The following is a 56,420-nucleotide window of genomic DNA, read 5'->3' on the forward strand; positions in this document are numbered from 1 at the left end:
CTATCGCTTGACGTTCACAAGGCGTGGCCAAATTTTGCTCTTCGGGCACAACTACAAGATTTCGGCACTGATCGTCCCGTGCCGCCCTATGAGCGTACATTGGTGAGTCGAATCTGAACGACTCGTATGGGTCGTCTGCGGTCCTCTGCCTGACGCGCGGTTTTAGAGTCCCGCGTACGGCGGCGTCGGGCAGAGTTGGGCCACAACCCGCCATTCGACATCGCGACCCGAATCGTCGACAATCCGCCAAGGTTGGTTCTCCGGTTCTAGCAGTATTTCTGGATTGATTGCATCTCACTCTATGACTGTGACAGAAGGCGGCATCTGTGCCCGCGCCATCGCTTACTTGAAGCCCGTGGTGCAAGACTCAACACCAGCAATATCGTTATCACGAGAGGACTCGCCGGTTCTCCGTCCCCTCACCGACGACCTGTTGGTTTCGTACGTCGCGGATGCAGCTGATCATTTGGCTTTTGTTCAGCACGGACATCTGCAACAGGAAGGTGTGTCGGTCGACGAGCTTCATTCAATGGCCGTTTCAAACTTGCAGGCTCTTGCGGAAGAAAAGTTGGCTGTTCGCGAGTACGGTTCCATATATGTTGCACTCATGGGAGGCAACTTCGAGGCGAGTCTTCTCGCGCTTGATGCCATGTGGAATCACTGGTACGCCCATCTCGCCCCACAGGGCTTTGTAGCTGTTGCTCCAGCGCGCGACCTCCTTGCATTCTGCGACTCATCTTCCGCACAAGGGCTGGTAGAGCTTCGGCACGTCGTAGAGCGGTCTGGGGATTGCGACCATCGGCTGCGCCCCCACTTGTACCGACGCACAGGCACCGAATGGAAGCAACTGCCGGTCGCGCCGTGATTGGGGCGACGATTCGGACTCTCTGCAAATTTAGGCAACGTGGTCGCCAAGCTCAGCAGGACAGGTTCGCTCGTAACGACGATGCGAATGTCCGCTTTCGCTTTCCGCGACTGTCTCATCAGGGTCGGCTGCGGTCCTCTGCCTGACGCGCGGTTTTAGAGTCCTGCGTACGGCGGCGTCGGGCAGAGTTGGGCCATTTGCAGCCGCTCGCCAGCGCGCCATATTTCTTCGGCTGCCGGAGCAAGAAGGGTTGCTGTCAACAATTAGCTGGTAGCGCGTTCAACTCGAAGCGGAATGGCACACCGCCTCCACACGATTGCCGGCCGGATCGAAGAGAAACGCTGCATAGTAGTCGCTATGGTAGTGCGGCCGAAGGCCCGGTTCACCGTCCGAACGCCCTCCTGCGGCGAGGCCGGTCGCAAAAAATACGTCCACTTCTTCGCGGGACGCCGCCTTAAAGCACCAATGCCGCTTGTTCGGGTCGATGTTGCTTGGGTCCAGATAGACCGCCAAAAAGGTCGATTCCGTATCATCCCGCGTGCAACGCTCTCCGTAACCGAGCGCATTGGGGCGGTCGTAGACCTTCGTTGCTCCCAGCGCCTTCATGATTGAGTCGTAGAACGGACGCGCTGCGTCAAGGTCGGGAACGCCGATCGAAACATGATCGAGAAGCTGCATGAATTTTTGCTCAAGTCAGAATTCGGGCAGCTATCTTACCGCCCGGCAAAGCAATTATCTCGCGCAACTCTGCATGGCCCGAATCGGGGCGTCCGAATTGAGAGCGGATTTGCGCAAGTAGCTCTCTGCGCAAACGTCGGAAGCTGCCCGTCCTGTCGGCATCGTGAACGAATGGCGGTTGACGAGAAGTCTGACCGTCTCTTGTGGGTCCGACAAGAGCCCAACGCAACCCCCAATACACCACCACGAATTCACCCGCTCGATCCACCGCACCCCCTCAATTCTCCGTGTAAACAGACAAAGAAATCAGTACCTTCAACGAAGCGCAGCCGCCACCGCCTCGTCAATCTGCAGCGCGAAGCGCGCGTCGACATCGGGCACGCTGTAGCCAATTGACAGTTCCAGATACGCGTCGCCCAGCACCAGCTGAACGAACGTTGCTGCCCGCAATGCAGCAGTCGGCTCATCAAATCTCTTCCGCAGAATTCTCGCAGCGAACGCACGCACGACCTTTGCACCATTTTCGTAAAACACCTGACCGAGTTCCGGAAGACGCTCGGCCTCAGCGACGATCGCCCGGTAAAGCCGCAGGTAATCCGGCGCAATAAGACTTCGTGCGAGCAGCCATCCCAATTCGTGCAACTCCACTTCAGGCGATCCATCGGACGGCTCGTGCAGAGCGCCCGCAAGAAGTGCGCCGATCTCAGCGCACATCGAGCTCACCAGACCCACGAAGAGTGCCTCCTTCGACTTGAAGTGGCGGTAGACCGTTTGTTTGCCGACGCCAGCGGTCGCCGCGACGTCGTCCATCGTGGCGAGGCCAAAACCCTGGCTTAAAAAAACGGCTTTCGCGCCGTCGAGGATCGCGGACCGCTTGCGGCGTTGCAGCGGGCTCAGTTCAGGGGGAGAGAAAGCGTTCATACGGCATAGATAGCAGATCATCGAACAGTTGACAAGACTGGGCAGTCTCGTTTACCTTTGTCAAAACGAGACCGACAAGTCTCGTTCATCTGATTTATCGATTTCACAGGCGATCATCAAGGAGAGCGCTTTGGAACTGTTCATTACGGGTGGTACGGGCTACATCGGGCAAGCGGTCGCACGCAAGGCATTCAGCCTCGGCCATCAGGTGACCGCGCTGGTGCGCCAGGACAGGTCGTCGGCCGCCGGCGCGCTGGCGCGTCTCGGTGTGAAACTGCATGCGGGCGACCTGCGTGAGCCGCAGTCTTTCGCGGCGGCTGCGGGTGCCGCCGATGGCGTGGTGCACGCCGCGTCGACCAACGATGCTTCCGCCGCTGCTGTTGATGAGGCTGCGGCGGTAGCGATGCTTTCGCATTTGCGTCCGGGCGCGGTATTTGTCTATACGTCGGGCACCTGGGTCTACGGCAATACGGAGGGAGGGCCCGCGACGGAAGCATCGGCGCTGAACCCGACACCGCTCATCGCCTGGCGGCCCGCAGTGGAGCAACAGGTACTGGCGCTGGCAGCGAGCCGTTCGATCGCCGCAGCGATTCTCAGACCGGCGATGGTGCACGGCTACGGCGGCGGCGTCTTCGGCATGCTTGCGGGCATGGCCCGTGAGAGCGGCAGTGTGAGGATCGTTGGCGATGGTCGCAATCACTGGCCCGCCGTTCACGTCGATGATCTCGCCACGGCTTACCTCAGCGCGATCGAGCAGGCGGCAAGCGGGGACGGGCGAGTCGCCGGACAGATCTTCAACGTGGTCACGGAAGATGCCGTTGCTGTTGCCGATATGGGTGAAGCGATCCGGGCGTCGGTCGGCGCCGATCGCGTCGCGCTCTGGCCGCTCGACGAGGCCCGCCAATCGCTTGGACCGTTCGCTGACGCACTGGCGCTCGACCAGACGATCAGCGGCCAGCACGCCCGGCGAGTGCTGACGTGGGAACCCCACGGCCCCGGCCTGATTGCGGACCTCTCTTCACAAGCGCACTTTCAGCAAAGCAACGGAGCATGACGATGGCGTGGAACAGCGTATCTTTCGAATCGATTCTCGCGACGATCGTGGCGGTTCTATTCGCGATTGCCGGGGTGATCAATCTCTCACGACGCGGCGCGGCGAAACGCGACTTCGCACGCTGGGGTTACCCGGAGTGGTTTCAGTTGCTCTGCGGCGCGCTCGAACTGCTGAGTGCGGCACTTCTTCCCTGGCAGCAAACCAGAGTCTTGGGCCTGACGCTGGCGGGAGCGATCATGATCGGCGCGCTCTTCACGTTGCTACGAAACCGGGAGCCGTTCGGGCATCTCGCCCCGGCGCTGGTCTTCTCGGCTCTGATTGTGGCCACCTTGGCGGTTCGTGGATGAGGCTTCCGCGTCACCGCGCGAATGAGCTCGAGACGCTAACATGCCGCGCCGGCAATCCGCGCTGCGGGTATTTGAAATACACACGCGGATTGCGGCATTGGAGCAACATCAGTTGACCACGTGCTTGATAGGTCCGGCTTTTGCAGCGATGGCTGTGCGCTCCATTTTCACGAGCTGTGTGCAGCGGCCCAGATTCGATGGCAATTCCGGCCGCCCCTGACTAGCCGTCCCGCGCTTCTGCTTCTTGAAGCGATGTGTTAGCGGCTCTTCACGGGCAGTTCACACAAGTTTGTTCATCCAGACCGTTAAGGCATGGGCCCGAAGAAAATCGCGCTCAGCTTTTTTCGGCCGATCACCCGCGCAAGTTCAGCAATCACGCAATACATAAAGATCAGCGTTGCGAGGAGTATCTGGACGGCCCAGAAGCGTGGCCAACTGACATCGGCCCAGAGTTGCGCATTGGCCGCGATGAGACCGGGCGCTTCTTTCCAGTAGTCATAGAGCCGCTCAAAGTAATGAACGATGAGCGCGACGGCCGCATACATCAACGTCTTCCAGCCGACGTTCCAGACAAGCGGCTTGTCGGGAAAGCGATTGATGAACGGCAACATGTCCGCGACCAGAACGGATTTACCCAATATCAATGACGCGAGGAGCACCGAAGTCGACGTAGGCAACGAGATGCCCGAGCCTCTGATCATGAGCGCCCTGACAATCGCGACGATGTGAAGGATGATGAAAAAGAAGATCGTCGGCGGAAGCGCTTTCATGAATTCATGCTTGATCTTGCCCGTCAGCGTACCCATGATGCGCTCCTCGCCAGCCGCCCTGACCTACCCGCACGCTCAACACACCTCAGCAATCATCGGTGACGGCCGGCTCCGCAATCGCGAGCATCTGCGTTAGCGACCCGGTCGAACTGGCAGGCGCGTCGATCATGAACAGCGATTCGCGCAATGCCAGCTCAATATCGAAGCGTTGTTCCAGCCACGCTCGCAGGCCGGCCTCGGACATGATGACGATGTTGCTGCGTTTCGCTTCATCGGTGGTCGTCACGTCAGGCATTTCGGGGACAACGTCCGGGTCGAAGCCATTCGTGGTCGCATGAAAGAAACCCCACGTGTCATTTTCAATGAGCAGCACATAGAAGTCCGGGAGCGCCAGAAGCGCGTCTTCACTGTGAGCCGCTTCGATGCGTGCCTGAAGCAGGTTCAACGCTTCGACGGCGGACATGCGCATGCGCGCCGCGGAGAGCGCACCCCCCGTGGCGTCGATCGGCTCGACAATCCCCGCATCAATCGCCTTGCGGGTCGCTACCGCGACGGTCAGCGCAAGAGGATGACCAACGCCGAAATCAATCTTGAAGTTGCAGATCGCGCACATGGTTTCACCTCAAGGCGTGACGATGTTGAACCAGAAATCGAAGTTGTCGAGCCAGGACACGAACTCGCCAAGCTTCTGGCTATTGCCGTCGATTTTGGCGCTGCCCGCCATCACCAGCTTCTGCATGTTGGTTTGTCCCATCATGATGCTGTTGAGGTCCGCGCGCGTCATGGTGACCGTTGCGTCCGCTGATTTCGAGGTTCTGTCTTTTGAATAGTGCAACGCGCTGTTCTCGACGCCCAGCACGCAGTTTTCTTTCGTATCGGTCAGTACGAGATTGAATGACGCCGTCTTCCTGTTCGCTCGCTCACCATTCAGCCGGATACCAAGGTAGTCGAGGAACATGTCGAGCGGCATGGCCTGAATGGTATCCGGGCTCTGTGGCGCGGGCGCCTGTCCCTTCCTGACGCCGTTGCGCAATTCCATGGCTCCCGTCAGATAGAAGTTGCGCCAGGGCGCAGACTCCGACTGGTAGCCAAGCTGTTCATAAGCGTCCGCCAGCAGCTGTTTGGCAGCGGTGTTTTGCGGATCCGCGAACACCACGTGGTTGACGACTTCCGCCACCCATCGGTAGTCACCCTGATTAAACGAATCGTGCGCCCTTCGCAGAACGGCAGCCGCTCCACCCATGTACTCGACGTACCGCTTGCCGCTGTCGGTCGGCTGCAGGCGGTGCAGATTTGCGGGCACGCCGTCAAAGAATCCAAGGCGCAGGTTGTACTGCGCGACGGCGTCGTGATAGACCGTGCCGTAGTAGCTCCGGCAATACCAGTGCTTCGCAAGGCTGTCCGGCAGACGGACTGCCTCGCCAATCTCGAGCGGCGTCTGGCCCCTGTTGGCCATGCGCATGACCTGGTCATGCAGATAGCGATACATGTCGCGTTGCGCACGCAGGAAAGCATTAATCCGGTCGTTGCCCCAGGTAGGCCAATAATGCGAGGCAAAGAGGACCTGCATATCGTCGCCGTGCAGATCGAGCGCAGTTTGCAGGTACTTGGACCAGAGCAGCCCATCACGAACCTTTGCGCCTCGTAACGTGTACAGATTGTGCAGCGTGTGAGTGGCATCTTCCGCCGCGCAGAACGCCTTGAACTTCGGCAGATAAAACATGAACTCTGAAGGCGCCTCCGATTCCGGCGCCATCAGAATCTCGATGTCCACGCCGTCGAGCGTCAGTTTCTGGCCGGTCTTTTCTGCAAACATGGAGGGCACAGCCAGCGTGATAGTACCGACCGATGTTGTCTTTCCCAGACCACCATCGACAATCCCCGTCGGGCTGCGCGGTAGCAGTGAGCCATACATGTAGCTGGCGCGACGCCCCATCGCATTGCCGGCGATGATGTTCTCGCCGACGGCAGCTTCAGTGAAACCAACCGGCGCCACAATCTGCACCTTGCCCGATTTCAGATCGTCGTCACTGACGAGGCCCCGCACACCGCCATAGTGATCGACATGGCTGTGCGTGTAGATGACGTGAGTGATCGGCTTGTCGCCAAGATGCGGAATGACGAGCTGCTTCCACACCGTCGAAGCTACTTCGGTCGTAATGAAAGGATCGACGACGATATAGCCGTGATCTCCCCGAATAATGCTCATCACGGAGAGGTCGTAGCCGCGCACCTGCCAGATGCCGTCGACTACTGTGTAAAGCCCGTGATTCATGTTCAGCTTGGCATTGCGCCAGAGGCTCGGATTGACCGTTGATGGAGCGTTGTTTTCCGGACCTCCGTGTACAAACGCGAACTGCTGAAGGTCCCAAGCCGGGAATTCGCCTTGCCCCTTGATGATGACCGGTTCGGGGAGCGTGGCGATGAGGCCGCGCTTTGCGTCTTCAAAATCCTGGGCGTCGGCGAAAGAAAGAAAATCGGCGTATTGCTTGTTCAATGCAATGGTCGAGGGCGACGCGGGCTTTGAAGCCGGACTGGTTGAGTTTGTCGACCCGGCTTGCGCAAGCGTTTCGCCAACTGCCCCGGAAAATCCGGTTGCTACGCCGACAACCGCCACGTTTTTCAGGAACGCCCTGCGTGCTCCAGGCTTTGCCGCATCATCCGATTGGGACATGCCCACCTCCGGTAATTAGGAAGAGCGGACGCTCAATGGCCCTTGAGAGTGGCCTGCCCGCCCTCTTACTGATCCAGAAAAATCGATGGATTAATTAACTGCCAGCTACGTATTCAGTAATCTGTAGCGTCGTTCGCCTGAAGCAAGCTTTTTGGCCTATGTCCGCGTGAATCGGCAATCAAGGAAGGTTATGCGATTGTCACAGGCCTCCAAGTCGTATTGACCGAATGATCCAATGCCCGTAACTGATAACGTATAAATGACCGGCTAACGATATGGCGTTTAAAATGCGGTTCAAACGTCCGCAGTTTCTAAACATAGGACAATTTTTCGATATGTCTCACATTTTTTGCGTCAACTTGGTTGCGTGGTAATTCGCAATATCGGAAGTTATCTGGAATTGGCGCCCTACGATACGAGGCTACCGGATCAACCGGGTCGCCTTGCGCCTCACCGAACGCCGGGCTCGGAACTTAAGCATGTACGAACAGTTATTCAAACGTGCGCGCCCGGCGCAGCGAGTCTTGCGAGAGCAGCTTGCCGTGCTTCTCAGCGAGACAACCAGGATCGCCTGCGGCGGGGTCATTTCGTTTAATTCTGCGAACCGTTTCCGTGGATGGCGATTGCTATGCAAATCACAAAGCCTGCTCGACACGCGCAATCACATCGACCTGATTCTGACGCGATAGACTTCCGCCTGAAAAACATCTCAGCCAAAACACACGATCCTTCAAGGAGAAGCAGCGGCATGGACCGGACGTCCGCAATGGAAACCTATGTCAGTGTGGTGGAGCCGGGTTCGTTCTCGGCGGCCGCAAAGCGGCTCAAACTCGGGCAACCGGCCGTGTCGAAGTCGATCGCGCAACTCGAAGAGCGACTCGGCGTGCGACTCCTGTTGCGCTCGACACGCGCACTGACGCCCACCGATGCAGGTCGGCGCTTCTACGAGCACGCGCGGCGCGCAATCGAAGAAGCGGATCTTGCAGAACATGTCGCGCGCGACGCGTCGACGGGACTCTCCGGCGTGCTTCGCGTCAGTGCCGCGGTGACCTTCGCGGTCGCCGGCAAGTGCTGTCGGTGTATAGATTAATTGCTTCGACGATCAGGGGCCGCGCAATGCAAGGACTTTAATTAGCATCCCGGAAGCAATTGCAAATCCGCTATGAACCTATCCGACGGCAGCCTTACGAAATCAGATCCAGTAGAATTACTTCCATTGCCTTTGCGCTAACGCCCTCATGTCGCCATAGCCGCGAGTTATCGCGCGCTAGTGACACTCAACTGCGCACTGGACGCAGCCACCCAGCGTTTCCCGTGCCGGGCGGGCGTTGAAGTCGAACGGCCGGCAACCCGACGACGAATCTGCCTAGCGCCGAAAAAATGCGCCCGTTGCGAAGCAAAGTACGCGGCACGTTAAGTGCTCCATTCGTGATCAAGCAGGCGGCGATCGTCTGCGTCTTTATTCCGGTCCAACCAAGGAGGACGAATCATGAATAAGGCAACCAGCACCTTAATCGCGGCCGTCGCCGCACTCGCCCTGTCGGGCGGCGCTTTCGCACAGACGGCCGGAGGCTCCAGCGGCGCAGGTACGTCAGGCAGCACCGCTAGCCCGGCGAACCAGACGAACCAGATGAACGGCGCAGCGGGTGGCTACGGCACGCCAAGCGGCACCAACTCCGCTAGCGGCATGGCCACCCGGCAGGCGCCGAACTCCGGCCTGCCGAGCGGGAACAGCACTTCGACCTCCGGCACCAGCGCTCCGAAGACGAGCAACACACTGGCCACCCCAAGCGTCGTGTCGCCGGCCGCCGGCCAACAGTAGTGGTCATGTCGGTTCGCTTGATAGACTAGCCGTCGGCGACGACTCCACAAAGGACGTCGCCGAATGAGATCCGTAAGCGTCGGTAGCGTTGTTCGAGAGCAATTGTCCGGCGCGTCAATTCAGACACCGTGTCCGCGCTTCCGGAAGACGTCCAAACAGAACTATCGCCGCATGACCCTGTCCAGTTGAAGACTCGCCGCCAACTGGCGAGTCCCCGCGCTTTAACTTCCAATCCGATGAAGCCGAGGGCGCAACCGCCGCAGAGCGCATTTTCACGCGACCGACAATCTGCGCGTGCGATCCGGCCATCGGCATCGCGCTTTTTATCCTGTTGCCGCCAATGCGGCTTATATTGATGTCAGGCGTGTTCCCGCATCAACAGGATTCCGTTTCAGCGCAATGGCCGCACTCGTGCTGGCCATCGTGGCGCAAGATGGTTGGGCGCGGCATGAAATGCGCGGCACGCACGCGCCCTGGTATGATGCCCATCGCACGCCTTTGGTGGAGTCCGGTTCACTGTTGCTCCTCACGCAGCCTGTCCTTTCGTCACGAGAACCATCATGCCCGTCCAACCCGACAAAGTCCCCGCTGCGAGCGCCCCACCGCACAAGGCCCCGCGCAAGGTCATGCCGATCGCCGCGCGCAATCTTCTGATGGTGGCCGTGGGCGTCGTGGTCTTCGCGATCGTGGCGACCGTCGTGCTTTACGGTCCGATTACGTACGGCGACGAGATTCCGAACTTCGGCATCATCCTCATGCTGACCGTGCCGGTGATCGCGGGCGTGGCGTTCCGGGTCGGGCTGGATGCGTGGTTCGACCGGAAGTGAACGACGGCCGCTTCGAGCGCATGCCGTTTGAAAGCTGCCACGTCTAGCGTGTCGAGGCGCCAAGGGGCAGTACCACCCACACCTCCAGCCCGCCACCTTCGCGCGCATGAAACTCCAGACTGCCGCTGTGCAGACGCGCGATTCGCTCGACGATCGCCAGTCCCAGCCCGGTGCCGCCGCTGTGCGTACGCGCATTGCGGCCGCGCTGGAACGGCGCCTTCAGTTGCTCCAACTCCTGCGCTGAAAGACCTTTGCCGCGATCGCCGACTGCAACGTACACCGCCTCGCGCGTGGCCCAGCTTCGCACCGCGAGTCCGCTTCCGCCGTACACGATCGCGTTCTGCATCAGGTTCATGAGCAGCCGCATCATGCTGATCGGGCGGTACGGCACAGCGGGCAATGTCGCAAGGGATAGCTCGAACTGGTGCCCCAGCCCCGCGAAATCCCCCGCCAGCCGTTCGATCAGCGCATTGAGATCGCCGGGCTCCGGCTGCTCGCGCTCGCCGCTGCCCGCGTAATCCATGAACTGCTGCAAGATCGTTTCGATCTGATCCAGATACGATTCAGCGGCGACCACGAAGCCGCTGTCGCTGCCACTGGGCATGGCCATGGCCATCGAGAGACGCAGCTTGGTCAAGGGCGTGCGGATGTCGTGCGAGATGCCCGCGAGCATCAGCGCGCGCGTCGCCTCGGCTTGCTGCAACGCCTGCGTCATCTGATTGAACGCGCCGCTCACCGTGGCAATTTCGGCGGGGCCATCGGTCGGCAATGGCGCGGGCGTTTCACCGGCGCTTACGCGGCGCGCCGCGCGCGTCAACTCCTGGAGCGGCCGGTTGAGGTGGCGCTGGATCAGGTAGCCGGTCAGCGCCGCCAGCGCGCCGAGTCCGAGCGTCAGCACGATGGCGGCGTCGAGTCCGTTGCCCTGCGCGTCTTCGGGAACGGGCAGCGCGATCCAGTACGGCGCTTGTGGTGCATCGGCCGGCGCGTGCATGCGGATCCACAGTCGCTGGCCGCCCAGCGTTTGCCAGCGCGCCGGCATGTCGGCGGGCAGATGCGCGCGCAAGCTCTCGAGAAACACGTTGCGCTGATAGGTGCGGTACGCGCGCATGAGATCCGGCGGCGGCGCGGTGGCGGCTTCGTCCGGTGCCTGGGCGCGCGCGTCGAGGCGCGCGCTCAAGTCTCGACGCGCCGCGGGCGGCGTGGCCGCGAGCAGATTGTCGAGCGTCGTCACATAAGTGGCGAACACGGCCGCCGCACGTTCGACGCGCGGCCGCTGCACATAGTGGATCAACACGCCGAGCGCGCACACCTGGCTCAGCATCACGAGCGCGATCAGCAGCGCGATATTGCGCGCCAGCAGCGTTCTGGGCAGCAAGCTTTGCAGCAGCGAGCGTGTCATGAGTCGACGTCCGCGACCAGCATGTAGCCGACACCCCACACGGTCTTGATGAAGCGCGGCTTGGACGGATCGTCCTCGACGATCTGCCGCAGCCTCAGCACCTGCACGTCGATGCTGCGATCCAGCGCATCGTGCTCGCGGCCCCGCGCGCGCGCCAGCAGATTGTCGCGGCTCACCGGCCGGTTCGGCGACGACGCCAGCGCGACCAGCAGCAGCATCTGCGCGGAGTGAATCTCCAGCAACTCGCCCGCGCGCGACAGCTGCTGCTTGACGATATCGAGCGAGAAGTCGCCGAAGCTCACGCTTTGCGACGTCACGGTGACCTCGCCCGAGGCGATCTTCTGGCGCCGCAGCAGCGCGTTGATACGCGCCACCAGTTCACGCGGCAGGAACGGTTTGGCGAGGTAGTCGTCGGCGCCGGTTTCGAGGCCGACCACCCGGTCGAGCGGATCGCCCTTCGCGGTCAGCATCAGGATCGGCAAGGTCTGCCCCTGCTCGCGCAAACGGGCGCAAATAGCGAGGCCGTCCTCTTCACCGATCATCAGATCGAGCACCAGCAGATCGAAGGGCTCGCGCTCCAGGTAACGGTCGAGGCGCTTGCCGTCTTCGGCGACGCGCACGTCAAAGCCGTGGCCGCGCAGAAAGCGCTGCAGCATGTTGCGCAATTCGACTTCATCGTCGAGCACGATGATTTTGGCGGGGCGATCCATGCGAAGGCTCCTCGATTCAGGCTAGGCGTCGGGCGGCGTTGCTTTCCATGCCGCATGCCGTTCGCTCAAGCGCTGCAACAGCACATAAAACGACGGAATGAACAGCACGGCAATGCAGGTGGAAGCGAGCATCCCCGAAAATACCGCAATCCCGAGCGAGCGGCGCGCGCTCGCACTCGCGCCGGTGGCGATCACGAGCGGCACCACGCCGAGAATAAATGCGAACGAGGTCATCATGATCGGCCGGAACCGCAGGCGCGCGGCTTCTATCGCCGCCTCGGTTATGGCGACGCCCTGGGCGCGCAGATGCCGCGCGAATTCGACGATCAGAATCGCGTTCTTCGCCGACAGCGCGATCAGCAGCACGAGACCGATCTGCGTGTACAGGTTGTTGGCGGCGCCGAGCGCGGCGAGTGTGCCCGCCGTGCCGAGCAGGGCCAGCGGCACCGCCAGAACCACGGCGATGGGCAACAGCCAGCTTTCGTATTGCGCGGCCAGCACGCAGAACACCAGCAGCACACCCACGGCGAACACCCAGTACGCCGAATTGCCGACCAGTTTCTCCTGATACGACATCGCGGTCCATTCATAGCCAATGCCCGCCGGCAGAATACGCGCGGCTTCCTGCTCGAAGGCTTTGATCGCGTCGCCCGTGCTGTAACCCGCCGCCGGATTGCCGTTGATGGCCGCGGCCGGCTCGAGGTTGTACAGCGTCGCCACCGCCGGGCCGACGCTCGTGCGCGCGTCGATGAAGGTGCCGAGTTCGACCATGTGGCCGCTGTTGCTGCGGATCTGCAAGCGGCGAATGTCGTCGGTTTCGCGGCGAAATGCGCCGTCGGCCTGCACGAACACCGGAAACGTATGATTGAAGGTGGTGAACTGGTTCACGTAGCTCGAGCCGACATAGTCCTGCAGCAGATCGAACACATTGCCGACCGGCACTTGCAGCGACTCCGCCTTGGCGCGATCGAGCGTGAGTTCGACGGTCGGCACGGACGCGCGGAACGGGCTGAACACGCGCTGCAATTCAGGCCGTTTCGAGACGCCGGCGATCAACGCGTCGGTCGCGTCCTGCAAGCGCCGATAATTTTGCGAGCCGTCGGTCAGCATGACCTGCATCTGCACGCCCCCGCTGTTGCCGAGGCACTGGATCGGCGGCGGCACGATCACCACGGAGCGGATGTCGGGCAGCTTCGCCAGCTCGCTATTCATGCGCAAATACAGCGAGCGCAGGTCTTCGCCTTTGCCGCGCTTGCTCCAGTCGTCGAGCGTCACGTAGATCAGCGCGGAATTCGGTAGCGAGGCGTTGTTGTCCAGCGGCGAGATGCCGCCAATCGACACCACATGGCTCACGCCCGGAATCGCGCCGATGCGTTTCTCGATCTGCGTGCTCGCCTCGCGCGTGCGTCCGAGCGAAGCGGCGTCGGCGAGTTGCGCGGCGATCAGCACGTAGCCCTGATCTTCGAGCGGAATGAAACTGGTGGGTATGCGCGTCAACAGGAAAGCGGAGCCCGCGCCGAGCACCAGCGCGATCACCAGCGCAAGCCCGCAGCGCGCGACGAACCACGACACGACCCGCACGTAGCCCTTTTCGACACGAGCGTAACCCTTGTCGAACACGCGATACACGATATTCGGTTTGCCGGGCCGCGCATGCCGCAGCCAGCGCACGCTTTGCACCGGTTTGAGCGTCACCGCGTTGATCGCGCTGATCACGGTGGTGGCGACGACCACCAGAGCAAATTGACGGTACATCTGCCCGGTCACGCCGCCCAGAAACGCCGACGGCAAAAACACCGAGACCAGCACCAGCGTGATGCCGATGATCGGCCCAAGCAGTTCATGCATCGCGTCGATGGCGGCCTGCTTCGGCGTCTTGCCCTGTTCGATATGCTGCGTGATGCCTTCGACCACCACGATCGCGTCGTCCACCACGATGCCGATGGCCAGCACTATCGCGAACAGCGTCAGCAGGTTGATCGAGAAGCCGAGCATATAGATTGCACCGAACGTGCCGATAATGGTCACCGGAATCGTCGTGGCCGGCACCAGCATCGCGCGCCAGTTTTGCAAAAACAGCAGGATCACCGCGAGCACCAGCAAGGCCGCCTCGAACAGCGTCTTGTACACGTCGATCACCGATTGCCGCACGAAGGTGGTCGTATCGAACGGCAGCTGATAACTAACGCCTTTCGGCATGTCTTTCGCGAGGCGCGCCATGGTCGCCTTCACGGCATTGCCGACTTCCAGCGCATTCGCTTCGGGTAACTGATAAATAGCGATGCCCGCGGCCGGCTTGCCGTCGAGATTGAAGAACTGTCCGTAACTCGACGAGCCGAGTTCGGTACGCCCCACATCGCGAATCCGCACGAAATGGCCGCCGTTATCCGGATCGGCCTTGACGATGATGTCGTCGAATTCGCGCGGATCGGAGAGCGCACCGTGCATCGTCACCGTGAGCTGGAACGCCTGGCCGCCCGAGTTCGGCTCGGAACCGAGTTGGCCCGCGCTCACTTCCCTGCTCTGGCTCTGGATCGCGTTCATCACATCGGCGGCGGTCAGATTGCGTTCGCTCAGTTTCTTCGGATCGAGCCATACGCGCATGCTGTATTGCCCCGTGCCGAACACGGTCACGTCGCCCACGCCCGGCAAACGCGCGAGCGTGTCGCGCAGATAGATCACCGCGTAGTTGCTCAGAAACAGCGAATCGTATTTCGGATCCGGCGATTGCAGCGTGTAGAGTTGCAGGATCGCGGTCGACCGCTTGCGCACGGTCACGCCCTGCTGCTGCACCGCCTGCGGCAGTTGCGCGGTTGCCGCCGAGACGCGGTTCTGCACCAGCACCTGCGCCTTGTCGACATCCGTACCGACGGCGAAGGTGACGGTGAGCGTATAGGTGCCGTCGTTGGTGCTGGTCGACTGCATGTACAGCGCGTTTTCCACGCCGTTGACCTGAGTTTCGATCGGCAGCGCCACGCGGTCGATCAGCGTCGCGGCACTGGCGCCGGGAAAGCGCGCCACCACTTGCACAGTAGGCGGCGTGATGGGCGGATATTGCGCGATGGGCAGATTGATCAGCGCGACGGCGCCGAGCAGCATCACGATCAGCGCGATCACATTGGCGAAGACCGGCCGCTCGACGAAGAAGCGGATCATGACTGGCCTTGCGTGTCCGCGGCCACCACTTGCACCCTGGTGCCCTGCGCCACCGCCAGCGCGCCGCCCGTCACGACCTGATCGCCGGCGTTCAGTCCCGACGTAATCGCGCGCAGCGGGCCGAACAGTCCGCCCGTCACCACCGCGCGTTTCTCGATCACGCTCGCGCTGTTCACGATCAGCACGAAAGCGCCGGCCTGTTCGCGCAGCACTGCGGTGTCGGGCACCAGCAAGACGTTTTGCGGCGCGCCGGCGGGAATATGCACCTCGACCGACATGCCCGGAATCAGATGCGCGTCTTTGTTCGCGATGTCGGCACGCAGTCTGAGCGTGCCACTATTGGCGTCGACCCGCGTATCGACGAATTCCAACGCGGCATCCTCGCCCTTGCCGGCCGGCGCGCCGAGCACGTTCACCCGCACCGTGCGCGGCGGCTCGGTGAACAGGCCGATGCGGTTCGCGTCGCGTTCGTTCAGCGTGAAGTTCACGTACACCGGCTGGATGCGATCCAGTGTGGCGAGCTTGGTGGAATCGGACGCGCCCACCAGATTGCCGACGTCGAACGACCGCGCGCCGATACGTCCCGCGAACGGCGCGCGAATCTCCGTGTAGCCGAGATTGATGCGCGACATGTCGCGTTTGGCGAGCGCCTGGTCGCGCGTGGTCTGCGCTTTCTGCAACGACGACTCCGAGGTCGCGTTATCGGCAGTGAGCTGCTTCTGGCGGGTCAATTCCTGTTCGGCGTTGACGAGCTCGGCCTGGTCGTAAGTGAGCTGCGCGCGGTACGTGTCCGGCTCGATGCGGAACAGCAACTGCCCTTGCTTGACGTTGGCGCCGTCGGTGAAGCCGATTTCCTTCAGCACGCCCTGCACGCGCGCCACCAGCGTGACCGTGGCCGAAGGCGCGACCGTGCCGCTCAGGTCGATCTGTTCACGCACCTCGCGGGGCTGCGGGCGCATCACGCTCACTTGCGGCACGGGCGCAGTGTGGGCGGCCGGCGCGTTGCCGTCGCGGCAGGCGGCCAGCGCCATGGCGAACACGATGCAGATCCCCACCGCCACCCGTCTGGCTATCAGACCGTTTTCTGCCATTTCGTTATTTCCCATTCCCGGGCTCGCCCCCGCTCGCGCGCGCCAATGCGGAATTCGCGGGCGGGTTCAACAGGCGGCCCCAATCCGTGCGCCGCGCCATCTGCTCGGCAATCTGTTCGCTCACCACCTGCTGCCCTTGCGCCACTTCCCAGCCTCCGCCGAGCGCGCGATACAGCGCCACCGCGGCGATCGCCGCGAGCCCCTGGTTCTGCGCGAGCGAATCGCCGTCACGCAAAGCCGAGCGCGACGCGTCGAGCACCGTGTCGTAAGTAACGGAGCCCGAGCGATACTGCGCGTTGGCCAACCGTAGCGCGCGCTGCGAGGCGTCGGACGCGCGCGCCGACGCGGCCAGCGCGTCGAGCGTGGTGCGCAGTCCGGCAATCGCATCTTCCACTTCTTTCTGTGCCTGCAGCACCGTGTTCTGATAGTCGAGCACGGCCTCCTGAAAGGTCGCGTCCTGAATCCGTACGGCGTTTTTCAATTGACCCCGATCGAAGATCGGCAGCGTGATGCCCGCCGAAAAGAGGCCGATGGTTTTGCCGCCCCACTGGGTGAGTCCAATGCCATGCTGTTCGCCCGACGACAGCCCGAACAGGCCCGTCAACGACAAGGACGGATACAGCTTCGCCTTGGCCGCGCCGATCAGCGCCGATTGCGCCGCCGCGTTGAGCGCGGCCTGGCGCACGTCGGGCCGGCGCCGCAGCAGATCGGCGGGAATGCCGACATCGATCTGCGTGGGCGGCACGGGAATCGCGCTGCTGCCTTTGAGTTGCGCGTCGACGGCGTCGGGCGGATCGGCGAGCAGCACGGCCAGCGTGTCGCGGTCCTGCGCGCGCGCCTTGATGAGCGGCGGAATCTGCGCCTCGGTTTCCGCCACCAGCGTGGCGGCCTGCTCGACATCGAGCTGGCTCGACGCACCATGTTTGTAGCGCGCCTGCGTCAGCGTGAGACTCTGCTGGACCGACTTCAGATTCTGCTGCGCGACGACGATGCGTTGTTCGAGCGCACGCAGATCGATGTAGGCATTGGCGACGTCGCCGAACAGCGACACCAGTGCGTTGTCATACGCGGCTTCCGACACGCGCAGTTGCGCGCGGTCCGATTCGATCTGCCGGCGGTATTTGCCCCAGAAGTCGATCTCCCAGCCGGCATTCACGTGCAAATGCTCGGCCCACAGATGGGCGGGCGGAATCGGGCCGACGCCGCTCGTGTTGATATGTTCGGCACCCACCGACACGCTGCCCGACTGCGGCAGCAGATTCTCCGCACTGGTCGCGAGCTGCGCGCGCGCCTTGAAGATATGCAGGCCGGCCACTTGCAGCGACAGGTTGCGCTCATACGCGCGCTGCTCCAGCGCGGTGAGCACGGGATCATTGAAGGCGGTCCACCAGGCCGCCTGTGCGGCAGGTGTGGCTTTCGCCTCACCGGGCAGACTTTCGAGCCACTGGTTTTCAAGCGTCGCTTGTGGTTGCTTGAAATCCGGGCCGACGCTCACGCAACCGCTCAGCGCCGCGCTGATCGATACGACGATCGACGCGCCGGCGATACGCAGATAGCGGGACGTGGCAGGTTTCATCACACGTTGTTATTGGCTCGGAGGACGGCCGACGGTTCGGCGGGACGGCTCGTGCGCCGGCGGCAGACCGCGCCGCGCCACGGCCCCATGGTCCCGCCAATGCCCGCGGGGCTCAGTGCGCTGCCCCGCGTTCCTGCATGAATGCCTCGATCTGCGGCAGCGTGATGTAGCCCGCCTTCTGCGTATCGATCTCGTCGAAGTGCTTGGCGACCATCGGCATGCCGGCGGCCGCCTGATCTTTGGTGAGCTTGCCATCGTGCGTGGTATTGGCGTTCGCAAAGCGCGATTGCAGCTGCTGCACCATACGCTCCATGCGCTGCGGATTGCCGCCTTGCGGTGCGGCTTGAGCGAACGTGACGGTGGATGCGCAGCACAGCAACACGATAGCGATCAACTTCTTCATGACTGACTCCTTCGATTGAGCCACCGAGCGTCGCCTGCCGTTTGCCGCGATCCGTTTCGATGACAGGCCGAATTCTTGGGGAAGCGCCGTCGCAAGGCAACTTCAGAATCATGTCGATTCATGTCACGGCTTTTAAGGCATCCCCTTGAGCCGCCACGAACGCGGCCACGAACGCCACACCGCAATGCAGCATGCGGTTCCATTACCCGCACCCATGCCGCAGCGCCGCCGTGGCGTGACATGGAATGAAATGAGTTTGCGATGCCGTTTTGACGGCGCTTTGCGTATCTTTCGTCTGCCGGCGCCGTCAGCGCCTCGCCGCAACGGCTGAGTTCTCACGTCCCCCGAATCAGCCGGCCCGCTTCTTCACCTGAAGACGCCTCGCGCTGCTCAACGCATCAGGAGTACCAATTGACTATCCGTCTCGTCTGCGCCTCAACTGTCACCGCCATCGGCCTCGCCTGTTCGTCGACGGCGTTCGCCCGCGTGGTCGTCTATCTGCCCGCCGCCGTGGTCTACGCCCCGCCGCCGCGCCCGGTCTACTACTCCGTGCCGGTCAATCCCGTGTACGTGGTGGCGCCGCCGCCAGTGCCCCTACCCGTGGCGGTTCCGGTCGCGGCCGCCGTGACGGCGCCAAAGCCCATCCCCCTGTACACCACCGTCGTCGTCCCCGCGCCGACCAACTACGCGGTCGTACCCGCCCCCGCGGTGACCTACGCCCAGCCCCTCATGATGATGCCGCGTTAGGCGCGCGTGGCGCGTCATCAGTGAATGTGCCAGTTACAACCCAGGCTGTGGAATCAGCATAGGACATGCTGCCGCCAGCAATGCCTGGTGGATTCCCGTTGTCCTGGGCGCCATCCGGCGGCGTGATGCGAGCGCGAATCCGTGCTGCAAAACTCTGAATGCGCCCTTGGAATAAAGCGGTGCAATTGGCGGTTATAGAGGAAGGCCGAACGCAGCACGACTCCGTTCCAGACGATGTGGAACATCGCTTGCTCACTGTTCGTTATGACCGGGCGCATGTCCATTCGTTGGACACGTCCGTCCAATCTTGGGACTCTCAAGCGGCCTGCGGGCAGATTTCGGGCAGGCCACCGCCCTATGCGGATACATCAGATGAACTACCAGGAACTCGACAGGGAGATCGCCCACCTCGAACGTGTGTTCGAGATGATCTCCGCCAACGATCGCATTCCGCTGTCCTACTGGCACAGTCGCCTGCGAAATTTGCCCAGACCGATGTTGATGCCGATCCAGCGCGCGCGCATCGCGCGGCTGGAGGCGACGCTTCGCTCGCTGACGGAAGCGGACGAAGCGTCGTTCGCCGAACCGCGGTTGCGTCCCACCGGCACGCGGTCGTAACGCGGCGGCCGGGACCGGCCGCCGCCCTCGAAACGGGATGCCGCTCCGTCAACCCGTCAGGATCCGCGCGCCGAGCGCCAGCACGAGCGCCGGCAGCATCACCAACGCGCCCACCTTCAGAAACTTCATGAAGCTCACGTCTTCGCCTTCGCGGCGTATCGCGTTGAGCCAGAGAATCGTCGCCAGCGAACCGGTGATGGACAGGTTCGGCCCGAGGTCGACGCCGATCAGCAGCGCGTCGATCACACGCTCCGGACTGTGCGCCTGCATCACGGTCGAACTGGCGATCAGGCCCGCCGGCAAGTTGTTCATCAGATTGCTGCCGATCGCGATGACGGCGCCCGCCCAGCCCGCCGTAGCCAGTTCGTGCTGCTGCGCGGCGCGCTGCGTGAGTTGCGCCGCCGCCGTGATCACCCCGGTGTGATCGAGCATTTCGACGAGCACGAAGAGCGCGGCGACCAGCGGCAGCACGCTCCACGAGATTTCGCGGATCATCGGCAGCGGCGATTTGCGCTCCAGAATCAGCACGATCAGCGCGGTCAGCGCGCCGAGTATCGCGGTCGGCATGCCGAGCGGAACGTCGAACGCGGAGACCGTCAGCAGCACGGCGGCCGTCACCGCGATGCCCGCGAGCGCCACGCGGCCGCTGGACGACAGCTCGACCGGATCGAGATTCGCCTCGCAGGTGCCGGCGAGCGCGTCGCGCTGGGTCCAGCGCAGCATTACGTAGGTCGCGACGATCGACAGCAGCGACGGCAGCGTGAAGCGCATCAGCCAGGCACCGAGCGCGGGCGTGTGGTTGCCGTACAGCACGATGTTGGCGGGGTTGGAGATCGGCAGCACGAAGCTCGCCGCATTGGCGATGAACGCGCAGACGAACAGCAAAGGCAGCGGATGCGTCTTCGCCTTTTTGGCGGCGGCGAACACGGCCGGCGTGAGGACGACGGCGGTGGCGTCGTTCGAAAGAAACGCGGTGATCACCACGCCGACCAGATAGACGAGCAGGAAGAGTTTGCGCGGCGAACCTTGGGCATGATTGACCGCGAGCACAGCAACCCAGTCGAACAGGCCTTCACGGCGCCCCACTTCCGACAGCAGCATCATGCCGAAGAGGAACAGATAGACGTCGGTGCCCTTGCCGATCGCCTCGAGCGCCAGATGGGCCGGCAATAGCCCGAGCGAGACCAGCAGCAGCGCGCCGGCCACGGCCCACACGGCTTCGGGCCATTTGAACGGCCGGGTGATGACGCCCGCCGTGGCGGCGGCGGCGATACCCCAGGAGAGGAAAACGGAATTCACGAAGTGAGCCTTGAATCATTGATGACGCGCGAGCGCGATATCCGGCCTGGCCGGGCGAACGTGCCGATGAGACGGCGGATGCAGGCGCTGATATAGCAAGTTGCGCGCCCATGGCAGCGCCGGCGCGCGCGCTTCATCCCACGCGCTTCATCCCACTCGGTTCACCGCCGCGATGCAATCGCGGCCGTTGTCCTTCGCGTGGTACAGCTGCGTGTCCACCAGATTCACGAAGGCCACCGGATCGGCCGCCGCGGCGGGAATCGTGGTGCCGACGCCGAAGCTGGCGGTGATGGTCTGCCGGAACGGCGAGCGCTCATGCGGGATCTGTTCGGTTGCAATGCGGTCGCGGCAACGCTCGGCGACCTGGCGGGCGGCGTCGGCGCCGGTGTTCGGCAGGATCAGCACGAACTCTTCCCCGCCGAAGCGGCCGACAAAGTCGCCCGGCCGAACCGCGTCGCCCAGTACGCTGGCGATCCGCCTGAGGCACTCGTCGCCCTGCACGTGGCCGTAGTAGTCGTTGTACGACTTGAAGAAGTCGATATTGACCATGACTAGCGAGAGCGGCGCCGCATGACGCAAAGCCGCGCTCCATTCGCGCTGCAGACTGGCGTCGAACGCGCGGCGATTGCCGACGCCCGTCAGGCTGTCCTTGAACGACAGCGCCTCGAGTTCGCGCTGCAACGCGGCCAGTTTCTCCTCGGTCTTCTTGCGCTCGCTGATATCGAACATGAAACCGACCAGCGACTCCACGTTGCCGCGCGCGTCGCGAACCACGTGCACCACGTCGCGCAGCCACACGTATTCGCCCCGGCTCGTCAACGCGCGATAGTCCGCTTCGTGATCGATGCCCGCCTGCGATTGCGCGACACAAAATTCGACCACCTTCTCGCGGTCCTCGGGATGCATGCGCGCGGCCCAATCCTGCACGGTTTTCCAACTGGACGGCGCCCAGCCCAGCAGGGCTTCGATCTGCGGGCCGATATAGGCGAACTCCATGGTCGCCCAATCGATCTTCCACGGAATCGCTTTGGTCGATTCGAGCAACGTGCGGTAGACAGCTGCGTCGTGCTCCATGTAGCCTTCCACCCCGGCCGCGGCAGATGCCGCAGGTGTAGTCTCGTGCCGCAGAAAATCCGCGCTCAGCGCGATATTGTTGTTTTCAAGCCTGTTCATCGGTCCCAACTCTCCTCGCGGTTCAGCCGGCAAATTAACACAGCGGACGACCTCCCGGCCCATTACAGCGGCCGCACCGTTTTATTCCAGCGACATTAGCGTCACGGCTACAACAATCTGTTCCCTTCTCCCCGGCTATTCAGCTTCCATTGGCATCCCTACTATTCGCACTCACCTGCAATACCCGATAACCCTAGAACGTCAAAGTATGAATTCCAGCCCTGTCCGTTCAGACCGCTACCACGGCGCCGCCATTGCCTTGCATTGGCTGATCGCGGCGTTGATCATCTGCGGCTTCTATATCGGCTGGATCATGAGCGATATTCCCGGCTTCACGCCCACCAAGCTGAAGTATTTCTCCTGGCACAAGTGGATCGGCGTAACCGTATTCGTGCTCGCCGTCGCGCGTGTGCTGTGGCGCGCCACCCACCGCGCGCCGGCGCTCGACAGCGCGACGCCCGCATGGCAGAAGGCCGCGGCTCACCTGGTGCATGGCGTGCTGTACGTGCTGATGCTGGCGATTCCGCTGTCCGGCTACTTCTACAGTTCCGCCGCCGGCATTCAGGTGGTGTATCTCGGCATCGTGCCGCTGCCGACCATCATCGGCCCGGATCAGGCGCTCAAGGCGAGCCTGCGCACCGTCCACGTGCTGCTCAATTACACGTTGCTTGCACTGGTGGCGATGCATGTGGCGGCGGCGCTCAAGCATCAGTTCGTCGACCGCGACGGATTGCTGGCCCGAATGATTCCCTTCCTCAAATAACAGCCGGCGATTGGCTACGGCTTGTTGGCAATCTAATTCCCAGCCGTGTGCAATCAACGCACGCAGGTTCGATAGGATGCGTACCACCATGAAAACAACCCTTTACCACTCCGTTCAACGCGTAACGCTCGCCGGCATCGCGGCCTTCTCGCTCTTCGGCGCAAGCCTCGCGCATGCCGATGTCGATACGAGCAAAAGCAGCGTGATCGCCACCACGAAACAGATGAACGTGCCCGTCGACGGCAAGTTCAGGAAGTTCTCGGCGCAACTGAATTTCGATCCGGCGAGGCCGACCGCCGGCAGCGCGAACGTGTCGATCGACACCGGCAGCTACGACCTCGGCGCCGACGACTACAACAAGCAGGCCCAGGGCAAGGAATGGTTCGACAGCGCCACCTTCCCGGCCGCGACCTTCGTCTCCAGCGCGATCGCGCCGGCGGGCGGCAACCAGTACAAGATCACCGGCAAGCTCACCATCAAGGGCAAGTCGCAAACCGTCGTGGTGCCGGTCACCATCGCCAGCCAGGGCACTACGCAAACCTTCGACGGCGCGTTGCCGATCAAGCGCTCGCAATTCGACGTCGGTACCGGCGAATGGAAAGACACGTCGGTGGTCGCCGACGAAGTCGTCATCAAATTTCACATCGTCGCTTCGAAGAAATAACTCGATACGAAGCGTCGCAGCCCAATCTGAAACCTGGAGAACACCTTGAAGAAACAACTTTCGCTCGCCGCAGGCGCGCTGGCCGCCGCATTGTCGTTCAACGTCATGGCAGCCGATACGTATCAGCTCGACCCGACGCACACCTACCCGAGCTTCGAAACCGACCACTTCGGTGGCGTGTCGATCTGGCGCGGCAAGTTCAAGAAGAGCAGCGGCACCGTGGTGCTGGATCGCGCAGCGAAGACCGGCACGGTCGACGTGACGATCGACATGAGTTCGGTGGATATCGGCAACGACAAGCTCGACGCGGAACTGGTCACGGACAAGTTCTTCGACGCCGCCAAGTACCCGAGCGCCACCTACAAGGGCACGCAGGTCCGTTTCGACGGCGACAAGCCCGTGGAAGTAATCGGCACGCTGACCATGCACGGCATCACGAAGCCCGTCAATCTGAAGATCGAGTCGTTCAAGTGCTTCGTGAACCCGATGCTCAAGCGTGAAGTGTGCGGCACGGAATCGACCGCGACGTTCAATCGCGATGACTTCGGCGTCGACTTCGGCAAGACCTACGGCTTCAAGATGCAGACCACGCTGCACATTCAGGCCGAAGGCATCAAGCAGTAAGCGCCTGCCTGTCAGGCTTGCGTTTCGCGGTTGCGGCAACCGGTCTTTCGACCGTCACGTTGCCGCGACCCATCCCCACTCCCACGTCCGTTCGTGGCGCCGCTCAGCCGCTGATCAGCGCGCGGAACGTGTCCACGCTTTCCGTGTAGGTCCCCGTCTGCCCATTCGACGTCACGGTGATGCCGACCGTCGACGCATCTTTCGGCGTGATGGTCTCGACGGTATCGCTCGTCGATAGCTGGATCACACCGGCCTGCACATTGCCGCCGCTGATCGTGACCGGCGCCGGCGTCGCGACATTGAAGGCGATCACCGCGTCGGCCACGTTCACGCTAATACTGCCGCTGGTAGTGAGCATGTCCGTGACCGGAGCGGTGCCATGCACGCGCGAGTAATTCAGCGACGTAATCGTGATGGTGCCGCTGATGTTGCCCGAGCCCGCCGGCTGCGAACGGCTGAGCGTCACGCTCGGCGCGCTCGCGGTGGTGGTGGTGACGCCCGTCTTCGCGTCGTAGCTCATGGTGAAGTTGACCGTGCCGTTCACCACGGTCGTGCTGTTCGCGGAAACCAGCGTCAACGCGTTGGCCGTTTCAACGGCGGTGTACGACCAGTTGCTCGACGCGCTGCCGACCACGCCCTGCGAACTCTGAATCTGCACGCTCACCGTGCCGGTAATCGAGGCGCTGTTCGATACGCCGGGCGCCTTCAGCTGTCCGACGCATTGATTGAAGCTGACGGCCGCGCTTTCACCGCCTTGCAGGCCGCTCGCGCCCGCGTTCTGTGTCGCCACATTGATCGAACCGCCAGCCGGGCAAGCGGTCGTGCTATTGGGCATCCCGGCAGTGACATCGCTCACTAGCGACTGCACCACCGAGGTATAGATTACCGCGACGCCCGGCCCCGACAGCATGCCGAATGCGCCGGCATAACGCGCGACGTGCTCGCTTTGCACCGCCGATGACAATTTCAGCACGTTGCTGCCAGTGCCGGCGCTACTGCCGCCCGAGCCACCGCACGCGCTCAGTAGCACCGCTGCGGCGACAACCACTGCTGCGCCGAACGATCGTGACGTTTGAGACGAAAACATAACTGCTCCAGATCCAGAAAGCCGGTCGCGCACACCATCACGACACACGCAAGACGAAGCGCAAACGCGCTCCTTTTCTCAGACGAATAGACCCATTTCTCGAGTACCGTGTGCGTGGCAAACGGGTCATCTGCGAGAGTCATTATCAAAGCGCGGCATGCTGTTCGATTCACCGAATATGCCTTTAAAACAGGGCTATTCCGCACACCGCTTGCGATTCAGTCGTTCGTTCGGAAGGATTTACAGGTCATAAATTCCGTTTTCTTCAAACCACAAAACTTGAGCGCGAGGAACTGCCATATCTGCCCGCTATTCGTTCCTTTGAACCGCATGGTTAAACCGTACAGTCGCCCCACAGAAATGATCCTTGTCGGGAGACGGTGCGGTGAAACGGGTAATAAATGCAGCTGTGGTCGCGACGTGGGCGACGGCGATGGCGGGAGCGGCGCAGGCGCAGGAAATGTATGTGCATGGCGGCACGCTCGGCGCGGGTGTCGGCGCCGCCTTGCCGCTGAATTCATGGGCGGGCGTGCACGCGGAAATCGAAGGATTCGATCTGTCGCACTCGGTCAACGCCAGCGGCAACGAGTACGACGGCCACCTCAAGCTGTTGCAGGGCGGCCTGTATCTCGATCTGTTCCCGTTCAGCTCCAGCGGCTTTCGCGTGACGGCCGGCGCGCTCATCAACGACGACGAACTGAGCGCGCATGCCGTGCCGAACGCACAAGGCAACTACAAGATCGGCGACGACTTCGTGCCGGCCGTGGGCGCCGCGCCCTCGGCGACGGTCACGCTGCCGCGCGTGATGCCTTACCTCGGCATCGGTTATGGCCACAAGCCGGTCTCGAAAGGCTTCGGCATGACGGTCGATCTGGGCGTGGCATATGGCCGCCCGCGCGTCTCCTACAACGTGCCGGCCATCTATTCGATGTTCACGCCGCAATCGAACATCGACGAACAGGAGCGCAAGATCACCGACCATGTGGAGCGTTACAAGCTCTATCCGGTGCTGCAGATCGGAGTGAGTTACCGGTTCTGAGCAACCTTGGGAAATGGCAATGAACTCGCCTGCAACCCTGACGGTTGCGGGCTGCTTTGGCACGCACGCGTCCAGCAGGATGAAGGGAATCGCCGGCTGCGCGCGGGTGGTGATCGATCTGTTCGCGCAGACGCCAACACACGTGCGCAAAACAAAGTCTGCGAAAAAAAAGAAATGAGACTGGTCGGTTGCCTTCAGGCATGCGTGCGACTCATCGCTTCTGCTCGGCCGGGAGATCATGAATCGAAGCGACTGTCGATTCCGCTTCGGCTGTAACATTCATACGGCAGGTCGATTGTGGCGGCGAGCGGCCGCGCTGTCCGAAGCGCACATTCATCCAACTGGCAGGAGCGTGTTGTCATGAACATCCAGCGGATCATGCGAATCATCAAACGGCTCGTACTCGTCGCGCTCACGCTGTCGGGTCTCTGGCCCGGCGGGCTCACATGGGCCGACGACAACGCCGCCGCGCTGAGGGGCAAGTACGACACGCTAGCGCCACAGCTGAAGTCGAACGTGTTCCATCGTCCAATCCATCTTGATTCGCAGGAAGCGCAGAACGCGTTGAAGGGCGATATCTACGCCGTAGTCGATTATCCGTTCGCGACCGTCAACAGCGCCTTCAACGACCCGCAGCGAGGCCCCGCGACCTGGTGCGAAGTGCTGATCCTGCATCTGAACACGAAGTACTGTCATGCCACTTCAGGCAGCAACGGCGCGACCATCAACATGAACGTCGGCAAGAAGACGGAACAGGAACTCGGCGACACGTCGCGTGTGCAGCTCAACTACCGTTCGGTCGCGACCAATCCCGACTACTTCCAGGTCGATCTGAGCGCCGCGGAAGGACCACTCAGCACGAGGGACTATCGCATCGTGCTGGAAGCCGTCGATATCGGCAAAGGGCGCACGTTCCTGCATCTCACGTATTCGTACGGATTCGGCATGGCGGGACGCATCGCAATGAAGACCTATCTCGCGACCATCGGCAGCGCGAAAGTGGGCTTTACGCAGGCGTCGAACGGCGATTACGTGGGCGGTGTGCGCGGCCTCGTCGAGCGCAATACGATGCGCTATTACCTCGCCATCGACGCGTACCTGGGTTCGCTTTCCCTGCCCGCCGACAAACGCGTCGAGCAACGCTTTGCGACATGGTTCGATGCGACGGAGCAGTACCCGCGCCAATTGCACGAGGTGAGCCGGCAAGAGTATCTGCAGATGAAAAAGAACGAATACCAGCGCCAGCAAACGGCGCAATAGAAGAACCGGCGGCGGTCGCCGCGTGCATGTCGAGAAGCCGGCGGCGGGCGGATCGCGCGATCGTCAATGACCGGTTGTCGGCTTGCGGCTAGCACTGCGTCGCCTGTCGCACCACGTTTTCTCCGATAATGACGTCCGGTCAGGGATGAGCGTTGATGCGCCCAGGTCCCATCGCTACAGGAGATCGCGATGCATCTCGCCGGCACAATACTTCCCATCTTCGCCATCATTCTAACGGGGTGGGTTGCCGGCGCCTCGGGCTACATGCCGCGCGCGCTGGCCGCGCCGCTGATGCGCTTCGCCTACTACGTGGCGATGCCCGCGCTGGTCTTCCTGACGATCGCCGACGAGTCGCTTCACTCGCTCCTTGACTGGCGCTTTCTGGCCGCGTTCGGCGGCGGCTCCATGATCTGCTTCGTGGCGGTCATGATGTTCGTGCGAACGGCGTGGAGCGCGGGCGTCGCGAAGAGCGGCATGCTGGCTGCGGCCGTGTCGATGACCAACACCGGATTCGTCGCGCTCCCCATATTGAAGTCGCTTTTTGGCCAACCGGGCGTACTCGCGGCGGCGATCGCGACCGTCTTCGTCGGCGCCGTCATGTTTCCGATACTGGTTCTGCTGCTCGAAATCGGGCGATACGATACGTCAGGCAACATACGGACGGCTGCGCTGTTGCGGCAGATCGCGACCAATCCCGTCATTCTCGCGACAATCTTCGGACTGCTTGCGTCGATCCTCGGTTTGAAGCTGTACGGACCGGCCGTGTCGTTTCTCACCATACTCGGCGAAGCGCTGACGCCATGCGCGCTGTTCGCAATCGGACTCGATCTGACCATCGCCGAACTGCGCGAGCGGCTGGGTCTGTATGCGTTGCTGACGGCCCTCAAGCTAGCCATCATGCCGCTCGTGGTCTATGGCCTTTGCCTTGCGGCCGGGCTCGACCGGACCGCGACCATTGCCGCCGTCGTGTGCGCTGCCGTGCCCACAGCCAAGAGTGCTTATGTGCTCGCGGTCGAATACGACGTCGAAAAGAACGTAGTGGGTGCCGTGATCTCGATGTCTACGCTCTTTTCAGTCCTCACCTTGCTCGCGTGGCTTTACGTTTGGTAGCGTGGAGGCCACCGCAGCAGCCATTCCGGCACCCGCGCTCCTGCCTTCGTTCTGCCGGGCGATCACTGGATCGGCGGCACCACGCCAAGCTTTTCGGCCAGCATTCTCTCGTAGACACCGAAGTGCAGATCGACCTCCTCCTGCGTCACCACAGTCACCAGAATATTGATCTGCGCGGGTTGCAGACCCAGGACTGTCGCGATCGCCGCTTCCAGTTGCGGCGCGCAAAGGCGGTCGTCGGCAAACGTGGTGCCGACAGCGATTTCGTAAGCGGATTCCCGGTGGAATACCACTTCAACCAGGCGCGCGCGGGCGCTCATATTGTTGTCGATTGCCAGCCGGATGACTTCGACCGCGGTGCGCATCGTCTCGGTCGGAAAGCCCTTGGTTGAGCGCAGCCGGATCCGGTGCCGTCCCAGTGTCAGCCAGTCGTTTTCGAATTCCATGGTGTCCTCGCATGGTTCGTCAGGGGTGTCCTGGAGGTAGGGATGCGGCCGCCCAAATTCAAGGATAAAAAGTGGCGATACCCTCTTGAAATTTCCGCGCGGGATTTCTATCTTGAATTCCGCTGAGGCAGTCGCGCCAGCAGTCCGGCGCGCTGCGTGTTTCTATTTGTTTGCCCGCAGCACGGCAGACGGACTGGAGCGCGTAGACCGGTTCGTCTTCCTGCTGGCTTGAAGGAGGAAATGACCATGAGCGATCTCTACTTCGGGACCGATCTTTCCAGCGAGCTAGACCGTCTGCAACGGCAGATGGCGAGCCTGTTTGGCGGCTTCCCGTCCAGCATCCGTTCCGGGCGCTCCGGCGCGTTCCCGCAGGTCAACATCGGCTCGACCGACGACTCGATCGAGATCGTCGTATTCGCGCCGGGTGTCGATCCGGCGAACCTCGATGTGTCGATCGACAAGGGGCTGCTGACCATCAGCGGCGAGCGCCGGACCCCACAGCCGGAAGCGGCCGGCGACGACACCCGTACCTATGCGCAGGAGCGCTTCGCCGGCGCTTTCCGGCGCGTCATTGAACTGCCGCAGCACGCGGACCCCGACAAGGTCACGGCGCAGTACACCAATGGCTGCCTGACCGTGAGTATCGGCAAGCGGGAAACATCAAAGCCGCGGGCCATCACCGTTCAATGAAACCGGTCACAGAACTGAGGAGGACATCATGAACGACACCACAGAACTTGCCAGGAAAGACGAAAAGGCGGTCGAGCGGCGCGCGGACGACCCGTCACAACGCCGGATCACGCTCACGCCGCCCGTGGACATCTTCGAGGATAGCCAGGGCGTCACTCTGTGGGCGGATTTGCCCGGCGTGACAAAGGACCGGCTCGATGTGAAGGTGCACGACGGCAACCTGTACATCGAGGCAGAGGCAGTCGTACCCACGCCGGCGGAACTGCGCCTGCACCACGCGGAAATCCGCCAGCCTCACTTCGCGCGGGCGTTCGCTCTTGGGGTTGACTTCGACCCGACGAAAATCGACGCCAACCTGAAGGACGGAGTGTTGACGCTGAGGATACCGCGCCGCGACGAAGCCCGGCCGCGGCGGATCGAGGTGCGCACGACCTGAACCCGGCAGACAGGCGACAACCATAGGAGAGAACCCGGTGGCGGCCACCAGGCCGCCACCACCTTCCACTGTGAGGTCAGGACGCCGGAGTGAATACACTGGCAGCGCGCTGGCAATGCCGCTACGTCGGCTGCTGCGAGACGACCCGCTCGCCGCGCGAACGAGGAGTGTCGACGGCCGCGCGCGGGCAACCGGAAACATCGACGCTCACGCCACTGTTCGCGCCGGATGACCGGCATCCGGCTCTCCTGCCAGACTGGCCTTAAGGAGAAAACTACCGGAGGAAACTACGATGAACACGGATCTGAAGAAGTGGAATCCTTTTAAATTCCTTCGTCGCGCAGGGCGCAAGTCCGATGCGGACAGCCCGGAAAGCCAGCCGGCCACCGACCCGTGGCGCGCCTCCTGGCCCGACCTGCCGGGATTGTTCATGCGCGAACCGTGGCGCGTCGTGGAGGAGTTCTTTCACGACCCCTTCGCGGGCCGCGGCGCGCTGGAACGATGGTTTGGGGACTTCAGTTCATCGCGCTTCCAGCCGCGCATCGACGTGGTCGACGAAGGAAAAGTGCTGCGCGTGACCGTCGAACTGCCTGGAATGCAGCGAGAGGATCTGACTGTCACCGTCGAAGATGGGGCGTTCGTGTTGCGCGGCGAGAAAAAGCAGGATGTGCGCAGCGAGGAAGACGGATGCTACCGGCTCGAGCGCGCCCATGGCAGCTTCGTGCGTACGATCCCGATGCCGGAGAACGCCGATCCCGATCATGCCCTGGCAAAGTTCGACAACGGTGTGCTCACGTTGACCGTGCCGAAATCGGAGCCAGCGCGGTCCGTGGGCCGCACGATTGATATCGGCTAGCCCGGGCGCCGGCAGGAAGCCGTCATCAAGGCTGATTCGGAACTTCGTCTCATGGACGGGCGCGAGCGCGACAGCGTGATCGCGCTGTTCGCCGGAAAAAAGATGAGGCCGTACGGTCTTTCACGTAGCGGCCTCACGCACAGTTCGATGGGCATCGACGGCAATTCGCTGCGCCACAAAACACCAGTTACCGCCTGGCGACCGGGCCGCGCCACGGAGCCGGTCCGTTCAATTGTCCCGTGTCCGCGCCTGTCCATCGCCGGCACGCCGCTTCGCCCGTGAGCTGTGGGCCGGCGGCAAGGCGGCGCGCAACTGGTCAAGCGTGAAAGGCTTGCGCAGCGCCGACCATTCGAAGTCGAACCTCTCGTGCTCCGGGACAACGTTTCCGGAAGCGAAAATGATCCGGAGTGCCGGGCGGGCGGAAGCCGCGCGTCGCGCGAGCTCGGTGCCCGACATGTCCGGCATGATGACGTCCGTGAACAGGACGTCGTAGTCGTCCGCTTCCAGCGCATTCAGCGCCGCCGCCGCGCTTTCTGCGCGCTGCGGACGCATCCCGATCAGCATCAGCAGTTCGCAGGTTGCGTCCAGCGACGCAACGTCGTCTTCCACAACCAGGATGCGCAGGCCCTCGCCGTTTCCGCCTGGCCCGACCTCCTCGCCTCGACGCGTACCGTCCGCACCCGCTCCGGTCGCTTCGGTGTCGTTTTTACCAAGCACCTGTCGCACCTTGGAGGCGAGCTGCTGGCGGCTGTACGGCTTGCTCAGCAGTTCCACGCCAGGATCGAGCCGGCCACCATGCACGATCGCGTTCTGCGTATAACCCGACGTAAAAAGCACCTTCAATTCAGGCAGCATCTGGACTGCCCTTCTGGCCATTTCCGGACTGCGCAGCGCGCCGGGCATCACCACGTCGGTAAATAGCAGATCGATGTGCACGCCGCTCGCCACGACGCTCAGTGCCTGCTCTGCGTCGTTGGCCTTGAGTACCGCATAACCAAGACCGCTGAGAAGTTCAACGACGGTCGCCTGGACCTTCAGATCGTCCTCCACGACCAGGATCGTCTCGCTGCCGTGCTTGAGGACACCCCCGGTGTTACGCCTGGTCTCAACCGCCGTGCCGCTCGAGCGGGGCAGATAGATCCTGACGGTCGTTCCCTCACCGAGCTCGCTGTAGAGGCGGATATGGCCGCCACTCTGCTTGACGAAGCCGTAGGCCATGCTCAGGCCGAGGCCCGTGCCGCGGCCCTCTGGCTTCGTGCTGAAGAACGGGTCAAAAGCGCGCTCAATCACTTCCCGGCTCATGCCGGTCCCCGTGTCCGTGACAGCCAGCATCACATACTGCCCCGCTGAGACGTCGGTAAGCGCTGAGACGTACTCGTCGTCGAGCGTCGCGTTGGCGAGTTCAAGCGTGAGCTTGCCGCCGTCCGGCATCGCGTCGCGCGCATTGATGGCCAGATTCAGGATCACGTTTTCAAGCTGATGGGGATCGGCGATGGTATTCCACAGGCCGCCGGCCACGACGGACTCAATCTCGACCCGCTCGCCTAGTACCCGCCGCAAGAGGTCGTCCAGCGCCTGCAACTGACGCGCCGGGTTGATGACGACGGGCTCAAGAGGCTGCTGGCGACCGAAGGCCAGCAGTTGCGACGCGAGCTTCGCGCCGCGATCGACCGCGTCGAGCGCGTTGCCCAGCCGCTCGGCGCTCCAGCCGTCGCGGCCGTGCCGGCTTTCGAGCAGTTCCAGATTGCCGCGCATGACCTGGAGAACGTTGTTGAAGTCGTGCGCCACGCCGCCCGTCAGTTTGCCCAGGGCTTCCATCTTCTGTGCCTGGAACAGGGCTTTCTGCGTTTGCTCGAGCTGCTCGCTGGCGCGCCGTCGCTCGGTGATGTCGCGTGTGATTTTTGCAAATCCGACCAGCTCACCGTTTTCATGAATGGCGTCTATCACGACATGCGCGAAGAAACGGCTTCCGTCGCTGCGCACGCGCCAGCCCTCGGCCTCGAAACGTCCCTCCCGCCGTGCCGTGCCCAGGCCCCGGAAGGGGACCCCCGCCGCGACATCCTCCGGGGTGTAGAACCGGGAAAAATGCGAGCCGATGATCTCCTTCTCGGTGTAGCCCTTGATCCTGCGCGCCCCCGCGTTCCAACTGGTGATGTGCCCGTCGGGCGAGAGCATGAAGATGGCATAGTCGGTAACGCCCTGGACCAGCAGACGGAAGCTGCGCTCGCTCTCGAGCACCGCGTCGTGAGCGGCCTTCTTGTCGCTGACGTCGCGGACCACCTTGCCAAAACCGATGAGCTTGCCGCTGCTGTCGCGCAGCGGTGTCATGACGACGTTCGCCCAGAACGACGTGCCATCCTTGCGCACGCGCCAGCCCTCCGCGATGTAACGCCCGCCCTCGGTGGCGGCGCGCAGCGCGGCCTCGGGCGCGCCCGCGGCACGCTCGGCCTCGGGGTAAAAAAGGGCAAACGACCGGCCAATAATCTCGTCGGGGCGATAGCCTTGAATGGATTCGCCGCCCGGGTTCCACGTGAGCACCGTGCCTTCCGGCGAAAGGGCGAAGATGGAGTAGTCCTGGGTGGATTCGGCCCAAAGCCGGAGCCACACAGAGCTGAAGGCATCGGATTGCGGGGTCATGGAAGTCATTTTTTGGATGAGACGTGCGGTGGATCTGCCCGTCGGGTGCCCGGCAACAATAGATGCGGGCGCACTTTAGTCTAGATACGGTAGCAATTATCGAACCCGGCGCAGCGGGCGGCCGATCATTGCACCAACTGGGCGACGGTTCGGATACGATGATCAGAATTCGGGCCACCCGCCCGCCACGAAGTTGCCGCTTTCGGAACAAACATGCGACTGGCTCAGTTCATTTCGAAAGAAATGGAGGCAATTCTCGCCGAGTGGGAATCTTTTGCCGCGACATTGCTGCCCGCCGCCCAAGGCATGACCTCGCGAGAACTACAGGACCATGCGCAGCAAATCCTGGAGGCGATTGCGAAAGACCTGTCTACGCCGCAGACCAGGCAGGCGCAACTCGCGAAGTCGCACGGCCGCGTGTCGCCGGTGATCGACGCGCCGGAAACAGCTGCCCAGACGCACGCGGTGCTCCGTGCCCGTGGCGGCTTCGATATCAATCAGCTGACTGCCGAGTATCGCGCCCTGCGCGCCGCGGTGCTCAGGTTATGGCTGGATAGCGGCGGCCCGCCGACAGATGAACTCGACGACGTGATCCGGTTTAACGAAGCCATCGACCAGGCCCTAAGCGAGTCGGTAAGTTTTTTCACGAACCAGGTCGACCAGAGCCGTAACCTGCTGCTGGGTATGCTGGGCCACGATATGCGAAGCCCCTTGCAGACCATCCAGGTCACCGCACACCACCTCGCGAGACTGAACGACGGCCAGGAAGTATCCACCGCTGCGGCCCGGTTGATCCGAAGCGGCGCCCGCATGCAGGCGCTTCTGGACGACATGCTGGACTTCAGCCGGACCAAGCTCGGACTGGGCATCCGCGTGACGCAGGCGCCGGTCGATCTTGGCACGCTGGTGGCCGACGAGTTGGACCAGTTGTGCGCCGCGCACGCGGGCCGGAAGGTCGAGCTTGAGACCGCCGGCGATACCCGAGCCACGTGCGACAGTCGGCGCATCCAGCAGATGCTGGGCAACCTTGTTGGAAATGCGTTCAAGTACGGAGAGCCGAGCGCCGCTGTAAAGGTGCTGGTGGCCGGGAACGGTGAGGACGTGTCGATTGAGGTGGTAAATCAAGGCCAGGCAATACCGCCGTCAGCACTCCACCGTATCTTCGAGCCCCTTGAGCGCGGTCCGGGTGCGGAAGGCGGGCCGAGCGCCCAGGATAGCCTGGGACTCGGGCTCTACATCGCCCAGGAAATCGCCCGGGCTCACCGCGGCGATATCAGCGCCCGCTCGGACGAGGCCGAAACGGTATTTACGGTGCGCCTGCCGCGTCATTCTGCGAGTCCGTAAGACGCGAGCGCAGGTTAATACGATCCAGCGCCTTCGCAAGCCTCTCCACCGCACCGTCAACGTCGTGCAGTTTGTCCAGGCCAAATAACCCAATGCGGAAGGTCTTAAAATCCTCTGGCTCGTCACATTGCAGCGGAACTCCAGCCGCGACCTGCAACCCCGCATCCGCGAACTTCTTGCCGGATCGAATCCCATCATCGTCCGTGTAACTAACTACCACGCCCGGAGCCTCGAAGCCTTCGGCCGCCACGCTTCTGAAACCGTTGTCCGCAAGGAGCGCGCGAACGCGCTTGCCGAGTTCAAGCTGCTCCGCTCTCACTTTATCGAAGCCGTATGTCTCGGTCTCCTTCATGACGTCCCGCAAGATCGCGAGACCGTCCGTGGGCATCGTTGCGTGGTAAGCGAACCCGCCGTTCTCGTAGGCTTCCATGATCTGCAGCCATTTGCGAAGATCGCAAGCGAAACTGGTGCTTGTCGTTCCGTCGATCCTTTCGCGTGCAAGCGGACTCAGCATGACCAGCCCGCAGCACGGTGACGCGCTCCAGCCCTTTTGCGGCGCGCTGATCAGAACGTCGACACCGCTCGCCTTCATGTCGACCCAGACCGTGCCGGAGGCAATGCAATCCAGTACGAACATGCCGCCGACGGCATGCACGGCGTCGGCCACCGCGCGCAAATAAGCGTCCGGCAGCATGATCCCGGAGGCGGTCTCGACATGCGGCGCAAACACCAGATCCGGCTTGTTTTCCCTGATCGCGGCGACCACGTCTTCGATCGGCGGCGGCGCGTAGGCCGCCTGTCTCCCTTGTTCGACCGGGCGCGCCTTCAGCACGATCGATTCAGACGGAATGCCGCCCATGTCGAAAATCTGCGTCCAGCGATAACTGAACCAGCCATTGCGGATAACCAGACACTTCCTGTTCGTTGCGAACTGCCGGGCAACGGCTTCCATGCCGAAAGTCCCGCTGCCCGGGACGACCACGGCCGACTTCGCGTTGTAGACCTTCTTCAGCGAATCGGAAATATCGCGCATGACTCCCTGGAAGAGTTGCGACATGTGATTGATGGATCGGTCGGTGTAGACGACTGAATATTCGAGGAGCCCCTCGGGGTCGACATCGGGAAGTAAGCCTGGCACGTTGGTCTCCGGTTTTAGAAATATAAGGATCGAAAACAGATTCTAACGAAAGCGATCTATGGCTGAGGCTAAAAGCATTCTGCCGCTCGGATCGAAGCGCCAGACAGTTCGCGAGGCCCTACGACCTGACAAAAACACTGTATGAATGTACAGTCTAGGTATTTGCGCCGCAGAACGCGACTTCTCGCTATATCGACGTTCATGACTGGGGTCCAGATAAGCGCCCTATTGGCCAAGCCAGACCGTGAACGCTATTTTTGAGTATCAAGGCATGCCAGATGACAGGCGCATAGCCCATATTGACATGGACGCATTCTTTGCGTCCTGTGAACTTTCGCAGTATCCGGAACTGCGAGGCCAAGCCATGGTGGTTGCCGGCCGTCGTTCGGACGCGCCCCGAACGAACCCGGACGGGACGCGTGAATTCGCGCGCTTACGCGACTATACGGGCAGAGGCGTCCTGACGACCGCAACCTACGAAGCACGAGCGTTCGGAGTTCACTCCGGAATGCCCACCATGCAGGCAGCCCGGCTGGCGCCGGATGCCATTCTCCTTCCAGTGAACTTTGATCTCTATCGAACGTACTCACGACTGTTCAAGGACGCAATCCGGTCCGTCAGTCCGACAGTCGAGGACGTGGGCATCGACGAGGTCTACGCCGATCTATCGCTTCTGAACGACGAATCGGAGCAAATTGCACGGAAGCTGAAATCCGCCGTCTTCGAGGCGACCAATCTCACATGTTCGGTCGGCATTGCGCCCAATAAGCTCCTGGCAAAACTATGTTCGGACATCCAGAAGCCAGACGGAATCACCATTCTGCGGCGTGAGGATCTGCAAGCCAGGATCTGGCCAATGGCTGCGGCAAAAATCAACGGTATCGGGCCGAAGGCTAACGCCAAGCTGACGTCGCTAGGGATAACGACCATCGGTGACATTGCCGCATGCAGCGAGCAATGGCTGATCGAACAGTTCGGACGGAGCTATGGGGCATGGCTTCGCAGAGTTTCCCATGGGCTCGATGACAGGCCAGTGGTGACTTACAGCGAGCCTGTCTCGATGAGCCGCGAGACCACCTTCGAGCAGGACCTGCACGCCGTACGACACAGGCGGGAACTCGGTACTGCATTTACCCGTTTATGCGAACAGGTGGCGTCGGACTTGCAGCGTAAAGGCTATCTCGCGCGCAGGATCGGGATCAAGCTCCGCTTCAACGACTTTCAGACAGTAACGCGTGACGTCACACTCCAGGAGCCGGTTGCGGACGCCAAGGCACTGCGCCACGCGGCCACCCAATGTCTGAAACGGGTAGAACTGGTTAAATCCATCAGGTTGCTGGGCGTGAAGGCAGGCGGCCTCCAACGCGCGGGAGCGACGGAGAGCGACGCGCCGGCTCAGTTCACGCTGGATTTCTAGTCCATGTACCGGCTTGCGGAGCGAATGTATCTCGACGAGCCGCGAGACGACCTTCGAACGCTGCTGCGGCATCTGCCGATTCAGGCTGACTTGCTCTTCACCAGTGGCGGATAACCGGTTCCGTCAGCAGCCGCACCCGGATTCGAGCGCGCCGCCGGCACGCCGGCTTCCGTCGGCGAAACCGCCGCGACCGAAAACACAAAGGTGTTGATGCCGTGCGCGCTTTGCGCGGACACGGTGCCGCGATGCATCTCCGCGATCGCTTTCACGATCGCAAGCCCGAGGCCGTGATTTTCGCGGCTATTCGTGCGCGAGACTTCCGCGCGGTAGAAGCGGTCGAACAGATGTTCGAGCACATCCGGCGAGATCGGCTCACCGGGATTGGCCACCGCCACGCGCACCTGACTCTCGTCACTCACGATCGTCACGCTGATCTCGGCGTCCGGCTCGCAATGCTGGATAGCGTTCATCAACAGATTCGTGCAGGCGCGGCCGAACAGCGAGCGGTTCACGCGCGCCAGGGCGTCGCCGCGCAATTGCGCATGCACCCGCGCTTCTTCGAGCGGTATCTCCAGAAACTCCAGCGTATGCGCGACTTCCGCGGCCAGCGACACGTCGACGAGACCCGTCGCGCGCTCGCCCTGATCGGCGCGTGCGAGAAACAGCATGTCGTTGATGATCGCCCGCATGCGCTCGTATTCTTCGAGATTCGATTGCAACGTGTGACGCAGATCGTCGACCGAGCGATTGCGTGTCAACGCCACTTCCGTCTGGCCGATCAGAATCGTCACCGGCGTGCGCAGTTCGTGGGCCACGTCCGCATTGAATGATTCGAGGCGGCCATACGCACCATCGAGCCGCTCCAATGCACCATTGAAGGAGTTGGCCAGGTCGTTCAGTTCGAGCGGCAGCGAGGCCGTATTCAGACGCTGCGAGCGGTTATTCGGACTCACGGCGGAAGCGTCGCGCGTGAGACGCGTGAGCGGCGCGAGACCGAGCCGCGTGACCGAATAGCTGAGCAGCAACACGCCAAGACTGCCGAGCGCCGACAACGCGGCGAGCGCCGAGCCGAACACGCGCATGGTGCGTACATTGGGCGAATAGCTCGCGGCCACCTGCAACTGCACCGCCGGACGGGCGCCGTAAGCCGGAATCGTCACCGTGGAGGTCAGCATGTCCTGGCCGCCGCCCGCCGGCGTCACGCGCGCATAGCCGCCGGCCCAGCTCGTGACCACCGAGCCGCCGACCGGCGTGCCGTAATGGAAATACGGATCGGTGCTCGACACCGCATATACCGTGCTGCCGTCGCGCGGCGTCATGTCGGTAAGCTTTTCGCGCGCCATGCGCCACTTCTCCGGCGTCACGGCGTGATACACGATGATGCGCGCGATCTGCGTGCGGTCGTCGAGCGACTCGCGCAGATGATGTTCGAGCTGCGTGCGCAGCACCAGAAAGAGCCCCGTGCCGACCAGCGTGAACACGAACAGCGCGACCAACGCGAACATCAACGCGAGGCGCCGGGCAATCGACCTGTTCATGGCTGCTCCGCCTCTTCACGCACTTCGAGCACGTACCCCATGCCGCGCACGGTGTGCAGCAGTTTGGAGGGGAACGGGCCGTCGAGCTTGGCGCGCAATCGCTTGATCGCGGTCTCGACCACGTTGGTATGGCTGTCGAAGTTGACGTCCCAGACGAGTTCGGTAATCGCGGTCTTCGACAGAATGTCGCCTTGCCGGCGCGCCAGCACGCTGAGCAGCTGGAATTCCTTGGCGGTGAGGTCGAGGCGCACGCCGTCGCGCGTCGCGCGCCGGCCGATCAGATCGACGAACAGATCGCCGACGGAAATCAGCGTCGACTCCTGCGAGCGCGTGCGGCGCGCGAGAGCATGAAGCCGCTCGACCAGTTCGAGAAACGAAAAGGGCTTGGTGAGGTAGTCGTCGGCGCCTTCGCGCAGGCCGCGCACGCGGTCGTTCACGTGATCGCGCGCGGTGAGCATGATGACCGGCGTGGACTTGCGCATACGCAGCGCCTTCAACACGCTGAAGCCGTCGCGTTTGGGCAGCATCACATCGAGGACGATCACGTCGTAATCGAATTCGGTGGCCAGATGCATGCCTTCCTCGCCGTCGAGCGCAACGTCGACGACCCACCCCTGCTCTGTCAAACCGGAGCGCAGGTAGTCCACCACCTTGTGCTCGTCTTCAACAATCAGCAATTTCATGCGCGTCCCCTTGTATGTGCATTATACGAAACGCCTTGCAATCGTCTTGCGCACCGCCGCGTGCTCCCGCTGCCGCCCCTGCTGCTTCATGATCCGCTAGCTCACCGCGCGGGAGCCATCGCCTCCTTCGTGTCGCCGGGCTGCGTGCCCTCCGGCGTATTCGACATGTCCGTGCCGACGTCCCAGCCGCCGCCGAGCGCCTTCACGAGAGAGACCGACAACGTCATCTGCTGGCCGTGAATCTGCACGTCCTGGCGCTCGCTGGTGAGCAGCGACTGCTGCGCGGTGATCACGTCGAGGTACGCGACGAGGCCGCCCGAATAGCGGTCGTTGGCGAGCGCCAGCAGACGCTGCGCATCGGTGACGGCCTCGCTCGACTGCTTCGCCGCGCCATCCAGCACGGACAGTCCGGTGATGCCGTCCTGCACCTGCTGGAACGCGGTGAGCACGGTCTGGCGGTAGTTCGCCTCGGTGGCCTTGTAGCCTTCGCTCGCGAACTTCACGTTGGCCGCGCGACGGCCGCCGTCGAACAGCACCTGGCCGACTGCCGCGCCGAGCGTCCACATCAGCGTCGGCGCGCTCAGCAGGCTGGCAAACTGCGTGCTTTCCCAACCGATGCTCGGCGCCAGCGTGAGACTCGGGAAGAATGCCGCCCTGGCGACGCCGATCTGCGCGTTCGCCGCGGCCATTGCGCGCTCCGCCGAGGCGACATCCGGCCGTCGCTGCAACACGTCGCTGGGCACGCCAAGCGGAATCGACGGCACCTGAACCGCGAGCACCTTGGGCTCGATCGAAAACTGCGGCGCGGGCACGCCGACCAAAGCAGCGATCGCATGTTCGAACTGCGCCCGCTGATTCAGCAGCAGTTGCGCCTGCACGCGCGTCGAGTCGAGCAGCGACTTCTGTTGCAGCACGTCGAGCCCGGACACCGAACCGAGATCATGTTCCGTGGTGACGTAGTCGAGCGCCTTCTGCTGCAGTTTCACCGACCGATTCAGCACGTCGATCTCGGCGTCGAGCTCACGCAGCGAGAAATAGTCGCTGGCGAGATCGGTGGTGAGCACGAGCCGCGCGTTGGCCAGATCATCCGCCGATTGCTGCGCGGAAGCCGCCGCGCCTTCCACTTCGCGACGTATCCGGCCGAATAGATCGGTGTCGTAGCTGATCGTGGGGCCGAGCTGCACATTGTTTTGCACCGTCGACGTCGTGGGCGTGCCGTAATTCGTTCGTGGACGGTTCTGCGAAATCCGGAAGCGCGATCCCTGCGCCGCGAAATCGACTTCGGGAATCTGCTGTGCGCGGTTATTCGCGAGCGTCGCCCGGGCCTGCTCGTAATGCGCGCTGGCCGCGACCAGCGTCTGATTCTGCGCGAGCGCCTGCGTTTCCAGCGTGGCGAGCGTTGGATCGCTGAACGCGCTCCACCAGTCCGGCGAGATCGGTGCATGAGACGGCACGGCCACGCGCCAGTACGAATCGGTTTGCCAGCTGGGCGGCACCTCGGCCTGCGGCCGCTCGTAATTCGGCCCGACCGTGCACGCGGCCAGCAACGCCGCGCCCGCCAGCGTCGTCAGCGCACGGCATGTGGCCACATGCTTCACGACGCCCCCTTGCGGTTGGTTTGCGGCTGCTGGATCTGCACGTGATCGCCGTCCGCGATCGAATCGCTCGGGTTGAGGATGATCTTGTCGTTCGCCTCGACGCCGCTTTCGATTTCAAGCGACTGTCCGAGATCCTGCGCGATCACGATCTTGTGCAGCTGCACGTTGCCCTTTGCATCGACCACGGCGACGCGCGGGCCTTCGGCACGAAACAGCAAAGCATTGCCGGGCACCGTCAATCGCGCATGCGCCAGGGCCGGCACCGCGACCTGGACATACGCGCCGGGGCGCAGCTTGTCGTCCGGATTCGGCAAGGTCACTTCGATCTGCAGCGAACGGGTGGGCACGTCGATCGCGCCGGAAATGTGCGTGATCGTGCCGTGGAATTGCTGGCCCGGCAGTTCGGCCTGCGTCACCACCACCTTCTGTCCCGCCGACACGTTTTGCGCGTACGCCTGCGGCAATTGCACATAAACGCGCAGCGGGTCCGACTGCGCGAGCGCGAAGAGCGCGCGGCTCGTGCCGCTGCCCGCGTCGATCAGGTCACCGACATCCACATTGCGTTGCGTGACCACGCCCGCGAACGGCGCGACGATCCGCTTGAACGATTCGAGCTGCTGCAGGCGCTTGACGTTGGCGTCGGCGGCAGCGAGATTGGCGACGTCTTGCGTATAAGTGCTCTGCCGTTCGTCGAGTTCCTGCTGCGAGACCGCATCGCGCTGACGCAATTGCTGCCAACGATCCAGTGAGCTTTTCGCGAGGCCGAGGCTCGAACTGGTTTGCTGGCGCTGCGCCAAAGCTTGCGCGAGTTCCTGATCGATTTCCGGCGTATCCAGATCGGCGAGCAATTGGCCCTGCTTCACTCGCGCGCCGATATCGGCGTACCAGTGCAGCAGATAACCGGTGGAACGCGCAAAGATCGGCGATTCGACGTAGCCGCGCAGCGTGCCCGGCAGCAAGGTATCGCCGCCGCCTTCGGTCTGGGTCGGGCTCACCACGTTCACATACTGCGTGGCGTTCTGCTTCGTGGTCTCCGCCACCGCACGGTTTTGCATGATGTTGGCGGTCACGGTGCGCAAGGCCCCGACGGCCAGCAGCGCCAGCACGATCCACACGGCGATTTTGGCGCGCTTCCATTCTTGATGGCGCGGTGGCAAGGCGTGGCCGCCTTCCGTCTCTCGCGCAGGAATCGCTAGCGATGCATGAGTTTTTTCGGTCATCTCAGTCAGCCATCTCAGTCAGCCATCTCAGTCAGCCATATCAGTCAGCCGTCATTTAACTTTACGCGGGCTTGCCAGCGCCGCCGTGCTCGGGCGCGGGGCCGTCGTCGTGGGAACTCGTGTGATTCGCGCCGCCATTGTCGTCGTCGCCGCGGTGGCGGCGCGCGAGGCGCGAGTGAATCGCCGCGAACACCAGCGGCACGAAAAACAGTGTGGACACGGTGGCGAACAGCAAGCCGCCGATCACCGCGCGGCCGAGCGGCGCATTCTGCTCGGCGCCTTCGCCCAGACCGAGCGCCATCGGAATCATGCCGATGATCATCGCGAAGGCCGTCATCAGCACCGGCCTGATCCGGCTTGCGCCGGCTTCGAGCGCGGCGGTCAGCGGCGGTGCGCCGGCGGACAGACGCTGGCGCGCGAACGACACCATCAGAATACTGTTGGCGGTAGCCACGCCCATGGTCATGATCGCGCCGGTCAAGGCCGGCACGCTCAGGTGCGTGCCGGTCAGGAACAGCATCCACACAATGCCCGCCAGCGCCGCGGGCAACGCGCTGACGATGATCAGCGGATCGACCCACGACTGGAAGTTCACGACGATCAGCAGGTACACCAGCACGATCGCCATCGCCACGCCGAGTCCCAGTCCGAAGAACGAACTGCGCATGGTCTGCACCTGGCCGCGCACCGTAATCTGACTGCCGCGCGGCAGCGACGCGCGCACGTTGTCCACCAGCTTGTCGACCTGATTCGCCACGCTCCCGAGGTCGCGCTTCTCGACGCTCACATACAGATCGATCACCGGCCTGATGTTGTAGTGCGTGACTTCGGCGAACTGCGTCTGCGGTGCGACCCGCACCAGGTTGCCGAGCAGTTGCGTCGGGCCGCTGGCCGAACCGGAGACCGGCGTGCGCAAGAGTTCATCGATCGACGACACCTGGTACTGCGGCGTTTGCACCGCGACGTTGTATTCCACGCCGTTGCGGTTGTTGAACCAGAAACCCGGCGATGTTTGCGAGCTGCCCGACAAGGAAATGAGCACGTTTTGCGCCACATTGCTCGCGCTCAGATTGAGTTGCTGAAGCCGCGTGCGGTCCATCTGAAGATTGATCGCCGGTTCATCCAGTTTCTGCTGGATGTGCGTGTCCACCGTGCCGGGAATCATGCGCACCTGTTTCAGCAGCTTGCGCGCAATGTCGAAGTTGCCCTCCTGATTCGCGCCGGAAATCTGCACGTCAACGGCAGCAGGCAAACCGAAGTTAAGAATCTGCGTGACGATGTCGGCCGGCTGGAAGAAAAACTCGACGCCCGGAAAGCGCTGCGGCAGAATCGCGCGCAGTTTGTCCATGTAGATTTGCGTGGGCTTGTGATCTTCATTGAGCGCCACCTGGATCTCGCCGTCGAGCGTGCCGATCGTGCCCGCATTGCTGTACGAAAGATTGATACCGCTATAGGGCAATCCCAGGTTGTCGAGAATCGTGCCGAGTTCTTTCTGCGGCACGACCTCGCGAATCACCTTTTCGACTTCGTCGGCGAGACGCGCGGTTTCCTCGATGCGCGTGCCGGTCGGCGCACGCATATGCAGGCGAATGTCGCCGGCGTCCACGCTCGGGAAGAAGTCTTCGCCGAGCACGAAAATCAGGCCCATCGAGACGACGCAAAAGCCGAGGAACACGCTGCCGAACATGCCGCGACGCACCAGCAAGCTGCTCAGAATCATGATGTAGCCGGCGCGCATGCGCTCGAACCCACGATCGAAGCGGTGATAGAGGCGCATGAACAAATTCGGCTTCGCGCTCGGCTTCGGCTTGTGCGCGTGCCCCATCAACAGCATCGCGAGGGTCGGCACCAGCGTACGCGAGAGAATGTACGACGCCAGCATGGCGAACACCACAGCTTCGGCGAGCGGCACGAACAGATAACGCGCCACGCCGGTCAGGAAGAACATCGGCACGAACACGATACAGATACAGAGCGTGGACACCAGCGCCGGAATCGCAATTTCACCCGCGCCGTCGAGAATTGCGTCGTGCAGATTCGTGCCCATATGCAGATGCCGTTCGATATTCTCGATCGTCACCGTGGCATCGTCCACCAGGATCCCCACCGCCAGCGCGAGGCCGCCGAGCGTCATGATGTTGATGGTCTGCCCGAGCGCATGCAGCGCGATCAGCGAGGACAGGATCGACAGCGGAATCGAGATCGCGATAATGCAGGTGCTGCGCCAGTTGCCGAGGAACAGCAGGATCATCGCGGCGGTCAGCGCGGCGGCGACCAGCGCCTCGCGCACTACGCCCTGCACCGCCGCTTTCACGAACACCGACTGATCGAACAATGCAGTGATTTTCAGATCGGGCGGCAATGCCGCTTGTGCGTTCGGCAGCAGCCCCTTCAGCGTATTCACGATGGAGAGCGTCGAGGCACTGCCGTTCTTGAGCACCGACATCAGCACGCCGCGATGCCCGTCCTGCCGCACGATATTGGTCTGCGGCGAGAAACCGTCACGCACATGCGCGACTTCACGCAGATACGTGGTCGCGCCGTTGAGCGTGCGCACCGGAATATCGTTGAGCCCTTCCAGCGTGCTGGGCGAGCCGTTCATGTTGATCGTGTATTCCTTCGGTCCGATCTTCGCCGTGCCGGTCGGCAAGATCAGGTTTTGCGCGTTGAACGCGCTGACCACATCGGAAGGCGTCAGGCCTTTGGCAAGCAGCGCGCGCGTGTTCAGGTCGACCGAGATCAGCCGCGACTTGCCGCCATACGGATACGGCACGGCCGCGCCGGGAATCGTCACGAGTTGCGGGCGCAGAAAGTTCAGCGCCGTATCGTTGAGCGCCTGCTCGGAGAGTTTCGGGCTCGACAGGCCGAGCTGGATCACCGGAATGCTTGAAGCCGAGTAGCTGATCACGAGCGGCGGCGTGGCGCCCGGCGGCATCTGCTTGAGCTGCGCCTGTTCGACGGCCACCGTTTGCGCGATCGCAGTCTGAATGTTCGCGTTCGGCTGCAGGAACACCTTCAGGATCGTGATGCCCGCGAGCGATTGCGATTCGATGTGCTCGATGTCGTTGACCGTGGTGGTCAGACTGCGCTCGTTCACCGAGGTGATGCGGTTGGCCATGTCTTCGGCCGACAAGCCCGTGTAGGTCCAGATGATACTGACCACCGGAATATTGATTTCCGGCAGCACATCGACCGGCGTGGTGAACAGCACGAACGGCGTCGCCAGCAAGATCAGAATGGCCATCACGATGAACGTGTAGGGCCGCTTAAGCGCAACGTTGACGATCCACATGAAACGCGCCCGGATGAATGCAGGTAAGGGATGGTGAATCAGCGCTTATGCTAGATCGCTAGCACCAACACCTGCATGGCGCCAAAATGGCGGAATTGTCAGGAAGGCTAACGTAAGGAAAAACGGTGCTTGAACTGCGTGGAGTTTGCCGGCAAGCAAACGTTTGATAAGAGAAGATAGCCGGAATTGGGGTGCCGCTTCAATGCGATGTCGCGCGAGCGCGTCGCGAAACATCGCATGGATTGTTTTGCGCGAAGCAAATACTTCACGCGCATTCAAAGCCTGGTCGATCCTCGACCCTTTGCCACGCCGCTACCGGCGTTACTTCGCAAACAACGCCGACATATCCGCGAACGCCTTGAATTCCAGCGCATTGCCCGACGGGTCGAGGAAGAACATGGTCGCCTGTTCGCCCACTTCGCCCTTGAAACGCACATGCGGCTCGATGATGAAGTCGATGCCGGCCGCTTGCAGCTTGTCTGCGGCGGCCTGCCATTGCGCCATCGAGAGCACCGCGCCGAAGTGACGGACCGGCACGGCATCGCCGTCGACCTTGCTGGTATGACGATGGCCGATTTCCTCAGGCGCGAGATGCGCGACGATCTGATGGCCATAGAAATTGAAATCGACCCACGCGTCCGAGCTGCGCCCTTCCGGGCAGCCCAGCAGTTCGCCGTAAAACTCGCGCGCGGCGGCAAGGCTATGAACAGGGAACGCCAGATGGAACGGCGGCAAGACGGTATCGGCAACGCTCATGATGGGGAACTCGCTGATTGGAATTGGGTTGAGCGTGCAGGCATTTTGAAAACCTCACGCGTGAAGCCAAGTTTAACCATGACTAAAAATGTTGAAAAACGATATATATTTGATCTGACTAACACTAAATTCGATCAATCAAAAATGCTAAGCGAACTCAAGACTTTCATCGCTGTGAGCCAGTACGGCACGTTTTCGGGCGCCGGCGCGCGCATCGGCCTGACGCAATCCGCCGTGAGCGCGCAAATGCAACGGCTCGAAGAAGAACTCGGCTTCGCGCTCTTCGACCGCACCGGCCGCTCCGCCACACTCAACGACGCCGGCCGCGAAACGCTCACGCTCGCCGAGGAAATGATGACGCTCTACGCGCGGCTCTCCGAACGTGGCGCGGTCGCGGCGGAAAGCGGCATGCTGCGGGTGGGCGCCATTGCATCCGCGCAAGTGTCGTTTCTCGCCGACGCACTCGCGCGCTTTCGCGACGACCGTCCCGGCTGGCGCATTCGGGTCGTGCCCGGCGTGTCGCTGGGCTTGCTGGGGCAAGTCGATTCGGGCGAACTGGACCTGGCCGTCATCATCAAACCGCCCTTCGCGTTGCCGTCCGAACTCGAATGGCGCACGCTCGTCACCGAACCGTTCGTGCTGCTCGTGCCCAAGGCGCTCGTGCGCGGCAAGGGCGCGACGCGGTCCTGGCGCGAACTGCTGCGCAGCGAACCGTTTATCCGCTACGACCGCAGTTCGTTCGGCGGCAGGCTGGTCGACCGGTTTCTGCGGCGCTCGCGGGTCAATGTGCGCGACGTGATCGAACTGGACGAGTTGCAAGGCATCGTGCAACTGGTCGCGCGCGGCATCGGCGTGGCGCTGCTTCCGAATAGCGCGGGACTCGGCAAATGGCCGGCCGGCGTCGTCGCGCTCGAACTCGGCGAGGCGACGTTTCAGCGGGAGATCGGCCTCGTGCAGCGTCCGCGGCATAGTCGCCAGGCGGTGGCCGGCGCGCTCGCGGATTGCATCGGCATGGCAGCCGGTGCGTGAGCCCAAGCCGCCGCGTCCGCGCGATTGTGCTGTTGCTGGAGCAACGAACTGTATCTGTGAGATTCTTCCGCCCGCGCGCAAAATCTGCGTTCGCGTGACGACTCGCGCTCCCTACGCGTGTGCGCTGCGAGCCGCACGCCCTGCCCGCCGCCGAGGTCCAGCCCATGATCGCCAGCAGTTTCCTCACCGCCGATGTCCTGATCGCTTACAGCGCCTACTTCGTCGGTACGGCGAGCCCTGGGCCAAGCAATCTCGCGATCATGTCGCTGGCGATGAGCGCGGGCCGCCGTTCCGCGCTCACCTTCGCGCTCGGCGTGGTGTCGGGTTCGTACTTCTGGGCGCTGCTGGCGTCACTGGGTTTGTCGGCCGTACTCGCCACTTACTCGGAATGTCTGGTGGCGATCAAGATTGCCGGCGGGCTGTATCTGCTGTGGCTCGGCTTCAAATCCGCGCGCTCCGCGTTCCGTCCAAAGGCGCTGCCCACGGGCGCGGCGCGTGACAGCGAACCACTCAAGCGTCTCTATCTGCGCGGCCTGCTGCTGCATCTCACCAATCCAAAAGCGATTCTGGTGTGGCTCTCGATCGTCTCGCTGGCCATGTCGCCGGCCGGCGGCACCTCGCATACCACGCCGGTGGTGCTCGGCTGCATGTGCATCGGCATGTCGGTGTTCAGCAGCTATGCGGTGCTGTTTTCGACCGCTTCCGCGCGGCGCATCTACGCGTCGATCCGGCGCTGGCTGGACGGCTCGCTCGCCATCATGTTCGGCATTGCCGGCATCAAGCTGCTGACTTCGAAAAGCTGAGCGCGTCCGGAGGCGCCCGCCGCTCTGCGATACTGTCACCGTGACAATTGAAGCGGATAGACGAATACGATGAGCGGCGGTAACGAAGTGAATCCGGCAGCGCAGCGCTCGCCATGGCGCAAGCGGCTCTACCTCGCGGGCATCACGGCATTCGTGGCCGGCGTGATTCTGGCCGTGATCATTTACGCGACCACGCCGCCGCCGGACAGCGCCGTCTCCATGTACAGCGTGGCCGATCCGCGCTATCAGATCGAATTGCAGCGTATTGGCGGCAATGCCGCGGTGCTGATGGCGCAGCTTCATCAGTGGTTCGACGGACTGTGGCACGGCACGGCGCTCGCTTATACCGTCGCGGTGTTGGGCGCTGTTATCGCGGGCGTGTGTTTCTTCATCGGCTATTTCTTCGCTGACGAATAGCCGTGTCGCCGGAAGCCGCGCATCGCGCTGCCCTCGCGCAATCCCGCGCTCACGTGGCCTCTTTCACATGCCGGTCGGGTTTCTCCACGCCGGCCGTGCGCAGCGCTTCGTGCAAGGTGTTGAAAATGCAACCTTCCTCAACGATCGGCGTGATGCCGTGCCGGTCCATGTCCGAACGCAGATAGCGGTTCACGCGCGCGAACAATACCTCGATGCCCTGGCTTTTCAATGTCTGGCACAACTCGCCAATCGAGCGTGAGGCCGAATAGTCGATGTCGGTGATCGCGCTTGCGTCGATCACGAAGCAGCGCACCTTGCTCGGCGCAAGGTCGATCAGGCGCCGAGTATCGTCGACGAAAAAGTGGTCGTTCGCGTAAAACAGATCGGCGCCGAAGCGGTAGACGATCAGGCCCGGCGCGGTCTGAACGCCGGGCACGGCGGGCACCGGCACCCAGACGCCGTCGTCGTTGGGGGCGAGAATCATCGTGTGCGGACGGTAGCTGTGGCGCACGTGACGCAGCAGCGAGAGCGCCACCGCCACCAGAATGCCGTGCTCGACGCCAATCAGCACCACGGCCGCCGCGGTGAACACGGCCAGCGCGAATTCGCCAGGGCTCTCCCGGCGAATCGCAAACAAGGTCTTCAGATTGATCAGGCCGACGGCGATCGTGAACACGATGCTGGCGAGAATGCAGTGCGGCAGATACTGCAAAAAGCGGCTGAAAAACAGCAGCACCGCCACCACCACGGCCGCGAAGACCAACTGCGCAAACTGGCTGCGCGTGCCGGCGAGATCGGCCATGGCGGTTTGCGTCGGACTGCCGTTCACCACGAAGGCGCCTGAAAACGCCGCCGCCGCGTTGGCCGCGGCGATGCCGAGCAAGTCGGCGTTGGTATCGACCGGTTCGTGGTGACGCTCGGCGAACACGCGGCTCGCGGCGGCGCTCTGCGCGACGATCATCACGAAGCAGGACGCCGCCACGGGCAGCAGATCGAGCATCTGCTGCCATGTCACCGACGGTACGCGCAGCGGTGGCAAGCCGCCCGCCACCGGGCCGAGCACGGCAATGCCGTGGGCCGGAAAGCGATACATGTCGCTCGCCGCAATACCCGCCACGACCGCGATCAACGGCACCGGCACGCGTGGCAGAAAGCGTTTGCACGTCAGAATGGCGACGACCACCAGCAGCGAAATGGCGAGCGTCGGCCGATGGATCTGGCTAACTTCGCGCACCACCAGCATGAGCTGATCGACGCTGCGCGCGGCATGTCCGGGCAAGCCGAGCATGTCGCCGAGCATCGCAATGCCGACCTGTACGCCGACGCCTGCAAGGAAGCCGACCAGCACGGTGCGCGACAGAAAATCGGCGAGAAAGCCCAGTTTGAAAATCCGCGCGATGAACAGCAACGCAGCGGTCAGCAAGGCGACCATCGCGGCGAGCGCGGCATATTCAGCGCTGAAGGCCGGCGCCATGGTGGAAAGCCGGCTTGCGAAGATGGTGGCGGTCGCGGAGTCCGCGGCGACGACCAGATGCCGCGAGGCGCCGAAAAACGCAAAGGCGATCAGCGGCAGAAAGACCGTGTACAAGCCCGTCACAGCCGGCATGCCGGCAATACGCGCGTAGCCGAGCACTTGCGGAATATCCATCGACGCAAGCTGCACACCGGCCAACGCATCGCGCGCCGCCGCGGCGCGGTTCAGAGGAAGGACGCCCTTCAGCACGCTGGCGCGTGCCGCAAAAGTCGCCAGAAAATCTCGCATACGCGATACCGCCCTAATCCAGGTTATCGCGCATCGTGCCGCGACTCGGCACTCAAAGGCAAGACTTGTAGCGAGATCGGCTCAAGAAAGAGAACACGCAGTACGCGCCCGATTGGCGCTGCGGACAACACCCGGCTGACTGACTTACCGCCTGAATTGTCCCGTAGCCGGATCCACGTGCCGCGCGAAACCGAACAACGCGGCAATGCAGATCGGACAGGCAATGAAGAACACGGCCAACATCTCGCACCCCGTAATGTCTTGTTCCCGCGAGTTTACGCGATCGGCATGCGAATTGAATGGGGGGAAACAACAAATGACTGTGTCGGCAATTACAACAGTCTCGCGCGAGTCCGCAGTCGTTTCACGGCCGCTTTTTATGCTCGAGGCGGTCTCCCCGTATAATCCCGCATGACCCGAATCCCGCATCACCTGCCCTCGCCGCCGGCCGCTTATCGCCGCCGCGCCGACCACCGCTCTTCGGCGGTCGCATGAAAACACCGAAACGTCTACTCCCGCTCGTCGAAGAAGGCCTGATCGACGAAGTCATCTCCCAGTTGATGAGCGGCAAGGAAGCCACCGTCTACGTGGTACGCAGCGGCGACGCCACGCGTTGCGCGAAAGTCTACAAGGACGCCAAACAGCGCAGCTTCCGCCAGGCTGCGTCCTACCGCGAAGGCCGCAAGGTCAAGAACAGCCGCCAGCAACGCGCGATGGAAAAAGGCAGCCGCTATGGCCGCGAAGTGCAGGAACAGGCCTGGCAGAACGCCGAAGTCGACGCGCTGTTCCAGCTCGCGAACGCGGGCGTGCGCGTGCCGCAGCCTTTTATCTGCACCGACGGCGTATTGCTGATGGAGTTGGTGACCGACGCCGACGGCAATGTCGCGCCGCGTCTGAACGACGTCGAGATGACGGAAGAACGCGCGCTCGAACTGCATGGGCGGCTGGTGAACGAGGTGGTGCGCATGCTGTGCGCCGGCATGATCCACGGCGACCTGTCCGAGTACAACATCCTGCTTGCCGCCGACGGTCCGGTCATCATCGACCTGCCGCAGGCCGTGGATGCCGCCGGCAATCTCGAAGCGCCCGCCATGCTCGAACGCGACGTCAACAACCTCGCCACGTATTTCGGCCGCTTCGCGCCGGCGTTACTGGAGACCAGTTACGGCAAGGAAATCTGGTCACTCTACGAAGCGGGCGCATTGCATGTCGACGCCGCGCTGACCGGCCGCGTCGCCCTGGATACCACGCCGATCGATCTCGAAGCCGTGCTTCAGGAACTCGAAGATACGCGGCTCGATGAAGAAGCGCGCCTGCGCTACGAGCAGTCGCTGCGCAGCGGCACCTGAACCTTCACGGGCGGCCGGGCAGCGAGGTCAGCGCTTCCCACCTCGCCGCCTCACGAGAAGCAGCTACGACGTGCTGCTCAACCGCGCCGCCTGCATCGCCCCCTGTGCCGGTCCCACCGACTCCCGCATCGTCACGCTCACCGGAAACTCGCGGAAAATCTCCCATGTGGTCCGGTAGCACTGATTGACCAGCCAGCGCACGGCGTTCTGCGTCAGTTCCGCAGTCGGGATATGCACCGAGGTGAGTCCGGGCGCGGCATACGCGGCCGAATAATCGTCGTCGTAACCGATCACCGAGACTTCGCCGGGCACCGAGATCCCCGCCTGGTGAAAACAGGCCAGCGCACTCACCGCCATCGTATCGTTCGCGCAGAACAGACCGGTGAAACGGCGCTTCGTGCCGAGCAGCTTTTGCGCGGCGGCGTAGCCGCCTTCCGGTGAGAAGTCCGATTCGATCAGCGTGACGCCGTCGCGTGCAATGCCCTCGCGCGCCAGCTCGGCAAAAAAGCCCTCCAGACGCATCTGGTTGTCCGAAGAAGTGAAGGGCCCGGAAATCACCGCGATGTCGCGATGCCCGTGATCGAGCAGCGTGCGCGCCGCCAGTTCGCCGCCCCGATGGTGGTCGGCGCAAAACGACGCCTCCGGCAACTGGTCGAACGCGCGGTTCAGAAACACCATTTTCGGGTGCATCTTGTGCAGCATGATCAGGTCTTCGTCGTGCAGATCGTGGCTGATCACCACCACACCGTCGCAATCGCGGCCGATCAGAAAGCGCACCGCCTCGATGGCCTGCTCGCGCGGCGAGACTTCTCCGCAGCCGGTCGCCACCACCACGTGACGGCGCACCGCGCGCAGTTCTTCATCGGTCTGCTTGAGGATCGTGCCGTAGTAGGAACCGAAGAACGTCGGCACGAAAATGCCGACCATGCCGAGCGACTGCGTGGCCATGGCCCGGCCGATGGAAGACGGACGAAAGTTCAACTGTTCGATGGCCGCCTTGACGCGCGCGGCGGCATCGGCTGAGATGGGTCCTTTACCCGAAATGGCACGCGAGGCGGTCGACATGCCCACGCCGGCCAGTGCCGCGACATCTTTGAGTGTTGCCACGCGGATCTCCGTCAAGCATGTTGTATTGTCAGCGACGCCGCGTGCCGGCGCTACAAACGCGCGCCGCCCGCTTCGTCGAACAGAGAGACATGGGTACTGTCGAACGAAAACGCCGCGGTGTCCCCTATCGCCACCGGCGTCTTCGTCTGGTCGATCGATGCGACCTGCACTCCATGATAGTCGAGCCAGATGACGCGATGGTTGCCCATCGGCTCCACGAGCGAAACTTTTGCGTGTTCGCTCGCGCCTTCGGCCAGCCGCACGTCTTCGGCCCGCACGCCGAGCACGCATGGCAAGCCGTTGGCGGGCGCGTTCTTGAACGGGTACGCCGACACGTCGAGCCGCCAACGCTCCGTGCAAAAGTGGAGCGCGCCGTCGCGTGTTTGGAGCGTGCCCTTGAGCAGATTCATCGCGGGCGTGCCCAGAAACGTCGCGACGAACAGGTTGTCGGGGCGCGCATAAACTTCGGCGGGCGTGGCGAACTGCTGGATGACGCCGCCGCGCATCACCGCCATGCGGGTAGCAAGCGTCATTGCCTCGACCTGATCGTGCGTGACGTAGATCATCGTCGCGCCCAGGCGCTGGTGCAGTTGCTTGAGCTCACGGCGCAGTTCGGTGCGCAATTTGGCGTCGAGATTCGAGAGCGGCTCGTCGAACAGGAACACGTCGGCTTCGCGCACGATCGCCCGGCCAATGGCCACCCGCTGCCGTTGGCCGCCTGACAGTTGCGCCGGTTTGCGCTTGAGCAGCGGTCCGAGTTGCAGCATGTCCGAGGCGCGCGCCACGCGCCGCGCAATCTCCGCCTTCGGCGTGCCGTTGATGCGCAGCGCAAACGACAGGTTGCGCTCTACGCTCATGGTCGGATACAGCGCGTACGACTGGAACACCAGCGCGATGCGCCGGTCTTTCGGGTCGGCCCAGGTCATGTCTTCGCCGGCAATCTCGATGCTGCCGTCGGTCACGTCGATCAAGCCGGCAATGCTGTGCAGCAAGGTGGATTTGCCGCAGCCGGACGGTCCGAGCAGCACGACGAATTCGCCGGCCCGCACGTCGAGATTCAGATTCTCGATCACCGTGTTCGCGCCGAGTTGAATCGTCAGATTGCGCACGGCGACGTTGGCCGGATTCGTGAGGCCGGCGGCATCCGCCGCATCGGGACTGCTCGCCACACCCGCCATGTCCGCCGCGTTTGCCATATTAGCCACGTTTGTCATCGCCCTATCCCTTGACGGCGCCGGATGCAATGCCGCGCACGAACCAGCGGCCCGAAACGAAGTACACCGCGAGCGGCACCATGGAAGTCAGAATGGTCGCCGCCATATTGACGTTATAGAGGCGTTCGCCGGTCGTCGTATTGATGATGTTGTTCAGTTGCACCGTCATCGGCAGATTTTTTGTGCCGGCGAACACGAGGCCGAGAATGAAGTCGTTCCAGATGCCCGTGACCTGCATGATGACCGCCACCACGATGATCGGCGTGGACATGGGCAGCATCAGTTGCACGAAGATGCGCCAGAAGCCGCCGCCGTCGATGCGTGCCGCCTTGAACAGCTCCTGCGGAATCGACACGTAGTAGTTGCGGAACAGCAGCGTCATGACCGGCATGCCGAAGATGGTGTGAATCACCACGATGCCCGGCAACGAGCTGAACAGATGCACGCTCGCCAGCACGCGCACGAGCGGATACACCATCACCTGCACGGGAATGAACGCGCCCATCAGCAGCACGCCGAACAGCAGGCCGGCGCCGCGCGGCCGCCAGAACGACAGCGCGTAGCCGTTCACCGCGCCGATCGCGATCGAGAGAATCGTGCTCGGCACGACAATGCGCACCGAGTTCCAGAAACCGACCTGAATGCCGTTGCAATCGAGCCCGGTGCAAGCGGACTGCCACGCCGCGCTCCACGCGCTGAGCGAGAAATGCGCGGGAAATGCCAGCAGATTGCCGAGGCGGATCTCGCTCATCGGCTTGACCGAGGTGACGAGCATCACATAGAGCGGCAGCAGGAAGAACAGCGCCGCCGTGAGCAGGAACGCGTAGACGCCGAGGCGCGCCGGGGTGAACGTCGAGCGGCGGCGGCGTTGCTGCGCGCGGCGAGGCGTGCCGCTTTTCAACGGCGGACTGAGCGTGTTCATCACACCTCCTTGCGCAGGGCGGCGCGGCTGCGGGCATAGAAGAACGGCGCGAGAATCGCCAGCACGGTGGCCAGCAACACGATCGACGCCGCCGACGCAAGCCCGATATTGGCGCGGCCGAACAGATAGTCCATGATGAACTTCGCCGGCACTTCGCTCGCCGTGCCGGGGCCACCTTGCGTCATCGCGACCACGGCGTCGTAGAGCTTCACGACCATCACGAACAGCAGCACGAAAGCAGTGGAGATGGATGGGCCCAGCATCGGCACGACGATGCTCACGTAGACGCGCCAGCGCGGAATGCCGTCGATGCGCGCGGCTTTCCACAACTCGTCGTCGATGCCGCGCAGGCCCGCGAGCAATAGCGCCATCACCAGACCCGAGGCCTGCCACACCGTCGCAATCACGATGGTGTAGATCACCCAGTCCTGATCGACGATCCAGTCGAAGCGCGCGTGCGCGAAACCGAGCTTGTGCAGCACGGCTTGCGCGCCCAGTTCAGGGTTCAGGATCCACTGCCAGACGAGCCCCGTCGCCACGAACGACATCGCATACGGATACAGAAACACCGTACGCAACGCGCCTTCGGCGACCACGCGCTGATCGATGAAGATCGCCAGCAGCAAACCGATCACCATGCACGCCACGATGAAACACGCGCCGTAGATCACGATGTTCTGCAACGACAGCAGCCAGCGGTCGTTATTGAAGAGACGCGCGTATTGCGTGAAGCCCGCGAAATCGCCGGAAGGAAACGTGCGCGAATTGCTGAGCGACACGCGCGCGGTCCAGACCATCGTGCCCAGATAGGCGAACACGACGGTCAGGACCATCGGCAGCAGCGCCAGCCATGCCGCGAACGGAAAACGCTTCTTGAGCGGCTTTTTGAGCCGCGCCTGGCGAGCCTTGGACGACGACCCGCCGGCCGGCAGCTTGAGCGCGTGCATGCCGCGCACCTAGCTCTTCAACGCGCTGGCGAACGCTTTCTGCGCGTCGTCGACCGACTGGTTCTTGTTCCAGAAGTTGGTGATGACGTCGATCAACGCGCCCTGCGTGTCAGGCGAGAGCAGCATTTCCGGATTCGGCAAC

At 62.7% G+C, this 56,420-nt stretch carries 52 protein-coding genes and 1 pseudogene (1 of these 53 running past the window's edge); 24 read left to right on the forward strand and 29 right to left on the reverse strand.

Annotation, left to right across the window (positions count from 1 at the left end; translation table 11 throughout):
* Positions 1-301 precede the first annotated feature (301 nt).
* Positions 302-865 (forward strand): hypothetical protein, encoded by a 564-nt coding sequence (locus tag B0G73_RS16105; protein ID WP_106282316.1) that lies wholly within the window; start codon positions 302-304, stop codon positions 863-865.
* A 279-nt stretch (positions 866-1,144) separates the two neighbouring features.
* Here the strand turns inward: B0G73_RS16105 and B0G73_RS16110 are convergent, their stop codons facing one another.
* Both B0G73_RS16110 and B0G73_RS16115 read right to left on the reverse strand, forming a co-directional pair.
* Positions 1,145-1,543: a VOC family protein gene (locus tag B0G73_RS16110; RefSeq protein WP_106282317.1), complete on the reverse strand. Its 399-nt coding sequence runs from the start codon at positions 1,541-1,543 to the stop codon at positions 1,145-1,147.
* A 315-nt stretch (positions 1,544-1,858) separates the two neighbouring features.
* Positions 1,859-2,485: a TetR/AcrR family transcriptional regulator gene (locus tag B0G73_RS16115; protein ID WP_308706143.1), complete on the reverse strand. Its 627-nt coding sequence runs from the start codon at positions 2,483-2,485 to the stop codon at positions 1,859-1,861.
* A gap of 109 nt (positions 2,486-2,594) precedes the next feature.
* Between B0G73_RS16115 and B0G73_RS16120 the strand changes: the two genes are divergently transcribed.
* Both B0G73_RS16120 and B0G73_RS16125 read left to right on the forward strand, forming a co-directional pair.
* Positions 2,595-3,518, forward strand: coding sequence for an NAD-dependent epimerase/dehydratase family protein (locus tag B0G73_RS16120; RefSeq protein ID WP_106282318.1), 924 nt, complete (start codon positions 2,595-2,597; stop codon positions 3,516-3,518).
* Positions 3,519-3,520: 2 nt separating this feature from the next.
* Positions 3,521-3,865: a DoxX family protein gene (locus B0G73_RS16125; RefSeq protein WP_106282319.1), complete on the forward strand. Its 345-nt coding sequence runs from the start codon at positions 3,521-3,523 to the stop codon at positions 3,863-3,865.
* 305 nt (positions 3,866-4,170) lie between these two features.
* Here B0G73_RS16125 and B0G73_RS16130 read toward each other — a convergent pair whose 3' ends face one another.
* Genes B0G73_RS16130 through B0G73_RS16140 form a run of 3 tightly spaced genes read right to left on the reverse strand, consistent with a single transcriptional unit; the run spans position 4,171 to position 7,309 of the window.
* Complete coding sequence (locus tag B0G73_RS16130; protein ID WP_106282320.1) at positions 4,171-4,671, reverse strand: hypothetical protein; 501 nt, start codon at positions 4,669-4,671, stop codon at positions 4,171-4,173.
* A gap of 49 nt (positions 4,672-4,720) precedes the next feature.
* On the reverse strand, positions 4,721-5,248 hold the full coding sequence (locus tag B0G73_RS16135) for a hypothetical protein (RefSeq protein ID WP_106282321.1): 528 nt from the start codon (positions 5,246-5,248) through the stop codon (positions 4,721-4,723).
* 9 nt (positions 5,249-5,257) lie between these two features.
* Entirely contained in the window at positions 5,258-7,309 is a 2,052-nt protein-coding gene (locus B0G73_RS16140) for an alkyl/aryl-sulfatase (RefSeq protein WP_106282322.1), read from the reverse strand.
* A gap of 748 nt (positions 7,310-8,057) precedes the next feature.
* Between B0G73_RS16140 and B0G73_RS16150 the strand changes: the two are divergent.
* The 3 genes and pseudogenes from B0G73_RS16150 to B0G73_RS16160 all read left to right on the forward strand — a co-directional run.
* Positions 8,058-8,366 (forward strand): annotated as a pseudogene (locus B0G73_RS16150) (LysR family transcriptional regulator); the annotation flags it as partial.
* A gap of 432 nt (positions 8,367-8,798) precedes the next feature.
* Positions 8,799-9,131 (forward strand): hypothetical protein, encoded by a 333-nt coding sequence (locus tag B0G73_RS16155; RefSeq protein ID WP_106282324.1) that lies wholly within the window; start codon positions 8,799-8,801, stop codon positions 9,129-9,131.
* A gap of 560 nt (positions 9,132-9,691) precedes the next feature.
* Positions 9,692-9,958, forward strand: coding sequence for a hypothetical protein (locus B0G73_RS16160; RefSeq protein WP_106282325.1), 267 nt, complete (start codon positions 9,692-9,694; stop codon positions 9,956-9,958).
* Positions 9,959-10,001: 43 nt separating this feature from the next.
* Here the strand turns inward: B0G73_RS16160 and B0G73_RS16165 are convergent, their stop codons facing one another.
* The 6 genes from B0G73_RS16165 to B0G73_RS16190 all read right to left on the reverse strand — a co-directional run bounded on the left by B0G73_RS16165 (position 10,002) and on the right by B0G73_RS16190 (position 18,293).
* Positions 10,002-11,357, reverse strand: a complete 1,356-nt coding sequence (locus tag B0G73_RS16165) for an ATP-binding protein (RefSeq protein WP_106282326.1) — start codon at positions 11,355-11,357, stop codon at positions 10,002-10,004.
* Positions 11,354-12,067, reverse strand: a complete 714-nt coding sequence (locus B0G73_RS16170) for a response regulator (RefSeq protein ID WP_106282327.1) — start codon at positions 12,065-12,067, stop codon at positions 11,354-11,356. The genes B0G73_RS16165 and B0G73_RS16170 overlap by 4 nt, the downstream gene beginning before the upstream one ends.
* A 21-nt stretch (positions 12,068-12,088) precedes the next feature.
* Positions 12,089-15,223: an efflux RND transporter permease subunit gene (locus tag B0G73_RS16175; RefSeq protein ID WP_106282328.1), complete on the reverse strand. Its 3,135-nt coding sequence runs from the start codon at positions 15,221-15,223 to the stop codon at positions 12,089-12,091.
* The gene (locus tag B0G73_RS16180; RefSeq protein WP_106282329.1) at positions 15,220-16,329 is read right to left on the reverse strand and encodes an efflux RND transporter periplasmic adaptor subunit; all 1,110 of its coding nucleotides are present in this window, start codon (positions 16,327-16,329) and stop codon (positions 15,220-15,222) included. Before B0G73_RS16180 ends, B0G73_RS16175 begins: the two co-directional genes overlap by 4 nt.
* Positions 16,319-17,890 carry an efflux transporter outer membrane subunit gene (locus tag B0G73_RS16185; protein WP_106282330.1) on the reverse strand — a complete coding sequence of 524 codons (1,572 nt, stop codon included), beginning with the start codon at positions 17,888-17,890 and terminating at the stop codon, positions 16,319-16,321. Before B0G73_RS16185 ends, B0G73_RS16180 begins: the two co-directional genes overlap by 11 nt.
* A 112-nt stretch (positions 17,891-18,002) precedes the next feature.
* A complete protein-coding gene (locus tag B0G73_RS16190) occupies positions 18,003-18,293 on the reverse strand; it encodes a hypothetical protein (protein WP_106282331.1) in 291 nt (96 codons plus the stop codon).
* 411 nt (positions 18,294-18,704) lie between these two features.
* On the opposite strand from B0G73_RS16190, the gene B0G73_RS16195 reads away from it, so the two are divergent.
* Together B0G73_RS16195 and B0G73_RS16200 are read left to right on the forward strand one after the other, a co-directional pair.
* On the forward strand, positions 18,705-19,040 hold the full coding sequence (locus B0G73_RS16195) for a hypothetical protein (protein ID WP_106282332.1): 336 nt from the start codon (positions 18,705-18,707) through the stop codon (positions 19,038-19,040).
* Positions 19,041-19,412: 372 nt separating this feature from the next.
* Entirely contained in the window at positions 19,413-19,658 is a 246-nt protein-coding gene (locus tag B0G73_RS16200) for a hypothetical protein (RefSeq protein ID WP_106282333.1), read from the forward strand.
* A 48-nt stretch (positions 19,659-19,706) separates the two neighbouring features.
* Here the strand turns inward: B0G73_RS16200 and B0G73_RS16205 are convergent, their stop codons facing one another.
* Together B0G73_RS16205 and B0G73_RS16210 are read right to left on the reverse strand one after the other, a co-directional pair.
* Positions 19,707-20,957, reverse strand: coding sequence for an arsenic transporter (locus tag B0G73_RS16205; RefSeq protein WP_106282334.1), 1,251 nt, complete (start codon positions 20,955-20,957; stop codon positions 19,707-19,709).
* Positions 20,958-21,104: 147 nt separating this feature from the next.
* Complete coding sequence (locus tag B0G73_RS16210; RefSeq protein WP_106282335.1) at positions 21,105-22,130, reverse strand: sensor domain-containing diguanylate cyclase; 1,026 nt, start codon at positions 22,128-22,130, stop codon at positions 21,105-21,107.
* Positions 22,131-22,338: 208 nt separating this feature from the next.
* Between B0G73_RS16210 and B0G73_RS16215 the strand changes: the two genes are divergently transcribed.
* The 3 genes from B0G73_RS16215 (at position 22,339) to B0G73_RS16225 (ending at position 24,181) form a co-directional block, all read left to right on the forward strand.
* A complete protein-coding gene (locus B0G73_RS16215) occupies positions 22,339-22,893 on the forward strand; it encodes a cytochrome b (protein WP_106282336.1) in 555 nt (184 codons plus the stop codon).
* An 88-nt stretch (positions 22,894-22,981) separates the two neighbouring features.
* Entirely contained in the window at positions 22,982-23,557 is a 576-nt protein-coding gene (locus B0G73_RS16220; protein WP_106282543.1) for a YceI family protein, read from the forward strand.
* A 45-nt stretch (positions 23,558-23,602) separates the two neighbouring features.
* Entirely contained in the window at positions 23,603-24,181 is a 579-nt protein-coding gene (locus tag B0G73_RS16225; RefSeq protein WP_106282337.1) for a YceI family protein, read from the forward strand.
* A 103-nt stretch (positions 24,182-24,284) separates the two neighbouring features.
* Here the strand turns inward: B0G73_RS16225 and B0G73_RS16230 are convergent, their stop codons facing one another.
* Entirely contained in the window at positions 24,285-25,268 is a 984-nt protein-coding gene (locus B0G73_RS16230; protein WP_106282338.1) for a hypothetical protein, read from the reverse strand.
* A 433-nt stretch (positions 25,269-25,701) separates the two neighbouring features.
* Between B0G73_RS16230 and B0G73_RS16235 the strand changes: the two genes are divergently transcribed.
* From B0G73_RS16235 to B0G73_RS16245, 4 genes are all read left to right on the forward strand, one after another.
* The gene (locus B0G73_RS16235; protein ID WP_258193343.1) at positions 25,702-26,307 is read left to right on the forward strand and encodes a hypothetical protein; all 606 of its coding nucleotides are present in this window, start codon (positions 25,702-25,704) and stop codon (positions 26,305-26,307) included.
* Between the two features lie 19 nt (positions 26,308-26,326).
* Positions 26,327-26,485, forward strand: coding sequence for a hypothetical protein (locus B0G73_RS40495; RefSeq protein ID WP_181196561.1), 159 nt, complete (start codon positions 26,327-26,329; stop codon positions 26,483-26,485).
* Positions 26,486-26,667: 182 nt separating this feature from the next.
* Positions 26,668-27,567 (forward strand): hypothetical protein, encoded by a 900-nt coding sequence (locus tag B0G73_RS16240; RefSeq protein WP_106282340.1) that lies wholly within the window; start codon positions 26,668-26,670, stop codon positions 27,565-27,567.
* Between the two features lie 189 nt (positions 27,568-27,756).
* Positions 27,757-28,677: an AEC family transporter gene (locus tag B0G73_RS16245; RefSeq protein ID WP_106282341.1), complete on the forward strand. Its 921-nt coding sequence runs from the start codon at positions 27,757-27,759 to the stop codon at positions 28,675-28,677.
* A gap of 62 nt (positions 28,678-28,739) precedes the next feature.
* Here the strand turns inward: B0G73_RS16245 and B0G73_RS16250 are convergent, their stop codons facing one another.
* Positions 28,740-29,123, reverse strand: coding sequence for a hypothetical protein (locus tag B0G73_RS16250; protein ID WP_106282342.1), 384 nt, complete (start codon positions 29,121-29,123; stop codon positions 28,740-28,742).
* 246 nt (positions 29,124-29,369) lie between these two features.
* Here B0G73_RS16250 and B0G73_RS16255 point away from each other — a divergent pair, with 246 nt between their 5' ends.
* The 3 genes from B0G73_RS16255 (at position 29,370) to B0G73_RS16265 (ending at position 31,105) form a co-directional block, all read left to right on the forward strand.
* Entirely contained in the window at positions 29,370-29,813 is a 444-nt protein-coding gene (locus tag B0G73_RS16255; RefSeq protein WP_106282544.1) for an Hsp20/alpha crystallin family protein, read from the forward strand.
* Positions 29,814-29,841: 28 nt separating this feature from the next.
* Complete coding sequence (locus B0G73_RS16260) at positions 29,842-30,249, forward strand: Hsp20/alpha crystallin family protein (protein WP_106282343.1); 408 nt, start codon at positions 29,842-29,844, stop codon at positions 30,247-30,249.
* A gap of 292 nt (positions 30,250-30,541) precedes the next feature.
* Complete coding sequence (locus B0G73_RS16265) at positions 30,542-31,105, forward strand: Hsp20/alpha crystallin family protein (RefSeq protein ID WP_106282344.1); 564 nt, start codon at positions 30,542-30,544, stop codon at positions 31,103-31,105.
* 228 nt (positions 31,106-31,333) lie between these two features.
* Here the strand turns inward: B0G73_RS16265 and B0G73_RS16275 are convergent, their stop codons facing one another.
* The gene (locus B0G73_RS16275; protein ID WP_106282346.1) at positions 31,334-33,742 is read right to left on the reverse strand and encodes a PAS domain S-box protein; all 2,409 of its coding nucleotides are present in this window, start codon (positions 33,740-33,742) and stop codon (positions 31,334-31,336) included.
* Positions 33,743-33,955: 213 nt separating this feature from the next.
* On the opposite strand from B0G73_RS16275, the gene B0G73_RS16280 reads away from it, so the two are divergent.
* Entirely contained in the window at positions 33,956-35,086 is a 1,131-nt protein-coding gene (locus B0G73_RS16280; RefSeq protein WP_106282347.1) for a sensor histidine kinase, read from the forward strand.
* Here B0G73_RS16280 and B0G73_RS16285 read toward each other — a convergent pair.
* Complete coding sequence (locus B0G73_RS16285) at positions 35,049-36,224, reverse strand: aminotransferase class V-fold PLP-dependent enzyme (protein WP_106282348.1); 1,176 nt, start codon at positions 36,222-36,224, stop codon at positions 35,049-35,051. The two genes, B0G73_RS16280 and B0G73_RS16285, sit on opposite strands and share 38 nt — an antisense overlap.
* A gap of 271 nt (positions 36,225-36,495) precedes the next feature.
* On the opposite strand from B0G73_RS16285, the gene dinB reads away from it, so the two are divergent.
* Entirely contained in the window at positions 36,496-37,641 is a 1,146-nt protein-coding gene (gene dinB, locus B0G73_RS16290) for a DNA polymerase IV (RefSeq protein WP_106282349.1), read from the forward strand.
* A gap of 80 nt (positions 37,642-37,721) precedes the next feature.
* On the opposite strand, the gene B0G73_RS16295 is transcribed toward dinB, so the two are convergent.
* From B0G73_RS16295 to B0G73_RS16320, 6 genes are all read right to left on the reverse strand, one after another.
* A complete protein-coding gene (locus tag B0G73_RS16295; RefSeq protein WP_106282350.1) occupies positions 37,722-39,179 on the reverse strand; it encodes a heavy metal sensor histidine kinase in 1,458 nt (485 codons plus the stop codon).
* The gene (locus B0G73_RS16300) at positions 39,176-39,862 is read right to left on the reverse strand and encodes a heavy metal response regulator transcription factor (RefSeq protein WP_064269182.1); all 687 of its coding nucleotides are present in this window, start codon (positions 39,860-39,862) and stop codon (positions 39,176-39,178) included. The genes B0G73_RS16295 and B0G73_RS16300 overlap by 4 nt, the downstream gene beginning before the upstream one ends.
* 101 nt (positions 39,863-39,963) lie before the next feature.
* Entirely contained in the window at positions 39,964-41,460 is a 1,497-nt protein-coding gene (locus tag B0G73_RS16305) for an efflux transporter outer membrane subunit (protein ID WP_106282351.1), read from the reverse strand.
* Entirely contained in the window at positions 41,457-42,680 is a 1,224-nt protein-coding gene (locus tag B0G73_RS16310; RefSeq protein WP_106282352.1) for an efflux RND transporter periplasmic adaptor subunit, read from the reverse strand. The genes B0G73_RS16305 and B0G73_RS16310 overlap by 4 nt, the downstream gene beginning before the upstream one ends.
* Positions 42,681-42,741: 61 nt before the next feature.
* Complete coding sequence (locus tag B0G73_RS16315) at positions 42,742-45,972, reverse strand: efflux RND transporter permease subunit (protein WP_106282353.1); 3,231 nt, start codon at positions 45,970-45,972, stop codon at positions 42,742-42,744.
* Positions 45,973-46,293: 321 nt separating this feature from the next.
* Positions 46,294-46,728, reverse strand: coding sequence for a VOC family protein (locus B0G73_RS16320; RefSeq protein ID WP_012427720.1), 435 nt, complete (start codon positions 46,726-46,728; stop codon positions 46,294-46,296).
* Between the two features lie 144 nt (positions 46,729-46,872).
* Here B0G73_RS16320 and B0G73_RS16325 point away from each other — a divergent pair, with 144 nt between their 5' ends.
* The 3 genes from B0G73_RS16325 (at position 46,873) to B0G73_RS16335 (ending at position 48,977) form a co-directional block, all read left to right on the forward strand.
* Entirely contained in the window at positions 46,873-47,757 is an 885-nt protein-coding gene (locus tag B0G73_RS16325) for a LysR family transcriptional regulator (RefSeq protein ID WP_106282354.1), read from the forward strand.
* A 164-nt stretch (positions 47,758-47,921) separates the two neighbouring features.
* The gene (locus B0G73_RS16330) at positions 47,922-48,560 is read left to right on the forward strand and encodes a LysE family translocator (protein ID WP_106282355.1); all 639 of its coding nucleotides are present in this window, start codon (positions 47,922-47,924) and stop codon (positions 48,558-48,560) included.
* A 69-nt stretch (positions 48,561-48,629) separates the two neighbouring features.
* On the forward strand, positions 48,630-48,977 hold the full coding sequence (locus tag B0G73_RS16335) for a hypothetical protein (protein WP_106282356.1): 348 nt from the start codon (positions 48,630-48,632) through the stop codon (positions 48,975-48,977).
* A 49-nt stretch (positions 48,978-49,026) separates the two neighbouring features.
* Here the strand turns inward: B0G73_RS16335 and B0G73_RS16340 are convergent, their stop codons facing one another.
* A complete protein-coding gene (locus B0G73_RS16340) occupies positions 49,027-50,739 on the reverse strand; it encodes a SulP family inorganic anion transporter (protein WP_106282357.1) in 1,713 nt (570 codons plus the stop codon).
* A gap of 491 nt (positions 50,740-51,230) precedes the next feature.
* On the opposite strand from B0G73_RS16340, the gene B0G73_RS16345 reads away from it, so the two are divergent.
* The gene (locus B0G73_RS16345) at positions 51,231-52,088 is read left to right on the forward strand and encodes a PA4780 family RIO1-like protein kinase (RefSeq protein ID WP_106282358.1); all 858 of its coding nucleotides are present in this window, start codon (positions 51,231-51,233) and stop codon (positions 52,086-52,088) included.
* Between the two features lie 63 nt (positions 52,089-52,151).
* Here B0G73_RS16345 and B0G73_RS16350 read toward each other — a convergent pair whose 3' ends face one another.
* The 5 genes in view from B0G73_RS16350 to B0G73_RS16370 are tightly spaced (at most 50 nt apart) and all read right to left on the reverse strand, a layout consistent with a single transcriptional unit that may run on beyond the window.
* A complete protein-coding gene (locus tag B0G73_RS16350; RefSeq protein ID WP_106282359.1) occupies positions 52,152-53,195 on the reverse strand; it encodes a substrate-binding domain-containing protein in 1,044 nt (347 codons plus the stop codon).
* A gap of 50 nt (positions 53,196-53,245) precedes the next feature.
* Entirely contained in the window at positions 53,246-54,409 is a 1,164-nt protein-coding gene (locus B0G73_RS16355; protein WP_181196562.1) for an ABC transporter ATP-binding protein, read from the reverse strand.
* Between the two features lie 4 nt (positions 54,410-54,413).
* On the reverse strand, positions 54,414-55,331 hold the full coding sequence (locus B0G73_RS16360) for a carbohydrate ABC transporter permease (protein ID WP_106282360.1): 918 nt from the start codon (positions 55,329-55,331) through the stop codon (positions 54,414-54,416).
* The gene (locus tag B0G73_RS16365; protein WP_106282546.1) at positions 55,331-56,278 is read right to left on the reverse strand and encodes a carbohydrate ABC transporter permease; all 948 of its coding nucleotides are present in this window, start codon (positions 56,276-56,278) and stop codon (positions 55,331-55,333) included. Before B0G73_RS16365 ends, B0G73_RS16360 begins: the two co-directional genes overlap by 1 nt.
* 9 nt (positions 56,279-56,287) lie before the next feature.
* Positions 56,288-56,420: the final stretch of an ABC transporter substrate-binding protein gene (locus B0G73_RS16370; RefSeq protein ID WP_106282361.1), read on the reverse strand. The gene runs 1,106 nt beyond the window's last position; only the last 133 of its 1,239 coding nucleotides appear in the window; its start codon lies beyond the right edge, outside the window; it ends in the stop codon at positions 56,288-56,290.

Source organism: Paraburkholderia sp. BL25I1N1, assembly GCF_003002025.1.
GTDB lineage: Bacteria > Pseudomonadota > Gammaproteobacteria > Burkholderiales > Burkholderiaceae > Paraburkholderia.

Excerpts from the sequence above, each read along its gene's own strand:
- B0G73_RS16295 (WP_106282350.1), bottom strand. The coding sequence starts at position 39,179 with ATGAACAGGTCGATTGCCCGGCGCCTCGCGTTGATGTTCGCGTTGGTC.
- B0G73_RS16215 (WP_106282336.1), top strand. The coding sequence starts at position 22,339 with ATGAATTCCAGCCCTGTCCGTTCAGACCGCTACCACGGCGCCGCCATT.
- B0G73_RS16320 (WP_012427720.1), bottom strand. The coding sequence starts at position 46,728 with ATGAGCGTTGCCGATACCGTCTTGCCGCCGTTCCATCTGGCGTTCCCT.
- B0G73_RS16300 (WP_064269182.1), bottom strand. The coding sequence starts at position 39,862 with ATGAAATTGCTGATTGTTGAAGACGAGCACAAGGTGGTGGACTACCTG.
- B0G73_RS16125 (WP_106282319.1), top strand. The coding sequence starts at position 3,521 with ATGGCGTGGAACAGCGTATCTTTCGAATCGATTCTCGCGACGATCGTG.
- dinB (WP_106282349.1), top strand. The coding sequence starts at position 36,496 with ATGCCAGATGACAGGCGCATAGCCCATATTGACATGGACGCATTCTTT.
- B0G73_RS16255 (WP_106282544.1), top strand. The coding sequence starts at position 29,370 with ATGAGCGATCTCTACTTCGGGACCGATCTTTCCAGCGAGCTAGACCGT.
- B0G73_RS16325 (WP_106282354.1), top strand. The coding sequence starts at position 46,873 with ATGCTAAGCGAACTCAAGACTTTCATCGCTGTGAGCCAGTACGGCACG.
- B0G73_RS16110 (WP_106282317.1), bottom strand. The coding sequence starts at position 1,543 with ATGCAGCTTCTCGATCATGTTTCGATCGGCGTTCCCGACCTTGACGCA.
- B0G73_RS16335 (WP_106282356.1), top strand. The coding sequence starts at position 48,630 with ATGAGCGGCGGTAACGAAGTGAATCCGGCAGCGCAGCGCTCGCCATGG.
- B0G73_RS16160 (WP_106282325.1), top strand. The coding sequence starts at position 9,692 with ATGCCCGTCCAACCCGACAAAGTCCCCGCTGCGAGCGCCCCACCGCAC.
- B0G73_RS16155 (WP_106282324.1), top strand. The coding sequence starts at position 8,799 with ATGAATAAGGCAACCAGCACCTTAATCGCGGCCGTCGCCGCACTCGCC.
- B0G73_RS16185 (WP_106282330.1), bottom strand. The coding sequence starts at position 17,890 with ATGAAACCTGCCACGTCCCGCTATCTGCGTATCGCCGGCGCGTCGATC.
- B0G73_RS16245 (WP_106282341.1), top strand. The coding sequence starts at position 27,757 with ATGCATCTCGCCGGCACAATACTTCCCATCTTCGCCATCATTCTAACG.
- B0G73_RS16220 (WP_106282543.1), top strand. The coding sequence starts at position 22,982 with ATGAAAACAACCCTTTACCACTCCGTTCAACGCGTAACGCTCGCCGGC.
- B0G73_RS16260 (WP_106282343.1), top strand. The coding sequence starts at position 29,842 with ATGAACGACACCACAGAACTTGCCAGGAAAGACGAAAAGGCGGTCGAG.
- B0G73_RS16165 (WP_106282326.1), bottom strand. The coding sequence starts at position 11,357 with ATGACACGCTCGCTGCTGCAAAGCTTGCTGCCCAGAACGCTGCTGGCG.
- B0G73_RS16315 (WP_106282353.1), bottom strand. The coding sequence starts at position 45,972 with ATGTGGATCGTCAACGTTGCGCTTAAGCGGCCCTACACGTTCATCGTG.
- B0G73_RS16200 (WP_106282333.1), top strand. The coding sequence starts at position 19,413 with ATGAACTACCAGGAACTCGACAGGGAGATCGCCCACCTCGAACGTGTG.
- B0G73_RS16310 (WP_106282352.1), bottom strand. The coding sequence starts at position 42,680 with ATGACCGAAAAAACTCATGCATCGCTAGCGATTCCTGCGCGAGAGACG.
- B0G73_RS16355 (WP_181196562.1), bottom strand. The coding sequence starts at position 54,409 with ATGACAAACGTGGCTAATATGGCAAACGCGGCGGACATGGCGGGTGTG.
- B0G73_RS16365 (WP_106282546.1), bottom strand. The coding sequence starts at position 56,278 with ATGCACGCGCTCAAGCTGCCGGCCGGCGGGTCGTCGTCCAAGGCTCGC.
- B0G73_RS16235 (WP_258193343.1), top strand. The coding sequence starts at position 25,702 with ATGGCGGGAGCGGCGCAGGCGCAGGAAATGTATGTGCATGGCGGCACG.
- B0G73_RS16190 (WP_106282331.1), bottom strand. The coding sequence starts at position 18,293 with ATGAAGAAGTTGATCGCTATCGTGTTGCTGTGCTGCGCATCCACCGTC.
- B0G73_RS16135 (WP_106282321.1), bottom strand. The coding sequence starts at position 5,248 with ATGTGCGCGATCTGCAACTTCAAGATTGATTTCGGCGTTGGTCATCCT.
- B0G73_RS16175 (WP_106282328.1), bottom strand. The coding sequence starts at position 15,223 with ATGATCCGCTTCTTCGTCGAGCGGCCGGTCTTCGCCAATGTGATCGCG.
- B0G73_RS16240 (WP_106282340.1), top strand. The coding sequence starts at position 26,668 with ATGAACATCCAGCGGATCATGCGAATCATCAAACGGCTCGTACTCGTC.
- B0G73_RS16105 (WP_106282316.1), top strand. The coding sequence starts at position 302 with ATGACTGTGACAGAAGGCGGCATCTGTGCCCGCGCCATCGCTTACTTG.
- B0G73_RS16345 (WP_106282358.1), top strand. The coding sequence starts at position 51,231 with ATGAAAACACCGAAACGTCTACTCCCGCTCGTCGAAGAAGGCCTGATC.
- B0G73_RS16340 (WP_106282357.1), bottom strand. The coding sequence starts at position 50,739 with ATGCGAGATTTTCTGGCGACTTTTGCGGCACGCGCCAGCGTGCTGAAG.
- B0G73_RS16360 (WP_106282360.1), bottom strand. The coding sequence starts at position 55,331 with ATGAACACGCTCAGTCCGCCGTTGAAAAGCGGCACGCCTCGCCGCGCG.
- B0G73_RS16210 (WP_106282335.1), bottom strand. The coding sequence starts at position 22,130 with ATGAACAGGCTTGAAAACAACAATATCGCGCTGAGCGCGGATTTTCTG.
- B0G73_RS16330 (WP_106282355.1), top strand. The coding sequence starts at position 47,922 with ATGATCGCCAGCAGTTTCCTCACCGCCGATGTCCTGATCGCTTACAGC.
- B0G73_RS16140 (WP_106282322.1), bottom strand. The coding sequence starts at position 7,309 with ATGTCCCAATCGGATGATGCGGCAAAGCCTGGAGCACGCAGGGCGTTC.
- B0G73_RS16250 (WP_106282342.1), bottom strand. The coding sequence starts at position 29,123 with ATGGAATTCGAAAACGACTGGCTGACACTGGGACGGCACCGGATCCGG.
- B0G73_RS16115 (WP_308706143.1), bottom strand. The coding sequence starts at position 2,485 with ATGATCTGCTATCTATGCCGTATGAACGCTTTCTCTCCCCCTGAACTG.
- B0G73_RS16130 (WP_106282320.1), bottom strand. The coding sequence starts at position 4,671 with ATGGGTACGCTGACGGGCAAGATCAAGCATGAATTCATGAAAGCGCTT.
- B0G73_RS16230 (WP_106282338.1), bottom strand. The coding sequence starts at position 25,268 with ATGTTTTCGTCTCAAACGTCACGATCGTTCGGCGCAGCAGTGGTTGTC.
- B0G73_RS16280 (WP_106282347.1), top strand. The coding sequence starts at position 33,956 with ATGCGACTGGCTCAGTTCATTTCGAAAGAAATGGAGGCAATTCTCGCC.
- B0G73_RS40495 (WP_181196561.1), top strand. The coding sequence starts at position 26,327 with ATGAACTCGCCTGCAACCCTGACGGTTGCGGGCTGCTTTGGCACGCAC.
- B0G73_RS16265 (WP_106282344.1), top strand. The coding sequence starts at position 30,542 with ATGAACACGGATCTGAAGAAGTGGAATCCTTTTAAATTCCTTCGTCGC.
- B0G73_RS16180 (WP_106282329.1), bottom strand. The coding sequence starts at position 16,329 with ATGGGAAATAACGAAATGGCAGAAAACGGTCTGATAGCCAGACGGGTG.
- B0G73_RS16275 (WP_106282346.1), bottom strand. The coding sequence starts at position 33,742 with ATGACCCCGCAATCCGATGCCTTCAGCTCTGTGTGGCTCCGGCTTTGG.
- B0G73_RS16170 (WP_106282327.1), bottom strand. The coding sequence starts at position 12,067 with ATGGATCGCCCCGCCAAAATCATCGTGCTCGACGATGAAGTCGAATTG.